The organism is Sphingobium sp. TomMM7A (genome assembly GCF_055397305.1).
This window is the reverse complement of record NZ_AP027311.1, coordinates 326861-380395: the sequence shown is the minus strand read 5'-3', so window position 1 is coordinate 380395 and position 53535 is coordinate 326861. Positions and strand designations below refer to the sequence as shown.

The window sequence follows — 53535 nt, the reverse complement described above, 5'->3', positions numbered from 1 at the left end:
TTGCGCATGCACGGCGGGAGCCGCCAAAAGCAGAGGCAGGATCAAAAGCCGGGAGGCTTGCGACATGGCTGATACGCGGCGAAAAGTCCGCAAGCCCGTGTTCATATCAACGGTCTAGCCCATTTGGGAAAGGAAGCGCCAGCCCGTACGACGATCCTCCGCACGAAGAAGCGACGAAACGCCTTTCACAAGCCGACGTCAGAAGGCGGTGTTCAGGCGGTCCATCAACGCGCGAGCGGGGCTGCTGTCCACACGGCCGTGCGGACGAGCCATATGATCCATCCTGTCTTGCAGCCGTGCGACGCGCCCGTACAGTTCCTGACTGGCCTCGATCAAAGCGCGGGCCGCGAAGGGGAAGGCTGCCGCGATATCCGGGTCAGTTTCGGTCGCGCGGCCCAGCCGGTATTTCTCGTCCATCAGGTCGGCATCTGACAACTCGCCCCGCTGCCACGCCCGCTGGCTCAATAGCCAGGCGATGATGTGCATGAGCCGGGTCGTCACCTTGAGGGATTCGCAGGCGAACGAAACGCGGCGGAGGGGGTCTTCGATCTCGGCTTCCGTCATATCGCGGCGGTCGAAATAGGCGCGCGCCTCATCGGCCATAACCATGGCTTCAAGATAGAGGCCATCGACAAGACGCCGATGCAAGCCACGGTCCAGAGTGACGGCAGGAGACATAGGCCGAATCACTGACATAAAAGCGGCTGCTTGTCAGTCCCGATGCAGGGATTTGGGGGCAGATTGTATCATTCAGGGCCGTTGTTAACCAACAATCGCCACGCAGGGGCGGTCAGGCGATGATGTCCGGCACCAACGCATCCTCCAAAAGCGCGATCTCGTCGCGGAGTCGGAGCTTGCGTTTCTTGAGGCGGGCGATCTGCATCTGGTCGCGCCCTCCCGCGTCCACGAGCGCCTCGATGGCGCCATCAAGATCACGATGTTCGATTCGCAGCAGTTCCAGCCGTCGCATGATGTCTTCCCGGCTCACCCACTACCCACTTTCTCGGCCATGTTGCGGACAGGCTCCTGATAACTCCCCGGACACTATCGGACCATCGCAAATTTGCACGCGCCCCATCGCAAAGCGCCGATTCCGGAAAGACAGGCGGGGCGAATCATGATCTACTCGTTCGTCCATCACCCTCATCAGGAGAATGTCATGGAAAACAGCCACGTTTCAGCTCTTTCAGCCAAACATGCCGGGCTTGAGGCACGGATCAAGGCAGAGACGAGTCGGCCGATGCCCGACGCGATCCTGGTTGCCTCGCTCAAGAAGCAGAAGTTGCGGGTGAAAGAGGAAATGTCGCGAAATTGACCCGGCATTGAGATTGAGGGCACGGGGCCGCGGGAAAACGCGGCTCCGCCCTTACTTCCCGGACAATCGGGATTGACGCGGCGCTGGGAGGCGGCGCGTTTTTTCGTGAAGGAAATGGCGAGAAGAACGCGTTTTGGTCAGCGGCCTATCTGGTGGAGGCGCAGATAGGAGGGGGCGCGGTGAGCGGCGCCGGAGGCTATGGGTTTGCGGGCGAGCTGGGGATCAATCTCATGATCGAATGCAATACCGATCTTGCCATCCTTGGCCCAGACGACCCGGCCGCTGACCCGCCCGACTCCGCGCAGTTCAAGGACGATCGCGGCATCGGCAGGCACCGGCCGTTCGCAGTCGGCCATCAGCCCGGTAGCCGACAGGTTGCGCACGCGGGCACGGCCGAGCGGCGTGCCTTCGCTGCAAGTCAGGTTGGTAAGCAGGAACAGGCTGTCCCGCGGGCCTGACCGAGCAGGTCCCCGTTCCGCCATTTCCTGATCGCTATTCATACCCAATCCCTTGCAATGACCCGTTTATTTTGCGGGACATTGCCAGCGACCGGTGGATAAAGCGTTAATCAATCGTCCCGCGAGACCTTTTCCTGCCGCTCATGACGCTCCTGCGCCTCGACAGTCATGGTCGCGATCGGGCGGGCTTCGAGGCGGCCGAGCGAAATGGGTTCGCCGGTCACTTCGCAATAGCCATATTCGCCATCGTCGATGCGGCGGAGCGCAGCGTCGATCTTGGAAATGAGCTTGCGCTGGCGGTCGCGGGTGCGCAGTTCGATCGACCAGTCCGTCTCGCTCGACGCGCGGTCGTTGAGATCGGGTTCCCGCAGGGGTTCATTTTGCAGCACGGCCAGCGTGCCTTCCGCCTCAGCCAGGATCTGCTTTTTCCAGTCCCAGAGCCGCTGGCGGAAATATTCAAGCTGGAGGGGATTCATGAACTCTTCGTCGGGCGAAGGACGATAGTCGGGGGGAAGTGTAACAGCCGATTTCGGCGGATTATGGCCGTCTTTATCGGAATTCAGGACCGATGCCATCTGGCTCTCCGACTCGAGGGCTCCGGTTCAAAAGGTCCGGTAGCCCGTGACTTATGATTGACGGCGCCTAATAACGAGCAGCGCGGGGCGACACAAGCGCGCATTCAAGAGAGCGAGCCGGGCGGCGAGAATTTGCAACGGCTGACAGTGCCACGTCCCGACGATTTGCGCGCGCGATCGACGGCATCGACCACAAAGAATAACTCAAGCCCCGCCGTTAACTCCCTTTGTATCAAAACGAGACGTTAACCATGAAGATTGTCGCTGTTCTATATTCGCCACCAACTTATAGCCTATATTCAAGGTTAATGGCGTTGAAGTTTAGCGGTTATCTTGTCTTGTTACAGGGCAGGAAACAGCTTCCGGTCTCAGAAGGCAACTGACGCGGCCAGAAGCTTGAAGACGAACAAGAGTGGATAGCTATGTCGGTACGGATGGCACTGGCCAAATTATGCGCCTGCACATGCGGTGGCGCGATCATCGGCGGAGGCGCCGTCCATGTCGCCGAGACCGCCCGGCCGGCAGGGGTCCACAGCAACAAGAGCGTGAAGGCCGCGCCCAAGCGCTATGCCGTTCGCCCGGTCAAGCGCAAGGTGGTGAAGACGGTATCCTGCGCGCCGCAGACCGTGTCGGTGACGACGCATGCGGCGCCCATCCCCCTGCCCGCGCCGCTGGCTGCCGCTGAAATGCCGATCATGTCGGGCGGTGGCGGCGTTCCTGTGGTGATGGCGGGCGGCGGCGGCTTTGGCGGCGGCGGGTTCATCGGCGGCTTCTTCGGCGGCAGCGGTGGTGGCAGCAGCGGCGGCTCGGTGGTCATCTCATCGACCAGCAGCTCAACCGGGGGCATCAGCAGCTCGACCAGCTCCACGACGGGCGGCGTTTCGACTTCGACCGGCGGGGTATCGACCTCCACGGGCGGCGTGTCCACGTCCAGCGGGAATGTCTCTACCTCCAGCGGCAACGTGTCCACTTCGAGCGGGAATGTATCGACGTCGAGCGGCAACGTGACGAGCAGCTCGTCATCATCGACGTCCAGCTCAACCTCCTCTTCCACATCGTCCAGCACGTCCTCGTCCAGTTCGACGTCATCGAGCACTTCCTCGTCCACGTCGTCGAGCAGCTCGGGCGGTTCCACCAGCAGTGGCGGCCATGATGTGCCCGCGCCGCCGATGGTCCTGCTGTTCGGCGCGGGAGCGGTGGCGCTGATGGCGCGGCGGCGTTTTGCGGAGCGCAAGGCCAAGGTGGCTTGAAGGCTTTAGGGCTGGGATTTGGCCCGGCCTGAATGATGGCGCATCAGGTGGCCCGATAGACCGACGGGCCGATGCAGCCTTTCACGCGGGGGCGTGAGAAGGGGCGGCTCGTGGGGGAGCCGCCCCTTTTTTTGCGGTCGATCGCGTCAGGCCTGCGCGATGATCTTCTCGATCTCTGGCACGGGGTGATTGGCGAGATCCTTGGCAATCTCGCCCACCAGGCGGCTTTGCACTTCCTTGTGATAATGTTTGCGCATGTGGCCGAGCGCGGTCGGCGGGGCGACGACGATGAGTTTTTCAAAGTCGTTGGCGAGCGCGCGCCGCCTGAGCAGGTCGGCTGCCTCCACGGCGAAGCGCGCCTCTTCCTGTTCATGATAATCGGTGTTGCCCATGGTGGCCTGCGCGCCCATTATATAGGGCGCACGGCCCGACAGGTCGGTGGATTGATCCCGATCGGCGGGATTTTCCTGCACCTTCACCGTTTCTGCTTCCAGATTGGGCGCCATGCGGTCGCCCTTGTTTCGGAAGAACAGCATCTTGCGACCGTCGGCAACCAGCACCATCGCGTCATGATCGATCCACATTCCCGGCTCCTTTCCTGTGACTTGCAGTCCCTAACGGACAGGGGCGCATAGGGTTGCGCGGCTGGTCGCGGAACGGCATAGGGCGGACCCATGCATGATATCCGTTTTATCCGCGAAAATCCCGCAGCTTTCGACGCTGGCCTTGCCCGCAGGGGTTTTGCGCCTTCGAGTGCGGACATATTGGCGCTGGATGAGCGAAGCCGGGCGATCAAGACGGAGTTGCAGCAGGGTCAGGCCCGCCGCAATGAAGCGAGCAAGGCGATCGGCGCGGCCATGGCGGCCAAGGACATGGAAAAGGCCGAGACGCTGAAGGCCGAAGTCGCGGCGCTCAAGGAAAGCATGCCCGCGCGGGAGGAGGAAGACCGGGAGGTGAGCGAGACGCTGCACGTCCTGCTGTCGGCCATTCCCAACCTGCCCGCCGCCGATGTGCCCGAGGGTGCCGACGAAGCGGACAATGTCGAGGTGAGCCGGTGGGGCGAGCACCGCGAATTTGGCTTCACGCCGCAGGATCATGCCGATTTCGGCCCGGCGCTGGGGCTGGACTTTGAGGGCGGCGCGGCTTTGTCGGGCGCGCGCTTTACGGCACTGCGTGGGCAGATGGCGCGGCTGCACCGGGCGCTGGCGCAGTTCATGCTGAATCGCCAGTCGGGCGAAAATGGCTATGAGGAAGTGAACCCACCGCTGCTGGTGCGGGACGAGGCGCTGTTCGGGACCGGGCAATTGCCGAAATTCGCCGAAGACCTGTTCCGAACCACGGACGGGCGCTGGCTGATCCCCACCGCCGAAGTCTCCCTCACCAATCTGGTGCGCGAGCAGATTGTCGACGTGGCGAGCCTACCGATGCGGTTGACGGCGCTGACCCCCTGTTTCCGGTCTGAGGCGGGATCGGCGGGGCGCGACACGCGCGGCTTCATTCGCCAGCATCAGTTCGAGAAGGTGGAGCTGATCGCGATCTGCAAGCCGGAAGAATCGGAGGCCGAGCATGAGCGCATGTGCGCGGCGGCCGAGGGCGTGTTGCAGGCGCTGGGGCTGCCCTATCGCAAGGTGCTGCTGTGTACCGGCGACATGGGCTTTGCGGCGGCGAAGACATTCGACCTGGAAGTGTGGTTGCCGAGCCAGCAGACCTATCGCGAGATCAGCTCCATTTCCAACTGCGGCGATTTTCAGGCGCGGCGGATGAATGCGCGGTTCAAGCCGGAGGGCGAGAAGCAGACGCGGTTCCTGCATACGCTGAACGGGTCCGGGCTGGCCGTGGGACGGACGCTGGTGGCGGTGCTGGAAAATTACCAGCAGGAGGATGGCAGCGTGATCGTGCCTGAGGCGTTGGCGCCTTATATGGGTGGGGTGACGCGGTTGGAGCCTCGGTGATTGTCGAGCGCTAGCCTTGTATCTCGTCACCCCAGCGAACGCTGGGGTCTCGGGCGAGGTTGTGCGACATCTCCTGAGATCCCAGCGTTGGCGGACGCCGCCCTACGGGTCGCTGGGATGACGGTGATGGGTTGGGATTTGGAGGGCTAAACGCGCACCCCATGAGGATCAATCCTGCCCGCCTTCCCCTGGCGCAAACCGGATTTCTGCGGCGGCGATCGTCCATGCCGATTTGGGCCGATCTGGTCTGGCGGGTGGGGCTGGTTTTTGGGCTGATCGCGCTGGTGCTGCTGATCCACTGGGTCGGGCGCGATGGGCTGAAGGACAATCTGGACGACCAGATCAGTTTCGTCGACGTGCTGTATTTCACGACCGTCACGGTAACGACGGTAGGCTATGGCGATATTGTGCCGGTCAGTCCGGAAGCGCGGCTGTTCGAGGCGCTGCTGGTGACGCCGATCCGGCTGTTCGTATGGCTGATCTTTCTGGGGACGGCCTATAATCTGTTTTTCCGCAACATCTTCTACAGGTGGCGCATGGCACGCATTCAGGCCGATCTGCATAATCATATCATCGTCACCGGATTTGGCACCAGCGGCGGCGAGGCGGTGCGCGAGCTGCTGGCGCGGGGTGTCGACCCGCGCGAGATCGTGGTGGTCGATCCGCAGGACAAGCCGCTGGTGGAGGCGGAGGATCTGGGCTGCAACGTGATGTGCGGCGATTCGACGCGGGACAAGACATTGAAGGATGTGGCGATCAGCCGTGCGCGGGCGATGATCGTGTCGGCTGGGCGGGACGATACGTCGATCCTGATCACGCTGACGGCGCGGCATCTGGCGCCCCGGTTGCCGATCAGCATCGTGGTGCGGAACGAGGATAACGAACTGCCCGCGCGGCAGGCGGGCGCGACGACGGTGATCAATCCGGTGAGCTTTGCCGGGCTGCTGCTGGCGGGGAGCACGAGCGGGCGGCATATCGCGGATTATATGGCGGATCTGGCCGCTTCGGGCGGGCGGGTGAAGCTGCATGAGCGGCGGGCGCTGGCAGAGGAGATTGGCGAGCCGTTGTCCGCGATCAAGACTGGGCTGGGCGTGCGCATCTATCGGGGCGAGCGGGTCATCGGCTTTTGGGAAGACGGCGCGCAAAGGCTTGAGACGGGGGACCTCATTATCGAGATTGTTCATGGGGATGAGGTTGGCGAAACAGACGGTTTCGCCTGATCGTTTGAGCCCGCGTGACATTTGGCGCAAAAATCCCTATGTGCGCGCCGATCATGGCAACCAAAATTCCTGAAGCGCCGAAGGTCGGCATGGTGTCGCTCGGCTGTCCCAAGAACCTGGTCGACAGCGAACGCATCCTGACCAAGCTGCGCTCCGACGGCTATCTGATGTCCGCCGACTATGCGGGCGCGGACGTGGTGCTGGTGAATACCTGCGGCTTCCTCGATTCGGCGAAGGAGGAATCGCTGGAGGCGATAGGCGAGGCGATCGCGGAAAATGGCCGGGTCATCGTTACGGGCTGCATGGGCGACGAGGCGGACGTGATCCGCGCCAAGTTCCCGCAGGTGCTGGCCGTTACGGGTGCGCATCAATATGAGCAGGTGGTGAATGCGGTGCATGACGCTTCGCCGCCGGTGCCCAATGCGTTCGTTGATCTGGTGCCCGAGGGTGGCCTCAAGCTCACGCCGCGGCATTATAGCTATTTGAAGATTTCGGAAGGGTGCAACCATCGCTGCTCCTTCTGCATCATCCCTTCGATCCGGGGCGATCTGGTGTCGCGCAGGATCGATGCGGTGCTGCGCGAGGCGGAAAAGCTGGTGCATGCCGGGACGAAGGAACTGCTGGTGATCAGCCAGGATACGTCGGCCTATGGCGTCGATACCCGGCATGAGCCGCGCAGCTGGAAGGGCCGCGAGGTGCGGGCGCATATGACTGACCTGGCGCGCGAGCTGGGGCAGCTGCGGACGAGCGAAGGTGTCGCGCCTTGGGTAAGGCTGCACTATGTCTATCCCTATCCGCATGTGGATCATGTCATTCCGCTGATGGCGGAGGGGCTGCTGACGCCCTATCTCGACATTCCGTTCCAGCATGCCTCGCCCACTGTGCTGAAGGCGATGAAGCGGCCGGCCAATGAAGCGAAGGTGCTGGACCGCATCCGCAAGTGGCGGGATATTTGCCCCGATATCGCGATCCGTTCGAGCTTCGTCGTCGGTTTCCCCGGCGAGACGGAGGCTGATTTCCAGTATCTGCTGGATTGGTTGGACGAGGCGCAGCTCGATCGCGTGGGCGCGTTCCGGTTCGAGCCCGTGGAGGGCGCGGCGGCGAATGAGCTGCCCGGCGCGGTGCCGGAAGATGTCAAGGAAGAACGCTACCAGCGGATCATGGAGAAGACGGCTGCGATTTCCGCTGCCAAGTTGCAAGCGAAGGTCGGGCGCGTGCTGCCGGTGATCATCGATGAAGTTGGCGAGGCTGACGAGGACGGCTCAATTGGCGCCACGGCGCGGAGTCAGGCTGATGCGCCGGAGATCGACGGCAATGTTTTCCTGCGTGACGTGGGCGAAGGGCGGAAGGCTGGCGACATCCTCGACGTGGTGATCGAGGATGCCGACGAGCATGATCTTTATGGCGCGCCGGTGGCGTAATGTGAATCAGCCCAGGAAGCATTACGCCTGGAAGAGAATGCTCTAATCTAAATCTCCTGACCCGTTCGGGCTGAGCCTGTCGAAGCCCTTCCCTTCTTAAGGAAGTAGAGCCCTTCGACAAGCTCAGGGCGAACGGAAGGGGGGGGGGTGTGTTCTATGCAACAGCTATAGCCCGTCAGCCTCCCGCAAACGCATCCTGATATTCGGTCTTGATCGTTTTCAGCATGGCGGCATCGACGGGCAACGGGACTTCATAGGTTCCTTCGGAATAGGGACCGGCGCTGTACGGGCCGACGACGACGACGATCCGGTCGATCAGCTTGCCGCCGCGTGAGGTGGGGACGAGGACTTCCTTCATCGGGTCGATGCATTGGGTGAAAGGATCGTCGCCGCGCATGATCGGCCCTCCCCGCTTTTTCGCGCGGGCCTTGTCGAGACCATCGCAGAAGGAATCGTGGATCGCGGCGGCGAAGGCGGCGGGGGAGGTCATGAGCGCCTGGACGCTGGTTTCGCGCTTGCGCGGCTTGTCCCAGAGCAGCACGTCATAGCCGGTCATGCCATGCGCGCCGCCTGTATAGGTGTAGCGGCTGGAGCGGAGCGACAGGAAGCGCGGCGTGTCGGCGGCGACGGTCCAGCGGGTCTCAAGACTGTGGGCGTGGAAGGGAAAGTCGGACTGCTGCGCCGATTTACGGTCGTCCGCCGCCATCTTGAGCGCGTCGGCCTTTCCGCTTTCCATGTCCTTGCGCAATTTTTCGTCGATCTGCGGCACGGCGGACGCTTGCGCAGGCCATGCGTAGAGGAATTCCAGCAGGTCGGTCTTTTCAGCCTGTTGGAAAGGCTGGGACGGCGGCTTTGGCTGTTCCGCGCCCGCCATCCGGTTGACGAAATTGGCCGTGGCGACATCATTGCCGGTGTCAGCGACATTATCCATTGCCTGATCACCAGCCGAGGGAGAACAGGCACAGAGAAAGAGGGCCAGTCCTGCGACCGGCCCTGCCTTCATTCGCATCGGTAAGCGCTGCATCAGTGCGGCTTGGCCGCCAGACAACGCTCGCTGATCGCCTTGCGGGCATAGCTGCTTTGAAGAGCCGCGGCGGCGTTGGGCCAGCCTTCCGCAATCAAAGCTTGTTCGACCTGATGCGCGCCATCGAACCGCCCGCTTTCGGCGAGTTGATAGGCACGCGCACGGAGCGCCTGCTGCCGCGCATTGTCGCCATGCATTACCATGTCTCTCTCCTTGCCAGTTTGCGTTGACATCAATCTAGACCCTTTGCCGGTCAGGGGCAAACGCGGGATGGCCGGGTCGAGGGGGCGACATCGCAAAAATGGGGCTTTCCAACCCCCTCATCCTTGTCCAGAATCCTGCCCATGACCGATTATTCCGACCTGCTGAAAGCAGATAACAATCAGCCCGCGCATATGATCCAGATTGTCGATGCGGAAAGCTTCGAAAGCTGGCTTTCCGCGCAGCCGCAGCGCGTCCGGACGATCGTTGCGGCGCAGAAGTTCGCGGGCAAGGGATATGAGCATGCGATCATTCCGGGAGATGATCCGTCGGACTGGTCGGTGGTCGCGGGGGTCGCGAACAAAGCGAAGCTCAGCAGCTGGTGCCTCGCCAAGCTGGGCGAAACATTGCCCGAGGGTCAATATCGGCTGGCGGAGGGGACGGCCGGGCCAGCCATGCTCGGCTGGCTGACGGCGCAATATCGGTTCGACCGCTATCGCCGCGATGAAAATAGCGCAGGGCCGCGCGTGCTGCTGACCAGCGAGGTGGCGCAGATCGATGCGGCGGTCAGGCTGGCGGAGGCGGTGGCGCTGGTGCGCGACCTCGTCAACATTCCCGCTGGCGACATGGGGCCTCAACAGTTGGAGGAGGAAGCGGCGAAGGTCGCCGAAGCCTTTGGCGCGCGCTTTACGGTGACGAAGGGGGACCCGCTGGAGCAGGGTTTCCCGATGATCCATGCCGTGGGCCGGGCAGCGGGCAAGGACTTTGCGCCGCGCCTGATCGAATTGCGGTGGGGCGATGCCAAGCATCCCCGCGTCGCCATCATCGGCAAGGGCATTTGTTTCGACAGCGGCGGGCTGGACATCAAGCCATCGTCGGCCATGCGCCTGATGAAGAAGGATATGGGCGGCGCGGCCCATGCGATCGCGCTCGCCCGGTTGATCATGGGCGCGCGCCTGCCGGTACAGTTGCACCTGCTGATCCCGGCGGCGGAAAATGCGGTGGGGGGCAATGCCTTCCGCCCCGGCGACATATTGCGCAGCCGCAAGGGGCTGACGGTGGAGATTGGCAATACCGATGCGGAAGGGCGGCTGGTGCTGGCCGACGCCTTGGCGCTGGCGGGCGAGGATGAGCCCGAACTCGTCATCGACTATGCGACGTTGACCGGCGCGGCGCGAGTGGCGGTCGGTCCCGACCTCCCTGCCCTCTTCACCAATGATGACGCATTGGCGGCCGAAATGGACTTAGCGGGCAGCGAAGTGGACGACCCGAGTTGGCGCCTGCCATTATGGGATGGCTATGCCGACATGCTGAAGTCGGACATCGCCGATATCAATAACGCGGGCGAAGGCGGCTTTGCCGGCGCGATCACCGCCGCGCTGTTTCTGAAACGGTTCGTGCCGGACAAGGCGAAGTGGCTGCATCTCGACACCTTCGCCTGGCGGCCGTCGCCAAAGCCGGGGCGGCCAAAGGGTGGGGAGGCATTGGGCCTGCGCGCCGTTTTCCGCATGCTGGAACAACGTTATGAAAAATCAGGGCAGAAATGACCTTTGGTACGGGGCCGTTACGCAACCGGATCGTGCATCGTGCGTTACGGGGGCATGGATGCCGCTTCTGCACAGGAACAGACGACTGAGCTGAACCGCCCAGGTCTGAAACAACTTGCCCAATGGATGCGCACGCTGGTCGATTATGTGCGATCCGGCAGGCCCGACCTTACCAACCGGCAAATGGCGTTGATGATGACCGTTTACATCAGCGCGGGGCCGCATACGGTGCGGGGACTCGCCGAGGCGCTGCATGTATCGAAGCCGGTGATTACCCGCGCGCTGAACAAGCTTTCGGCGCTCGGATATCTTCGCCGGGAGCGGGATGCGGCCGATCGGCGTAATATTTTCATCACCAGGACCCCCAAAGGGGCGGAATTCCTTGACGCGTTTCACCATTTCATCGCAGGAACCGGCCGCGATGAACGCCACGACTTCAACTCCGCGGAACGCACCGCCTGAACGTATCCGGTTCAAACTAGACGGCCGCTCCGTCAAGCTGGACAGCCGCATCCACGCCGCACGCGGAGACCTGGCTGACCTGTCGCTGGCAGGGGTGCTGTTTTCCGCGCATTATGCCCGTTCGATTGAACTGACCTGCGTTGCGGCGGGGACGCCGCTGCTGTCCTCGCCCGCCGTCACATCTACGGCCGTCAGCGAATTGCTGCGCGGCGAAAGCTTCCATGCGCTGGACATGACCACGGACTGGGCCTGGGGCTTTTGCGGGCATGACGGCTATGTCGGCTATGTGCGGCGCGAGGCGCTGGACACGCATGAAGAGACTAACCACCGGATTTTTGCTGGCACCGCGCCACTATTCAGCGCGGCCGACATCAAGTCGCCCATTCGCGATTACTGGCCGGGCGGCGCGCTGTTCACCGGACAGGCGGCGGACGGATTCGTGGCTTGTGCCGAAGGATATGTCCATGAGCGGCATGCCGTCAGCGCCGATGCGACGGAAAGCGATTGGGTCGCCGTGGCGCTGCGCTACCTTGGCCAGCCCTATGTGTGGGGCGGACGGGGCCATCGCGGCATCGACTGTTCGGGACTTGTGCAGGTCGCGCTGGGTCAGTGCGGGATCAAGGCGCCGCGCGATACGGACTTGCAGCGGGAAGGCATCGGCAACCCCCTGCCCTCCGACGAGCCGTTGAAGCGCGGCGACTTCGTCTTTTTCCCCGGCCATGTCGGCATCATGACGGACGGCGAAAATCTGCTGCATGCCAATGCCCATTGGATGGCCGTGGTAGTCGAACCATTGGCGGACGTGGTCGCCCGGCTGACGGCTGACCATGCGGAACCGATAATTTCGCGGCGGAGGATCGGCGCGTGACCCACAAGATTTTCATCGACGGCGGCGTCGGCACCACGGGGCTGGAGATTGTCGAGCGGTTGGCGGGGCGACCCGAGCTGTCCTTCATCACGTTGGACGAGGACAAGCGGAAGGATGCAGCGGCGCGGCGGGAGGCGTTGAACGCCGCCGATATCGTCATCCTGTGCCTGCCCGACGATGCCGCGCGGGAAGCGGTGGCGTTGATCGACAATGACCGGACGCGCGTGATCGATGCGTCGACCGCGCATCGGGTTGCGGACGGTTGGACCTATGGCTTTGCCGAGCTGGAACCGGGGCATCGGGAAAAGCTGGCGAACGCGCGGTTCGTGTCCAATCCCGGCTGCTGGCCCACCGGCTTCCTGGCGCTGGTGCGGCCGCTGGTGCTGGGCGGGTTGCTGCCTGCCGACTGGCCGGTGACGGTGTCCGGCGCGTCGGGCTATTCCGGCGGCGGCAAGGCGATGATCGCCGAGTTTGAGGGCGAAGGCGGCGCGCCGAGCGCTTTCCGGCCCTATGGGCTCAGCATGACGCACAAGCATATTCCGGAGATGCTGCGCTATTCGGGGCTGTCGCATCCGCCGATCTTCGCGCCTGCGGTGGCCAATGCCTATCGCGGCATGATCGTCGAAGTGCCGTTGCAGTTGCGCGCGATGGCGGATGCGCCGAAGGTTGCGGACATTCATGCGGCGCTGGCTGATGCCTATGCGGGATCGCCGATCGTGAGCGTTGCTTCGCTGGAGGACAGCGCGGCGATGGGTCAGGTCGCGATCGAGCATGTCGGCGCGACGGATCGGCTGGCGCTGTTCGTGTTCGGCAATGAGGATGCGGGTCAGGTGCGGCTGGTGGCGGCGCTCGACAATCTGGGCAAGGGCGCGGCCGGGGCTGCGGTGCAGAATCTCAATATATTGGCCGGGTTGCCCGAAACGGCTGGGTTGCGGCTTTAGGGCGCGCTCGCTGATAGTTTAAGCGCATCGTCTTGCACCCAAGCATCCGCATCTAGGCTCCTTTTCCGTCACCCCGGGCTTGACCCGGGGTCCCGCTGCCTGGGCGGTTTCAGATAAGAAGCGGGACCCCGGATCAAGTCCGGGGTGACGATCATTCTAGGATGATCAGTCTCTAATGAACCGTGCCGAGTGGCGCGTCGTAGGTAAGCAGCACGATCAGCCGCTCGATCTGACGCCAGTGGCAGAAATGGATATAGTTGCCGAGGTCGCGGCTGCGGTCGGCGCGCGCGGCGGCTTCATAGCCCGCATTGTCACCGAAGGCCGCCATCAGCTCCGCCGCGTCGTCATAGCTTTTGCGGTCGGAAAGATATGGCAACTGCATGTGAACCCCCGAAAATTTCTCGCCGCGATGGAAACCAAGGGTTCAATTGCCGTGCCAGTTTCCCGCTTCCACGGATGGGGGCGGCTTTCGAGGGTGAATGGCGCGTTAGGCAAGTCCCGTTGCGGTACAGTCGTCCTGCAACGGGACTGGGCTGTCTCCCGACGGGACTGCGCCGTCCCGCGACGGGGCGATCCGCAAAGGCTCTGGCCTTGGCGGGCGGGCCGTGGCAAGGGCGGTGCCGATGACCAATGGCAAGAAGAATCCGACCGGCGCGGGCGCCATCATCGCGCTGCTAATCCTGGGCGGCGCGATCATCGGCGGCATGATGGGGCAGCCGAGCGCGGGCCTGCTGACCGGCGCGGCGCTGGGGGGCATAATCGCGCTGCTGCTGTGGTTGCGCGAACGGGGCTGACGGGGCGCCTTGCCGCGCGAGAATTCGCAGCATAGACAGGCGACATGAAGAAGCATCTGATCGCCATCACCCTTATCCTCCTGCTGATCGCCGGGGGCGTCATTTTCTATCTGGCGCAAGGGAATACGGCGCAGTTGGCGGCGGGTGAGGATGTGGGGAAAGAGCCGGTTTTCACTGCGCCCCGTAGCGAGCTGATCCCTACCATCAACGTGGCCGAAGTGAAGGTCTGGACGGCGGGCGAGAAGCCGGTGGCGGCGAAAGGCCTTGCCGTCGCGCGCTTTGCCGAGGGGCTGGCACATCCGCGATCGATGCTGGTTCTGCCCAATGGCGACATATTGGTGGCTGAGACGAACAGCCCGCCCCGCCCCGCCGGTGGAATCGTCGATCGGGTGATGAGCTATCTGATGGACAAGGCCGGTGCGGGCGTTCCTTCGGCCAATCGCATCACCTTGCTGCGCGATGCGGATGGCGACGGGCGCGCGGAGGTGAAGACGGCATTCCTGACCGGGCTTAACTCGCCCTATGGCATGGCGCTGATCGATGGCACGCTCTACGTCGCCAATACCGACGCGCTGATGGCTTTCCCCTATAAGGAGGGCGAGACGCGGATCACCGCCAAGGGGCGCAAGATCCTGAACCTGCCCGCGAACGCGCCCAACATGCACTGGACCAAGAGCCTGACGGCTGGCCCCACGGGGCTGCTCTATGTCGGTGTCGGGTCGAACAGCAATATCGCGGAAGACGGCCTGGATGGCGAGGCGAACCGCGCGGCGGTGCTGGAGGTCAATCCCAGGACCGGCGATTATCGCATTTACGCTTCGGGGCTGCGCAATCCGGTGGGGCTGGCTTTCGAACCCAATAGCGGGACGCTGTGGGGCGTCGTCAATGAGCGCGACATGCTGGGCAGCGACCTGGTGCCTGATTATCTGACGCGGGTGGAGTTTGGCGGCTTCTACGGCTGGCCGTGGAATTATTGGGGCGGTTATGAGGACCGCCGCGTGCAGCCGCAACGGCCCGAAGTGCGCGAATATACCAAGCGGCCGGACTATGCGCTGGGCAATCATGTCGCGCCGCTGGGGCTGGCCTTTGCCGACAAGGTGAAGATCGGCGGGGCGTTCGCGAACGGCGCCTTTGTCGGACTGCATGGCAGCTGGAACCGCAAGCCTGCCGCCGGTTACAAGGTGGTGTTCGTGCCCTTCGAGGCGAATGGCGAGGTGGGCAAGGCCAAGCCTGTCGATGTGCTGACCGGCTTTCTGGATGCGAAGGGCGACGCGCGGGGGCGGCCTGTCGATGTGGCAGGCGACGCGAAGGGCGCGCTGCTGGTCAGCGACGATGTCGGCGGCGTGATCTGGCGGGTGACTGGCGCGAAGTGATTGAGAGCGTGATCGCATTACGCGGGCGCATCCGCATCAAAGCTCCTTTTCCGTCACCCCGGGCTTGACCCGGGGTCCCGCTGGCTGGGCGGCGTAAGATAAAAAGCGGGACCCCGGATCAAGTCCGGGGTGACGACAACTCTAACATGATCATGCTCATGAGCGATTTCCAAGCGCTCGGAACCGAGTGCTGGTCGAAATCGCGGCAAACAAAGGATCAGAGCGAACGGCCGTTGCGGCCTGCCAGTTCAACCACATATTGCCAGGCGACGCGGCCTGAACGGCTGCCGCGCTGGGTTGCCCATTGGATGGCTTCGAGCGGGTCGAAGCTGAGGCCGAGGCTGTTCGCATAGCCGGTGACGATGTCGACATAGGCCTGCTGGTCGATGGCGTGGAAGCCGAGGCTGAGGCCGAAGCGGTCGGACAGCGCCATCTTGTCATCGATCACGTCACGCGGATTGACGGGATCATCCTGCTCCGACAGGTGGCGCGGGACGATGTGGCGGCGGTTCGACGTCACATAGAGGCGCACATTGGCGGGCCGTGCCGCCGTGCCGCCCTGAAGCAATGAGCGCAGCGCGCGCGCGTCACCGACGCCATTTTCGTCGAACCCGAGATCGTCGAGGAAAAGGATGAAGGGGCGCTGCGTGGTGCGCAAAATGGAGAAGAGGCGCGGCAGGCTGTTCAGTTCATCGATCGCGCATTGCAGCAACGCGATGTCAGCGCCCTCCCGCTGGAGCCGGTCGATTACGGCGGCGACGACCGCGGACTTGCCCGTTCCGCGCGCGCCCCAGAGCAGCGCGTCATGCGCAGCGTGCCCTGCGGCGTGGCGGCGGGTGTTTTCGAGCAACGTTGCCTTTTGCGCGTCGATGCCGGTCAGAAGGTCGTAATTTACCGGAATGAAGGCATCCACGGCCTGAATCGCGGCGCCGTCCCAGACATAAGCGGGCGCGGCGGCGAGGTCGGCGGAAATGGCCGGTGGCGGCGCGATCCGTTCCAGCGCTTCGGCAATGCGGCTGAGAGTTTCCTTGTTCATGCGCCGGGCTTAATCCGCCTCCCCCGCCCCCGCAAGCCGCGTGGCCCTGTCATTCTTCTGTCGTAATGGACTTTTACTCTGCGGCGCTGGAGCTTATATCGCGGGGCCGTGACCATCCCAAATCCTGCCTATTCCACCCGGATCAGCCGCTATGGCGCCGAAGCCCTGCGCGAGGCCGCGCTGCTGATCCGCGCGGGCGAGCCGGTCGCGGTGCCGACAGAAACGGTCTATGGGCTGGCCGCCGACGCGACGGACGAAAGCGCGGTCGCGGCGATCTACAGCGCCAAGGGGCGGCCGAGCTTCAACCCGCTGATCGTGCATATTTCGGACAAGGAGATGGCAGAGCGGCTGGCGGTCTTTTCGCCCGTGGCGGACAAGCTGGCGGCGCGATTTTGGCCGGGCGCGCTGACCATGGTGCTGCCGGTGCGCGAAGACAGCGGCCTGTCATCGCTGGTGACGGCGGGCTTGCCGACGGTCGCCCTGCGCCTGCCCGCCCACCCGGCGATGCGCGCGCTGATCCGGGAAAGCGGGCGACCACTCGCCGCGCCATCGGCCAATCGCAGCGGGGCCATCAGCCCTACACGGGCCGAGCATGTGCTCGCCAGCCTGAATGGCAAGGTGCGGCTGATCCTGGATGAGGGGCCGACAAGCGAGGGGCTGGAGTCGACGATCGTCGCGCCTGAGGGTGACCGTATCCGACTGTTGCGGCCGGGTCCGGTAACGGCGGCGATGCTGGAGCAGGCGACGGGCCTTCCGGTCGTGACGGGCGCGGCCGATGCGAAGATCGAGGCGCCGGGTCAGTTGGAAAGCCATTATGCACCATCCAAGCCGGTGCGACTGAACGCGCTGCGGGCGGAGAAGGACGAATATCTGATCGGCTTTGGCCTGATGCCGTGCAATATCAATTTGAGCCCGGATGCCGATGTGCAGGAGGCCGCGGCTAACCTGTTCGCGGCGCTGCATGTCGCGGATGCGAGCGCGGCGACGCATATTGCGGTGGCGCCGATCCCGGATGTGGGGATTGGAGTGGCGATCAATGACCGGCTGCGACGGGCGGCGGCTTAATTCGCGAAGCTGGAGTTTGGGTTAGCGCAGAGGCGCAGAGAGCGCAGAGATTTTTCTGGGGCCATTTGGCCCGTTCTCCAATCTCTGCGAATTGTGCGCCTCTGCGCGAAATCATTATGGCTGAGTATCTAGAGCCGAGTGCCTTTAATCTGAATCACTTAACCCGTTCGGGCTGAGCTTGTCGAAGCCCCTTACTTCTTAAAGAAAGAAGAGAAGCCCTTCGACAAGCTCAGGGCGAACGGAACTTAGGGTGTTGATACAAGGGCAGCGGAGTACCGCGCTTCCTCAATCGCAATCCCGATAGCCAGCCCGTTTGCATTCGCGGCGGCGCTGTTCTTCGGCTTTCTTGCGGTCGCGCGCTTCCCTGGCCTCCTGCTTGCGCATGCGGCGGCCATAGTTGCGGTCGGATTCTTCCTGGCTGGTGGTGGCCCAATCTGCGGCCTGCGATCCGGCGCGCACCGGCAGGGTGGCTACGTCCAGCGCCGTCTTTGCGATGCAGCCCGGGAGGGCCAGCATTATTCCGGCGGCGGCAATTGTCGCGAATGGGCGCATTGATATTCCCCTGTGAACTGCTGGCGTGCTTGGCATGGTCAGGATTAACCTTAGCCTAAGCGGTATTGGTGGGTTGGGGGGAGGTGTGAGGTTTCTAGTGTTTGAAGGCCACCCCCTCCCCGTTCGGGCTGAGCTTGTCGAAGCCTCTTTCCCTTAAAAAAGAAGAGAAGCCCTTCGACAGGCTCAGGGCGAACGGAGGAGAGGATGGGATCAGCCCTCGATCCGCTCCGCAAATCCCTTGCGCAGTTTGGCGAGCTTGGGCGGGATGACCGCCATGCAATAGGGGTTACGGTCGCCGACGCGGTCCCAATATTTCTGGTGGTAATCCTCGGCGGGATACCAGGGGGCGTCCGGTTCGATCGTGGTGACGATCGGGTTGCCATGATCCAGTTGCGCGCGGGCGATGGCGGCTTTGGCTTCCGCTTCCTGCTCCGGCGAATGGGGGAAAATGGCGGAGCGATATTGGGTGCCGATGTCGTTGCCCTGCCGGTTGAGCGTCGTCGGATCATGCGTCGCGAAGAAGATGTCGAGCAGGTCGCCATAGGAAATGACTTCCGGATCATAGGCGATGCGGATCGCCTCGGCATGGCCGGTCGCGCCGGAGCAGACCTGCTCATAGCTGGGATTGGGCAACTGACCGCCGAGATAGCCGCTTTCGACCGACCGAACGCCTTTCAGATTTTGATACACCGCCTCGGTGCACCAGAAGCAGCCACCTGCCAGCGTCGCGATTTGTTCGGCCATTCGCCTGTTCCTTATCCTATGTGGGGCACAAGATAGTTATGTTCAGGCGGCCGTTCCAGCCTGCCCCACGGCTGCCTCCGCCTTGGCGCGTTCTTCGGCGACCAGTTCCTTGCGCGACAGTTTGCCGACCAGCGTCTTGGGAAGGTTCAAACGAACCTCGACCTCACAGACTTTTTCATGCTTTCCGAGTTGGGGATTAAGCCATGCCTTCAGCGACTCGCCGTCCGTCTTCGCGCCTTCCTGAAGCGTGACGAACGCTTTGGGGGACTCGCCGCGATAGGGGTCGGGGATGCCGATAACGAGCGCCTCTTTCACGTCGGGGTGATGGTAGAGAACCTCTTCCACCTGGCTGGGGAAGACTTTGAAGCCGCCGACCGCGATCATGTCCTTCAGCCGGTCGACGATCTTCACATAGCCATCGGCGTCAATCAGGCCCACGTCGCCGGTGCGCAGCCAGCCGTCGACGAAGACTTCCTTGTCAGCATCGGGACGTTGCCAATAGCCCTTCATGATCTGCGGACCGGCAAAGACGAGCTCGCCCGGTTCGCCGGGTGGCGGAGGCCGCGTCGGGTCCTCCCGATCCACGAGCTTGACGCGCGTTCCGGGGACGGGTTGACCCACGGTGCCGGGCTTGTTCAGTCCTTCATAGGGGTTGGAGCAGACGACCGGGCTGCTTTCGGTAAGGCCGTAGCCTTCGCACAGTTTTGCGCCGGTGGCGGCTTCGAACCGTTTCTTGAGTTCCAGCGGCAGGGGCGCGCCGCCCGAAATGCACAGGCGCAGCGAGGAGAAATCGATGTTCGGCGTCGCCGGATGATCGAGCAGCGCCTGGAACATGGTCGGGACGCCGGGCATTGACGTGGGGCTGGTTCGCTGAATGGCGGCGAGTACCTGTACGGCTTCGAACCGGGGCAGCATCACCATTTCGCCGCCGTTGAGGACCGTACGGTTAAGGACGCAGGTGTTGGCGAAGACATGGAAGAAGGGCAGGACCGCGAGGATGCGGTCGATGGCTTCGGGATGCGGATCGATGAGGCGTATCTGACGGGCATTGGCTGTCAGATTTTGATGGGTGAGCATTGCGCCCTTTGGCCGCCCGGTGGTGCCGCCGGTATATTGCAGCAGGGCGACGTCGTTGACCGGATCGATGGCAACTGGCGCGGGGTCTTCGCCGTGGCGCAGCAGGTCGGCATAGTTAGTGATGCGCGGGTCATGCGGGACCGGCGCGGTTTCCTTACGCTTGAATATGCGGAACAGCAGCGATTTCGCGGGTGGCAGCACCTCCGCGACGCAGCCGACGATCAGCCGTTCGAGGCTGCTATTGTCCAGCACTTCCTGCGCGGTGGGCAGCAACGCTTTGGCCGATAGGGTGAAGAGAATCTTGGTGCCGCTGTCCTCGACCTGATGTTCCAGCTCGGCGGCGGTGTAGAGGGGGGAGAAATTGACGACGGTCGCACCCGCCATCATCGCTCCATAATAGGCCGCGACATAATGGGGGACGTTGGGGAGGTAGAGGCCTACCCGGTCACCCTTGCGCACGCCCAGATCCTGAAGCCCCTTCGCGACCCGGCGGATGACACGAAGCATGTCGCCATAGGTCGTCTTGCGGCCGAGGAAGTCGATCATCACGGCATCGGGATTGGCCGTCGCACTGTCCAAGACCATGTCCACCATCGACATGGGAGGGAAGGACTGATCCCAAGGGAAAGGATGATTATAATGGTCTTTCCAGACCGTCTCGATGCTCTCCATTAACGGAGATGTATGTCAGGCCCCTGCTTTACGCAAGCGTAAAGCAGGGGCGTCAGGGCAGAATCAGACCTGGCCCTGATTGTTGCTGAACGGGTCGAGGATCGTGGCAACGCCCGAGATCAGCTCCGCCTCGCTCTTCAACGCTTGCTCGGCCCGGCGGGCAGCGTCGTCGCGCTCGCGGCGCAATTCCTCGATCAGTGCTTCGCGATCGCCGTCCAGGCGGGAGTCCGTCGGGGCTTCGATGCCGAGCTTCTTCGCAGCCTTCGTCACCAGCGCGTCCAGTTCCCGCTGCGAGCAGAGGCCGAGGGTCACCGGATCCTTGGGCACGATGTTGGAGATGTTCCAGTGCGTGCGGTCGCGGATGGCGGCGATGGTGGTGCGGGTGGTGCCAATCAGCTTGCCGATCGCGCCGTCCGAGATTTCCGGATGGTTGCGCAGGATCCAGGCGATGCCATCGGGCTTGTCCTGACGCTTGGACACCGGCGTGTAGCGCGGGCCCTTGGTCCGGCGGACAGGCTCGGGGCCTTTCAGCATCTTGAGGCGATAATCGGGGTTGGACTCACCCTTGTGGATTTCCTCCATCGTGATTTCATGCGCGCGGACGGGGTCGCGGCCGGTATATTTGGTGCCCGCCGTGTCATCGGCGATCGCCTGCACTTCCAGGATATGCAGCCCGCAAAATTCCGCGATCTGGTCAAAGCTGAGCGCGGTATTGTCGACCAGCCAGCTGGCGGTTGCATGGGGCATGAGAGGCTGGGACACGAGGATTCTCCGGCACTAAAAACAACAAGGGCCGCCCAAGCAGGGCGGCCACGCCCGTCCTGAGATAGTGCAAGAAACCCGGTGGAGCAAGGAAAAGCGTCAGGCCGCGCTGTCTCTGACGACGGGATCGATGCAGTGAAGGCCGGTCAGGAATTCGTCGGCGCTGCGTTCCCAGCTGAAGCTGCGGCCATGGGCGGCGCAGGCGGCCCTGTCGCAGCGCAACGCAGCGGCGATGGCGTCCTCCAGCCGTTCGGATAGCGCGCCGGTTTCGGGCGTCACGATGTCCACCGGCCCGCTGACCGGATAAGCGGCGACGGGGGCGCCGCATGCCAGCGCCTCGATCATGACGAGGCCGAATGTGTCGGTGCGGCTGGGGAAGACGAACACATCGGCGCCCGCATAGGCGCCCGCCAGTTCCTGACCGAAGAGCGGGCCGAGGAAATGCGCGTCCGGATAGGCGCGTTCCAGCTGCGCCCGTGCTGGGCCATCGCCGACGACCACCTTGCTGCCGGGGTGATCACTGGCAAGGAAAGCCTCGAGATTCTTCTCGATGGCGACCCGGCCGACATAGAGCTGGATCGGGCGCGGGAGATTGGCGAATATCGCTGGCGGCGTTGCCTCGGCTGTGAAGGCGGAGAGGTCCACTCCCCTGCCCCATGGCCGCACCTGCGCCAATCCATGGGCGCGCAGTTGCTGCCGCACCGATCGGGTGGAGACCAGCACCGCCCGCGCCGGGCCATGAAACCAGCGAATGTAGGACCAGAACCAGCGCGCCGGCAGTCCTGTCCGGCGCGAGACATAGTCGGGAAAATGCGTGTGATAAGCAGTGGTGAATGGCACCCCGCCCCGCAGGCACCAGCGCCGCGCGGCAAGACAGAGCGGCCCTTCCGTCGCAAGATGGACGGCATCCGGTTCAAAGGCCGCGATCGCATCACCCACCACGCCCGATCGCACGAAGGCCAGGCGGATTTCGGGATAGGTCGGACAGGGGAAGGAGCCATAGAGATCGGGCGAAATGACCTTGACGGCATGTCCCCGCGCCTCCAGCTCCGCCTGAATGGTCTGGAGCGTTCGGACGACGCCATTCACTTGAGGCGACCAGGCGTCGGTCACGATCACGATGCGCATCAGGCGGCTATCCTCACCTGATCGCCCACGGCGCGTGCCGCGACTTCATCAGCCCAATGCAGCACCTCCATACGGCCGTCGAAATGTTCGACAAGCGCGGTGCATCCCTCAACCCAATCGCCGTCATTATAATATTGGATGCCGCCGATCTCACGCATTTCGGCATTGTGGATGTGTCCGCAGACTACGCCATCGACGCCGCGTGCACCCGCCTCATGCGAAACCACTTCTTCAAATCGGGAGATGAACTCGACGGCGTTCTTGACCTTGTGCTTGGCCATTTTGCTGAGCGACCAATAGGGCAGACCCATGCGCTGGCGCACCGCGTTCACCACGACGTTGAGGCGCATCAGCAAGCCGTAGGCGGCGTCGCCCACGAAGGCGAGCCAGCGATGGGCCAGCATGATCGTGTCGAACTCATCGCCGTGCAGGACAAGGAGCTTGCGGCCGTCCGCAGTCTCATGGATCGCCTTGCGCCTGATCTCGACCCCACCGAAGCTGAGGCCCGTGAACTGGCGGAACATCTCATCATGATTGCCGGGGATATAGACGACGCGAGTGCCGCGCTTGGCACGCTTCATGATGCGCCAGACCACGTCATTATGCGCGGCGGGCCAGTAGAAGCGCCTTTTGAGCCGCCAGCCGTCAATGATGTCGCCGACCAGATACATGGTCTCGCTATCGACGCTGTCGAGAAAATCGATCAGCAGCTTCGCATTGCAGCCGCGCGTGCCGAGATGGATGTCCGAAACCCAGACCGTGCGGTAACGGCGACGCTTGCCGCCCTGTTCCGGCGTGTCGAAATGTTGAGCGCCTTCGAGCATGTCCGCCAGGAAAGGCAGGCGTGTGATGGCATTCATGATGCAACCCCTGGAGCTATTGTCCTCGGGACCGAATCCTTAGCGGCGCAATGTTACAATCCCGCAGCGAATGTGACGGAAATGCTACGGTTTACGGGGTTTTACGGTATCGCGAAATAGAAGTGATCGGCTGTTTTATAGCCATTGGCGGACATTCCAAATCCTCCCTGCGCGAAGCGTGGGGAGGGGGACCAGCCGCAGGCTGGTGGAGGGGAAAATGGCACGACCTGTGAGATTTCCCCTCCACCATTCGCTTCGCGAACGGTCCCCCTCCCCATCTCACGATGGGGAGGATTAGCTATGACCGCAATCCACCCAACAGGCCCTCAGACAGTCAGAACGATCTTCCCGAAATGCTCCCCCGCATCCATGCGCGCATGTGCCCGCGCCGCCCCTGCCAAGGGGAAACGCTGGTCCATCGCCGGACGGAGCCTGCCTCCCTCCACGAAGCTCCAGACCTCACGGATGATTTCATCTGCCACCAGGCTCTTGAAAGCGGAGGAGCGGGGCCGCAGTGTCGATCCGGTCAGCGTCAGCCGCCGGGTCATCACCGCCGGAATGAAGATTTCCGCCTTCGCCCCGCCCAGCACCGCGATCGACACATGGCGGCCATCTTCGGCAAGGCATTGCAAGTTTCGGGGCACATAGTCGCCGCCCACCATGTCGAGAACCGCCTGCACGCCTTGACCAGCAGTAATGCGCTTTACCTCTTCGGCAAAATCTTGGACACGATAATTGATGGCATGATGCGCGCCCCAAGCCTTCGCCTGCTCGCATTTCGCATCACTGCCGCAAGTGACGATGATGGTGATATCAAAGAGGCGGCAGAGTGAAATCGCCATCGTGCCGATGCCGCTGGTCCCACCATGCACCAGCACCGTATCGCCCCCGACGACATAGGCACGCTCGAACAGGTTGGTCCAGACGGTGAAGAGCGTTTCGGGCAATGCCGCCGCTTCGACAATGTCGTAGCTGTCCGGCACGGGAAGGCACTGGCCTGCGGGCGCAACCGCATATTCGGCATAGCCGCCGCCAGTGAGCAAGGCGCATACGCGCTGCCCGATCAGTTTCTCCGCGCTGCCGCCAGCCGCGACGATCGTGCCGGACACCTCCAGCCCCGGAATATCGGACGCACCGGGGGGCGGCGGATATTTGCCCTGCCGCTGCAAGACATCCGGCCGGTTCACGCCTGCCGCGGCGACCCGGATCAGCACTTCATCCGCTGCGGGGGCAGGAACCGGACGACGCTCAGCCACCAGAGCTTCGGGACCGCCGGGCGATGGAATGGCAATCGCCATCATTTCATCAGGCAATTTCGCCTCAAACCCCATGATGGCCATTCCCCCGCAATAATCTGGCACCGCGGCTGAAAATCGCAAGCGGCATAAGGGCCTTATTGACAGAGGCGCCCCGGCGGTCAACATTGGCATTCATGGACATGGACGACGATCTGCCTCGCAAGATTGATGATCCGCTGGCCCAACTGCTTCGACAGGATTTGGGTCCCTTATCCCTTGCCGATCTGGAAGAGCGCATCAGCGCGCTGGAGGGTGAAATCGCCCGAACCAGATCAAAGATTGAAAGCGCCGTTAACCACAAATCAAGTGCTGAGGCGTTATTCAAGCGATGAACCCGCGCCCCGCCCCCTGCGGCCCTGACATGGGCTTTACCGGGTACGGGCAGTCTCGCAATTCCGGCGATCAGGGACCCCTCCTTGATCCGCCGTCGAGCAATGCCGACATATGGTTCAAGTCAGCCCCTCTTTGGGGCCAGGAGTAGAATAGAAATGCCATCTTTCGCACCCGCCCTTGAAACCACGTTGCACAACGCGCTGACCCATGCGTCGGAGCGCCGCCACGAATATGCGACGCTGGAGCATCTGCTCCTCGCGCTGATCGATGACGAGCATGCTTCGAAGGTGATGCAGGCGTGCGGCGTAGAGCTTGGCGAACTGGGCGACGCCGTCACCCAATATCTCGACAGTGAACTCGACAGCCTGAAGGTGGAAGGGTCCAGCGACCCCTCCCCCACCAGCGGTTTCCAGCGCGTCGTCCAGCGCGCCATCCTGCACGTGCAATCTTCCGGAAAGGACGAAGTGACGGGAGCCAATGTGCTCGTCGCGCTTTTCTCCGAGCGGGAGAGCTATGCCGTCTATTTCCTCCAGCAACAGGATATGAGCCGCCTCGATGCCGTAAGCTATATCAGCCACGGCGTCGGCAAGGGCACTGCCGCTCCTGAGCAAAGCGCTGCAAAGGGCGCTCCGGAAGAGGAAAAGAAGGCGCAGGACAGCAAGGGCAAGAAGGACAGTGCCTTGGAGCAGTTCACGGTCAACCTCAATGAGAAGGCGATGCGGGGCAAGGTTGACCCGCTGATCGGCCGCAGCGCCGAAGTCGACCGGACGATCCAGATCCTGTGCCGCAGGTCGAAGAACAACCCGCTCTATGTGGGCGATCCGGGCGTGGGCAAGACCGCGATTGCGGAGGGTCTGGCGCGCAAGATCGTCGAGGGCGATGTTCCAGACGTGCTCAAGGAAGCGGTGATCTACTCGCTCGACATGGGCGCGCTGCTCGCGGGCACTCGCTATCGCGGCGATTTCGAAGAACGGCTGAAGGCGGTCGTCACCGAGTTGGAGAAGATGCCGCACGCGGTTCTCTTCATCGACGAAATCCATACCGTCATCGGCGCGGGCGCGACCAGTGGCGGCGCGATGGATGCCTCCAACCTGCTGAAGCCCGCTCTGTCGGGCGGCACGATCCGTTGCATCGGCTCCACCACCTACAAGGAGTTCCGCAACCATTTCGAGAAGGACCGCGCCCTGCTGCGCCGGTTCCAGAAGATCGACGTCAACGAACCCACCATCGAAGACACGATCAAGATTCTCGCCGGGCTGCGCAGCGCCTTCGAGGAACATCACAACGTCAAATATACTCCCGACGCGATCAAGGCGGCGGTGGAGCTTTCGGCGCGGTACATCAACGACCGCAAGCTGCCGGACAAGGCAATCGACGTGATCGACGAAGTCGGCGCGATGCAGATGCTGGTGGTGCCGAGCAAGCGGAAGAAGACGATCACGCCCAAGGAGATCGAGCAGGTCATCGCGACCATGGCGCGCATTCCTCCCAAGACCGTCTCGGCCGACGACAAGTCGGTGCTGGGTTCGCTCGACACCGATCTCAAGCGCGTCGTCTTCGGCCAGAACCGGGCGATCGAGATATTGTCCTCCGCGATCAAGCTGTCGCGGGCGGGCCTGCGCGATCCGGAAAAGCCGATCGGCAGCTATCTCTTCTCCGGCCCCACGGGCGTCGGCAAGACGGAGGTTGCGCGCCAGTTGGCGAACCTGCTCGGCATCCCGCTCCAGCGGTTCGACATGTCGGAATATATGGAGCGGCACTCGGTCAGCCGCCTGATCGGTGCGCCTCCGGGCTATGTCGGCTATGACCAGGGCGGTCTGTTGACCGATGCGGTCGACCAGAATCCACACAGCGTCCTGCTGCTGGACGAGATCGAAAAGGCGCATCCCGACCTTTTCAACATCCTGTTGCAGGTGATGGATAATGGCCGCCTGACCGATCACCACGGCAAGACGGTGGACTTCCGCAACACCATCCTCATCATGACCACCAATGCCGGTGCGTCGGACATGGCGAAGGAAAGCATCGGCTTTGGCGAACTGACGCGCGACGATGTGCAGGAGGATGCGGTGAAGAAGCTCTTCACCCCCGAATTCCGCAACCGTCTCGATGCCATCGTTCCCTTCGGCTATCTGCCGCCGGAGATCGTGGCGCGGGTCATCGACAAGTTCGTGCTGCAACTCGAACTGCAACTGGCCGACCGCGACGTCCACATCACGCTGGACGACGATGCCAAGGGCTGGCTCACCAAGAAGGGCTACGACAAGCTCTACGGTGCCCGCCCGATGGGCCGACTGATGCAGGAAAAGATCAAGCAGCCGCTGGCCGAGGAACTACTGTTCGGAAAACTCGTCCATGGCGGAGAGGTGCATGTCCGGCTGAAGGACGACGCACTCGCTTTCGAAATCACCCCGGCCGCTCCGAAAAAGGGCAAGAAGGGTGGCAAGGCGAAGCCTGCGGAATCGGCCAAGTAAGCAGGCCGAGGCACGAGATATGAAAGGGCGGCTCCCACAGCCGCCCTTTGTTTTTGGGCAAAGCCTGCGAGCGTCAGGAGGATCGCATCCCCCCTCCCGTAAGCGGGAGGGGTTAGGGGGTGGGCAAGCGCAACATCAAAGGCGATCTGAAACGGCCACCCTACAGTCAAAATTCCATTGGTCGGCACCACCAGCATTTGCCAATCTGGCGCCCGCGAATTCCAACCACGTCTTCACGAGGGAAGAGTCACATGGCCACAGACATCACCTTCTACACCAACCCCATGTCGCGCGGGCAGATCGCCCGCTGGATGCTGGAAGAAGTTGGCCAGCCCTATGACATGATCATCCTGGACTATGGCACCACCATGAAGGCGGCTGACTATCTCGCCATCAATCCGATGGGCAAGGTTCCCGCCATCGTCCATCAGGGGAAGGTCGTGACCGAAGCCGCCGCGATCTGCGCGTATCTGGCCGACGCTTTCCCCGCCGCAGCCCTCGCGCCTCCGTCAGAGCAGCGGGCAGATTATTATCGCTGGCTGTTCTTCGCGGCAGGCCCGGTGGAGGCCGCCGTTTCCAACAAGGCGATGGGCCTCTCCGTTCCTGAAGACCGCGAACGCTCCATGGGCTACGGCAACTATGATCAGACACTCGCAACGCTGGAACAGGCCGTGTCGGGCGATCAATGGATCTGCGGCGACCAGTTCACCGCGGCCGATGTCTATGTCGGCTCCCAGATCGACTGGGGATTGAGCTTCGGCACGATGGACAGCCGCCCAGCCTTCGAAACCTACGCCGCCCGCCTCCGTGAGCGCCCCGCCTACAGGCGGCAGAAGGAACTCGACGGCGCCCTCATCGCGCAGATGCAGAAGCCGGCATAAGAAAAAAGGCCCGGTGGCGCATGCCATCGGGCCTTTTTCATGTTCGGCACCGCCGCCGGAAGATCAGCGGCGATCACCCATGAAACGCAGCAGGAACAGGAACATGTTGATGAAGTCGAGATAGAGGTTCAGCGCCCCCATCACCACCGACTTGCCCATCATGTCCGTGCCCGCAACGTGGGCGTAGATGCTCTTGATCTTCTGCGTGTCATAAGCGGTCAGGCCCGCGAACAGCAGCACGCCGATAAAGCTGACCACCATGTCCATCGCGCTCGACCGCAGGAACAGGTTGATGAGCGACGCGACCAGCAGACCGACCACGCCCATGATCAGGAAGGTGCCAAAGCCCGAAAGATCCTTCTTCGTCGTGTAACCCCACAGGCTAAGGCCCGCGAAAGCCGCTGCCGTCGCGAAGAAGGTCTGCGCCACCGACGTGCCGGTATAAACCAACAGAACGGAAGAGAGCGACAGCCCCATCATTGCGGCATAGGCCCAGAACATGGCCTGCATCGCAACCGTCGACAGGCGGTTCATGCCAAAGCTCATGATCATCACGAATGCCAGCGGTGCGAGCATGATGACATATTTGAGAATGCCGGGGCCAGCCAGGATCTGATAAGCCAGCCCGCTCGAGGCAAACAGCATGGCAACGACGCCCGTCAGCAGCACGCCGCTCGACATATAATTGTAAACCGACAGCATATAGCTGCGCAGGCCAGCGTCGAAAGCCTCGCCGCGCGCAACCGTCGTCCCGCCGAAACCGGCAATGTTCGAGCGGGGGTCAGACCAATTGGCCATGAGATAATCTCCTTCACCGGCGCACTCCGCCGACACTGCTATTATCGCCATATCTGGCCGCTAATTCAAGGGAAGAGCGACTGGACGCTCTAACGACATAGGATGGTTTCCTGGCTCCTCTTCCAGCGCACCAACTCCACCCTTCCTCCGCTTCCGCTGACACAATTCCCCAGGCTCGCTATAATGGCCTCATGCACCGCCTCTTCGTCGCCATTCGCCCGCCGGAGCCAATCCGGGCGCGCTTATTGTCATTGATGAGCGGCATCGCTGGCGCGCGATGGCAGAGCGAGGATCAACTGCACCTGACCTTACGCTTTGTAGGAAACGCCGACCGGCACCAAGCCAACGATCTGGCCGAGGCGCTGGCAGCCGTGCGCTTCGCTCCTGTCGCGATCTCCCTGTCCGGCCTCGGACAGTTCGAGCGCAAAGGGCGAACCGACACATTATGGGCAGCCGTTCAACCTCGCGATGCGCTCGACCAGCTTCATCGGAAGATCGACCGCGCCTGTGTTGCGGCGGGCTTTCCGGCTGAGCAACGCGCCTATCTGCCCCACATCACTCTCGCCCGCTTCGGCCGTAACGGGGGCAGCACGAACGGGTTCCTGGCCTATCATGCCGGACTTTCCAGCCCTCCATTTCTGGTGGACGAATTTGCCCTTTTCGAAAGCCACCTCACGCAGAATGGAGCGCATTATGAGATGGCGGCGGTATATCCTGCCGACCCGTCCGCTCTCTAAAATACGTGCCCGCGGGCGTCTTCAACCGGCGGACAATATACCACAGGCAATGCGCCCGCCTGCGTTACCCGCAGGATCGGTCTTGTTGTCATCCGCCTGAGCATGGATCACGATGGCGGCGCCATCTGCGTCCAGGACCGCATTGGTCCCACTGCGCAAGGTCGCGCCGGGGACCACGAACTCCATTCGCCCAGTCCCATCCGGTCCAGCGGTCAGGTTTGGCATGTCTCCCATATGCATGCCCGCCGGGTTATCCCGGCCATGTTGGCGCGCGGTTGGATTCCAATGGCCGCCCGCGCTGGTGAAGTCGGGCGGCGTGCATGTTCCGGTCATGTGGATATGGACCGCATGAATACCAGGCGTGAGTCCACTTGCCTGCACATCGACATGCAGGCCATCCGTCGCTTCCGTCACCTTGGCTTCGCCCCGAGCCGACCCGTCCGCAGCCAACAAGACAGCGCGGGCATTTAGCATCCCGGCCGACCCGGAATTCAAAGCCCCGCCATCCCCGCTCGCGCAGGCAGTCAGGCAAAGTGCGAGGGGCGCAAAGACGATTAGGGCGTTTTTCATGATCAAATGCACTCCCGGTGAAGCAATAGCTGGCGAACGCAACAAGTCGCCATTTGTTGCGCATATAGTCCACAATGCCAAGCGATCTCCCCAACGCTGACGGCCAGACGGTGGCTATGAAACCACTCGCTCGCCGATGCGCCTGATCACCGCAAAGGAAAAGGGGCCGGTCTTTCGACCAGCCCCTCAACCTTGTTCCATCCGCGAAGATGGAAATCTTGCTTACTGACCCGAACCCGGACCGTAAGTGATTTCCACGCGACGGTTCTGCAGTTCGCGAACACCGTCGGCGGTTTCGACGCGGGGGTTCGATTCACCGAACGCCTGGGTCGTGATCACGCCGTCAGGGATACCCTTCGACGAGATGTAGGCCTTGACCGCGTCAGCACGGCGCTGCGACAGGCCGACGTTGTACGATGCCGAACCCGAACGGTCCGCATAACCTGCCAGCATGACCTGGGCGCTGCCGCAGTTGCTGTAGGCCGAAACCGCGTTGTCCAGAATGGTGGCGGCATCAGGCGTGACGTCCGACTTGTCCCATTCGAAGAACACGATGTACGGCCCGGGGCTGCACTCAGCGACCGGCGGAGGCGGCGGAGGCGGCGGCGGGGGCGGCGGGGGCGGCGGCGGCGGCGGCGGCGGAGCAGCCGGTTCACCACCGAAGTTGTAGGTCAGGCCCAGCAGAAGGCTGTGCGTACGCAGCTTGGTGCTGACATCGCCACCGGCAACGCCCACCGCAGTGGTGTAGGCCGGAACCAGGTCGATGTTGTCCTGGTTGAAGAAGCGATACTTCAGCGACACGTCAACATTGTTGGTCAGCGGATAACGAACGCCCGCAATCGCCTGCCAGGCGAAGCCGGTGTCGCTGTCGTTGACCAGATCATTGGCCAGCTTGGCGCGCGAAACGCCAACGCCGCCACCGACGAAGCCCTGCAGGCCGTCGTCCGAACCGAAGTCAAGCAGACCGTTCAGCATGAACGAAAGGGCCGACGCGGAACCGCCGAAACCGCTGTTGTCCAGGTCAACCTTGGCACGCTTGTAACCAGCTTCGGCTTCAAGACGGAAACCGCCGAAGTCGTAACCGATGACCGCATCACCGTCCCAACCCTTGTGGTAGTCGACATTTTCCAGCGTGGTGCTGGCAGTGCCAAGACCAGTCGTCGGATCGATACCGGGCGTGAAGGTTATGTCCTGATCTTCAACAATGGTAACACCGGAATCGATTCCGATATACCAGCTGTTATCACGCGCCAGGGCCGGGGTGGCCAGGGCGGAGGAGGCAAGCACAGCCGCGAGGGCAAGCTTCCGCATTTGAATTCCCCTTTCAAAAGTGTCACGAAGGACTGCTGAAACCATGTATCGGCAAGAAAGTTTCATGGCAAGTCCACAATTGGTGAAACTGTTGCTCAAATACATCACACGGCTCCAGAAGCCCCGTAGCATAAGCATTTCCGCACGCCTCTATTGTAAAAGATGGACACCCCTCAAGTCATGGTTCGATCAGTCCGTGACTGCGCATCGCATTTAAAATCGCGACCAGGGAACTTCTCGCCTCACTGTCGACGGAGCTTCCCCCCACGGGGTTGGCTATGGCCGGTTGCCGCGCCCCCGCAATCCGCTCGCCCTCGACATAGAAGCCGTCGCTGCGAGCCGCTGCATCCTGCCAATCGCTGCCGTCGAAATACATCGAGTGCCCCCGGTCCACGACCCGCAGCCTCAAGCCCGCACGCGGCGCGACAAACCGCCATCCGCCTCCAGTCCAACAGGCGACCGACCCATCCTGCCCCGACCAGCTTTCTGAAGCGCCTTCCGCCACGATCCAACACTGGCCCTCATCGGGCGAAGTTGGCGGCACATCCTCGTCAGCGCTTTCCACCGCGCCATGCAGCAGCATGTCGATCCGTGCCAACGCCTCGTTGTGAAAGACTTCCTTCTGTGCCTGCCCGGCGAAAAGCTGGGGCAGTGCCCAGCGAGGCGTCGCATCGCTCGTCATGATCGAACTTCCTTTTTCCAATTGTCGGTTATCAAAGCGGCAAGACGATCCGCGCTGCCCGTCCCAGGGCGAAAGAGCCGATCTGCCGCACCTCGATCGTCAATGCGCCGCCGCCATCCGCGTCGAATGCGTCCGCGTCATATGTCCATGACGGCGATGTGGTTTCGATCCGGCGCATCAAGGTGCCATCCGCCAGCACGCGCAGTTCGTAACGCTCGCTCTCCTCGCCCAGCGGCACATCCGCCCCGCTGATCCAGCGCCAGCCATTCCTGCTCCGCCGGACCCAGCTCAGATTCCATCCCCCCGCCCCGTCGGCAACAGCGCGAAGGTGAACGGGCGCCACCGGCGTCACCGCTTCCCCGCTGACGGTCAGCTCTGCCTCTACCGGCTCCGCATCGCCAATCCCGACCGCCGAAAGCCGCAGCGTGCTGCCGATCTCGCCATTGCCCAAGCCTGCAAAAGGTTCGGCAAGCCGCTCCTCCTCGATCAGCAGAAACGGCTCGCCAGCGACATGCGCATCCATAGCCCATTCGGTCCCGAACAATCCCCGCCGCAGCCCTTCCAGCCGGAAGCTCGCCGCGCCCGTCTGCACCGCGCGGGAAAATTGCAGAAGCTCCCGTCCAACCATGCAAAGATTGCGTCCCTGCGCCAAAGCCGCCTCATCCGCATCGCCAAGCTCCATGTCCGCCGCCAGCAGCGTCACATGCAAGCTGTTGACCAGATCGATCAGAGCCCAGCTCCCCGGCCCCAACGCCTCGTCGGCCTCCCCCATCACGGCACGCGGCGCAGTGCGGCCGACCGGATTGGCTTCCCCCGTCTCACTCATCACGAACAGGGCCGCGTTCCTCCACCCCTCCCCGCCACTGGCCGCCGCAGCGATCAACGGCGCGGTGGCCGCCGCCTCCCGCAGCGGCGGAAGGTCGGTCAGCATCAATACAGTAGGTCCATGCGGCGCATCCGCCTGCCGCACGATCGCGCCGGAGGACGCTCCCGCAGGCAAGACGCCTCCCGCCCCCGGCACCCGCCGCAGCGCCAACCGAACGGCCATGGCTTCCCATTCCCGTTCCTCCACCCGCCAGCGGCCCGGCATGGCCTCGACCGTCACCAGATCACCGGGCTCATGGCGCAGGGCGTCCCACCCGCACCGCAGCGTCATGGCGGATCGGCCCGTCCAGTCATGACCAAGATGACGGGCCGCCAGACGGCGCGCAGCATCGCCAGACATGGTGACCGGCAGATCGATCCCGCGCTCGACCCGCCCCGCCCCCGGCCGACTGACGCGCTGCACCCCCGCCTGATAGTCCCGCGCCGCATCATAATGGCGCAGCGACAGCGCCAGCGGCACCGCATCGGCGCTTTCCCCCGACTGTTCGACGGCATCGATGGCACGCCCATTGATACGCTTGCACAAAGTGCCCGCGCCGATCTCACCACCCGTCTCATCGCCCCCCGTGCCGGTCAGCCGCAGCCCATCTTCACCAGCAACAAAGGCAAGGTCCCATGCCTCCACCAGCGGACCAATCGCATCGATCACATCAGCTCCGCCCGCCGCAAAGCCATCGACGGCCCCGTCTGCGGCAGCAGCAAGCGCGCCACCACTCAGATCGACGGCCACCGTCCCGATCGTCACCACCCCCTCATCCGCCTCCACCTCAAAGGTCAGCGAAGGAATGCGATTGCCATAATCGGCAAGCTGAAGATCCTCGAACACCGCATAGGCGATGCCCCGATGCCCCGGCGTCCGGTCAACGCCCTCCGCCGAAGCGATCAGCGGATCGGCAGCCTGATCCTCACTCCCCAAATGCAGCCGGAACGCACTCAGCCCCGACTTGAAATCCCCGCCCACGCCGCGCAGCAGATTGCCGTCCGCCCATATGCGCCGCACCGCCCGCACCCGCCGCGCCGACAACGCAACCGCGAAACTCGCGGAATAGCTGTAGCTGGTGACGCTCGGCCGCCCCTTGCCACCGCCACTCTTGTTGCGCTTTTCCTTAAGGTCGGTCGCCCAGATAACCGATCCGGCTGCACGCATCTTCCCGAACAGCTTCGGGATCTGCGCGCCATAGCTCGATGTCTGCAACTGCAACTCGGTCAGCCGCCTGCCCTCGCGCCCCTTGGGCTTGAATAGCACCGCCTGATCCAGGCTGCTGCCGATCAATCCGCCGATCGCACCGCCCAGCGGCCCGCCGATCGCCGTGCCCAGCGCCGTCAGCACTAAAGTCGCCATGTCTGCTCCTATATCGCCCGCCAATGGCCGATGACGGGCCAGGGCGAAGGCCCCGGCGTCTCGACCACGCGCCCCAGTCCCGCATGGGCATGCACATGCCCGCCGGGGACCAAAATCATTAGATGCAACTGCAACGGCCCCGGCCGCACCAGCGCCAGGTCGCCCGCCTGCCCCCGCTCAACCGCCTGCAAGCCCGCCCGCTCCAGCCAGTCGCGCGCCAGAGCCGCATCGCCCGACCGCAGCCCATAGCCTCGCGGCGGTGTACCCTTGTGCCCCGCCTCCGCCAGCGCCAAAGCCGCCAGCCCGACGCAATCGATGCCGCTCGTCCTGCTGCGCCCTTGCAGCCGGAAAGGCACCCCCACCAGATCGCGCGCCGCCGCCACGATCCGGTCCCCCATTGCGCCGCTCACGCGCCCGGATAGCGCGTCAGAAGGTCCGTCCCCGGCAAATAAGGCTCCCCCCTGAAGTTCACGACATTGGCGAAGCGCGTCCCGCACGTATCCAACTGCCGGTCACAACCTTCCGTCAGCAGCGCCAGCGTCCCTGCCGACACCGCAAAGGATGGCGGATCGGCCAGCGTCACCCCACTAGCCCCATTGTCCACGACGGCCTGCACCGCCCCCGCATTGGCGCCCGTCAGCCACCGCAAAGTGCCAAAGGCATAGACACCCACAGCCAACGCTGCCGCACTCACCTCGACATCATCAACAGCCGACACCGCTATGACCTTCCGCCGCCCCGCCAGATCGACCCGGCACTGCCGATCGCCCAACCGAGCCCGGCAATCGGGCGAGGTAGAGGGCGCAACCGGAGCCTTCAGCGCCGCCATCGCCCCCACCAGCTCCGCCGTGAAAGCCCCGCCCTTTCGCGCCACGCTCCCAATCTCACCCTTCGCGAGCATCAGCCACATCTCGCCCGGCGCTTCCCATTCCGTCAGCCGCAACTCCAGCGCAGCCCCGTCCCAGCGACCCGCCATCAAATCCGCCTCATTGATCGCATCCGCAATCAAGGCGCCCTGCAAGTCGGTATCGCCCGCCTCCGCACTGATCCCGCTGCGAACGGCCGAAGGCGTCATCCCCGGCGCGGCGCGATAGCGCACATGCCCGATCTCCAGATCGCGGTCATGGCTCGTCAGCCCGATCGTCACCCCATCCCGCCGCTCCAGCCGCCAGCAAAAAGCGAGCGTCGCCAGCGGCTTCTCCAAAGCCTCCAGCCCGCTCATTCCCGTATCTCCACCAGCGGCACCGAAGGTGCCTCACCCGCCGCAAAGGTCGCGCGGTTGACGTCCAGCCTGTCCTCGGCAAAGCGCACCGGCACGTCGAAACGGAACCCCGCCGTCAGCAACGCGCCCACCGCCGGAGCCTCGTCGAACGCGATGACGCCCAGTCCCGCATGGCTCCACCCGCTGCTCAGCTCGACGCCATCCACCGCCATGCGAATGCTGCCCGCCACCGGCCGGGTGATCCGCCGCACCTGCGCCTCCTCACCGTCGCCATAATAGCGCTGCAACGGAAACTCCGTCCGCACGCCGTCCCCCGTCCCCAGACGCTGATCCAGCGCGCCCGGCGCCATCCCCGGCGCACAGCTGCGATCATCATAAGGATCGGTAAAACGGAACCCCCGCCCCGCCCCACGTCGCGCCCGGAAGAAGGCAATCAGCTCGACAATGTCCGCCTCCGATCGCACCCCCGGCCCCGCATCGAAGGACAGCCGCGCATCCGCCCAGTCGCTGCTCCGTCGCTCATGCCCGGACGGGCTCTCCACCACCTGCGTCGAAAAAGCAGGCGACAGGCTCGCGTCCCGCCCAATGGCGATCGGAAACGCCACATCGTCAAAGGCTTGCATCTCATCGTCCCCCTGAAGTCTGAAGCAGGTGAAGCCGTCCCGCGCCACCTGCGGCAGCGCCCAGATAAAGGTCGCCGCCGTCCCCCGTCGCACCGCCGCCTCCGCCGCGTCAGCGATCTGCCGCCACTGCGCCGCCTGTTCGCCAAGCAGCACGAAGCCAGAAAAATAATGCTGCTCTTCCACCGGATAGCCGAGCCGCGCCGTCGCCACTTCGATCCCCCGCGAGGTGCGCGTAGGTCGCCACTCCGTCACCCAGTCATAATCTTCCAGCTGCAACACATCGAAGGCTGGCGCAGCCCACCCCACCGGCATGTTCGCCCGCTTGGCCTCCGGCGCGAGCGGGTCCAGTACCGTCGGCAGATAGGCGAGCAAATGCGTCACCGCCCCCGGCGCCACCCCCTTCACCCAGGCACACAGCGCCGCCGTAGACGCCGCCAGCACCGCCCCCGCCTGATCCAGCAGAGCCTTTTGCGGCCCACTCAACGTCCCCCGCACATCGCTGATCGAAACCGGGCTCCCACCAAAGGCCGCCCGCGCCGCCGCGTCATAAATGCAGATCCGCCCATCGGCGGGCATCACCCACCACCATGGCTCACCGACCTGAAACTTGATCGGAATACCGGCACTCAACCCAATGGAAACAAAGGCCCCAGCCACGAGCCGCAAATAGCTCATCGCCCCATCATGCGCAGGCGACAGCAAAGTCGAGGGCGGCGACCAACCCGTCAGCGCCGCATCACCATTCTCCGCGCGTTGCTTCCAATCATTCCAGCAATGTGCGTCCAGCAACTCATAGGAAAGCGACCAGATCACCCCTAGCCCCAGAGCCTTTGCCCGCCCCGCAAAGTCAGCATGCCAAGCCGCACAAGGCGCGTTCAACACGCCTCCCGCCAGGCTCACATAAAAACCACCACCCAGCGGTTCGAGCCGGAAATAATGGCTCATCCCAACATAATGATTGATGTCACCGCGATAGCCCAGCGCATGGATCGCCTCGACAATCCGCTCAGGCGTCTGGTTGAAACAATCATCATAGCCTGTCGCCATCGACAGCCCATGTTCCGGCACCATCACATCGCCAACGCTCAGCACAGACCCCGCGCCGTCGCAGCGCATGGCCGACAGCTCGGCCCAGCCCTCAACCCCCGCCGCGAAAGCCGTAGCCCCAGCATCATAGCCCGGCGGCGCAAGGGAAATGAACATCCGATCCACATCACCCGCCCAAACGGGGTCAGCCTCGCCCGGCAGCAGGAAGCCCCCATCCAGATCAGCGAAATTCAGAACGACCTCAGCATCTTCCGCCGATCCGCTCGCATAATTCCACAACCGCACATACCAGGACCTCGGAGTGCCCGCCGCATCCCGCCCCTCGATAGTCAGCGTCGGCCCATGCACCTCGTCCAGCCGCTTCAGCCCCCCGCTCCGCCAGCGGAACCGCAGCACGCAGTCCCGGAAATCCCGCGCCGTTTCATAAGCCAGCAGCGGATGGCTCCACTTGTCCTCCGCCTCCCAGATCAGCCCCGCCAGATTGCCCGAGCCATAAAAGACCGCGTCCACCCGCAAAGCATCAGGCGCCGTCGTGACGACACTCGCCATCATGGGCCGCGGAAAGTTCACCGTCCAATGCGTTGGCGCAAAACGCTTCATGAAGCGCTCCTCCTGCCCCCGCCGTGCGTCCGCCAACCAATAGCCCAGCCCACTCATCCGTTCAGCGCCCCCCTGACCGCCCGCGCCACCTGCCGCGCACTCCGCGCCAGCATCCGCGCATTGTCGAACCCTTCACCACGCCCCTGCACGGCGATGTTCACCCGCACATCGCGCCCACCCGCGCCACCGTTCGCCATCACCTGTCCGCTAGCCGTAGGCACAAACAGTTCCGGCCCCCGCTCACCCACGACATAGGCGCGCCCTGGCGATACCGGCCCGCCAGTAGCCCGCCCGGGCAAGCCCAGCGCCGCCCCCGCCAACGTCAGCAAGGACCCCCCCACACCCCCAACACTAGCCGCGCCAGACCGCACCGCCCCCGCCGCAATCTCTTCCAGCACCGACAGCGCAACCTGCTTCAGCTCCTCAAAGCCAAAGCGCCCGCTCCGCACCGCGCGAAGCAACCCCTGCTCAATCCGCCGCCCCGCCCGCTCCGCGCCTGAAGCCAGCGGCCCTTCCAGCTCCCCCCGCATCACTTCCACATCCCGCGAAAGCCCCTGCGTATCCGCCCGAACCCGCACCACCAGCGTCTCGATTTCCTCGTCCATCCCCTGCCTCCAAGAGCCACCAAAATAAGCCCCTCCCCTTCAGGGGAGGGGTTGGGGTGGGGGCGGCCCCCACGCGACCACTCTAATTCTGTCCGGAGATCGCTGCCTCAATCCGGCATAACCCCCAGCAACCGCTCCAACTCCCCCTTATCCACCCCAACCTCCGGCTCCTCCTCACCCCTCGCAGCCCGCAACACCGCCTCCAACTCCACCGGCGTCGCGCGCCAAAACTCATCCGGCCGCCACCCCAGCAGCCATCCCGCAACGCCAGCCAACCGCGCCGCCGCTTTGAAGAAGCTCATCGTCCCCCCAAAATCTGCCTGATGATTCCACTCAGCACCGGCGACAGCTTCGCCAGCCCCGCCTCAACGATCGCCTCGCCCAACCTCTCGCGCGTCAGCCCCACGGGCGCATCAGCAAGGCAATGCCAAAACAGCCCCGCCATATCGGCAAGCGACAGCTTGCCCGCAGCCGCCCTATCGACCAGCTCGAACAGCGGCCCCAACTCCTGCTCCGCCGCCACCAGAGCCGCAAAGCTCGGCCGCAGCCGCAAAGCCTCGCCAGCCACTTCCAATGCAGCCTCGCCCCTTGCGCTATTGGGCGCCTCATTCACCGCGCTCATTCCGACACCACCGGGCCGGAGCTTTCCAGGCTAAGCGCATAATTACGCTCACCATTATAATCGCCCGCATAGTCGAGCCGCGTGACCAGGAAGCGCCCGCGCATCCGCTCGCCACTTTCAAAGCTCAGCTCAAACTGTTCGATCGTCCCGGCCAGCGCATGATTGCGAATGCGCACTTCGGCCGCAGACCCGGTAAAGATCCCCGCCGCCGACACGCTGACCGACCGCACGCCCGCGCCCGACAGCAGCTCGCGCCACCCACCGGAATCCTTGGACGTGACGTTGACGCCCTCGCCGTTCACCGACAGCTGCGTAGTCCGCATCCCGGCCACCGTCGCATAGGCGACAGGCGACCCGCCATCGCCCACTTTCAATAGAAACGCGCTTCCTTTTTCCACTGCCATGGAGCATTCTCCTGTAAGATAAACCGTGCCTGAATTGCGATTGGAGAGGTTCGAATGCTGTTCGCTGCTCCCCTCATGATGATGCTGGCCGCCTCGGCGCAAAACGGCGATGCCGTCGGCGCTGGCCGCAAGGCGTATTCCGAGTGCCTGTCGAAAGAGATCAGTCCCGCGCTCGACAAAAAGCTGTCGCTCGGCGACTTCCAGTCCACGCTGAAATCAAAATGCAGCGCCAAGGAAGCCGCCTTCCGCGCCGCCATCGTCGCCGACGACAAATCCACCGGCATGTCCGACAAGGACGCCCAAGCCGACGCCGACGACCAGATCGCCGAATATGTCGACAAGATCACCGGCGAGTTCGAGGATTATTCCAAACCGGGCGGTTGAAGCGTGGCACCACGACTAGCGCTATGATGCCGAACGCATATGGGTGAGTTGACACCACCCAAAAAACACCGTTCGCCCTGAGCTTGTCGAAGGGCTTCCCTTCTTCTTCGCCCTACTCAGCCCGAACCACCCGCACCCGATAATCCACCACCGCCTGCCAAGCGTCCTTCTCGCGCCCCTTCACGACGCGCGACCGGATCAACCGCACCCCGACGATCCGCCACCCGTCCGCAGCCTCCAAAACCTGCATCACGCCATCGACGCGCTCCAGCAGCACCGAAAGCCGCCCCGGCGTCTCCCCCGCATCATGCAGCCCGATCGTCAGCCGCAGCTCCCGCCCATCGACATCCTTCGCGCCCCAGTCGCTGGCGATACACTCCCCCACAACCGCATAGGGCACGCTAGCCCGCACCGGCTGACCATCGAACAGGCCGTTCAGCCCACCCATCAACGCCGCATCACCACCCAGAGCCGCGATCACCGCCGCCCGCACCGTAACTTCCGCACTCATCGCCCGCCCCTCACCCTCTCGCGCAGATCAAGGTCGCCCAGCCACCGCCGCAGCAACCCCCGCCCCGACAACAGCACCGCCTCCCCCTCGACCCGCGCATCCTCCACGCCCGCCGCCAGCATCGCCTCAGCCACTTGCCCACGCCGCCGCGCCGCCCGCGCCTCGACCAACCGCGCCAGCGCCGCCACCTTCATGCCAGCCGCATCCGCCGCCACGGCCGCCACAGCGCGCTCACCACCGCAGGCGGCGTCGCCACATCACCGCCACGCGCGGAGAAATGCTCCGCTGCCAGCCGCACGATCCCCTGCCGGATCGGCTCGGGCAGCCCATCCGCATCGTCGGCCACCCCCGCCCGATAATGCACCGCCAGCACCCGCTGGCCAGCCAAATGCCGCGCCCGCACCCAACCATCCCCCGCCGCATCAATATCCACCGAATAGGCATCGATAGCCAACGCTTGCCCCACGCCGTCAGGCCCCACCGCATCGACGCCCAGGATCGCCACCACGGGTGTAGCGGACAGCCGCTGCCATCCCCCATCAGCCCGCACCGTCTCCTGCGCCTCGCCAATGATCAGCCATTGCCCGACAAACTGCTCGCACAACGCCGTCGCACTTCTAAGCAACGCCTCCAGCAACCCATCCTCGCCACTGCCGCTAATCCGCAGATAATCCTTCAATTCCGCCAGCGACGCCCCCGCCAACCCAGCCTCTTCCCGCACCAGCACCAACCGCCCCTCCCTAAAAAAAGACCCTTCCCCCCTGAGGGGGGAGAAGGATACGAAACCTTGGCCCGAACGGGCCTAGGCGAAGTTGGATGAGGGGGGTTGTTACGAAGCCGCGAACTTCATCAGCTTGATCGCCTCCGAATTGGAAACCGCGCCGCCAATCCGCTTCACCGCATAGAAATGCACGAACGGCTTGTTGCTGAACGGATCGCGCAGGATGCTCGTCTCGCTACGTTCAGAGATCACATAGCCCGCCTGGAAATTACCAAAGGCGATCGACAGCGAACCCGCAGCAAGATCGGGCATATCCTCGGCCTCCACCACCGGATAACCAAGCAGCGTCGCAGGCTGCCCAGCGCTCAGCGAAGGCTGCCAGATAAACGCCCCATCACTCGTCTTCATCTTGCGAATAACGGCCAACGTCGCCGAATTCATCACGAAGCAAGCACCCTGCCGATAGGGTGCCCGCAGGCTCTGCACCAGATCGATCAGCTTGTTCTCGGGGTTGGTCGCAGCAAAAGCACCCGCGCCGCCGGAGGCCACATATTGCAGCGAGCCAAAGGCACGCACGCTGTCCGCCTCATTGGTCGTCGTATAGGTCAGGAACCCCTTGGGCTTGTTCGTGCCATTGCCATTGACGAAGGCCGCACCCTCCGCCGCCGCAAACTCGCGCGCAATCTCGCCCGCCAGCCAACCTTCGACATCGAACTGCGCATCGTCCAGCATCGCCTGAGACGCCGCCGGATTGGCGTAAAGCTCACCATAAGGCGGCACGATTTCGTTGAAGCTAGGCGTCGCCGTCTCCGCTCGAGCACCCGTCTCACTCGCCCAGCCCGACACGATGCCGCCCGACGTCACCAGCTTGCGATAGCCAGCGCTGCCGGTACGCACCACATTCGCAATCGAACGAATGGGCGAGATGCTCTTCAACGTCGCATCGATGATCTGGTCGATCTCACGCGGCACCGCATAGCCGCCCGCAGCGCCACTCGCCCCGGAAAAGCTCTTCAGCTCCACACCCGCTTCAAGCCCCTGCCGCACATAGCGCTCGACAAAAGCGGCCCGCTTGGGATCGAACGTCCCGCCCTTCACCCCATCCAGCGCAGGCCGCTGCTGCTGCACCAGCGCGCCTTTCAGCGCCGCAACCTCACCCTCCAGCGCCTCGATACGCTCACCCTGCACCACCGCATCAAAGCTCGCTTCCAACTGATCCGTCATCAACCACTCCCACAAAAAAAAGCGGCCCAGATGGACCGCCCGAAAACTCGAAAATCCTCCCCATCACCGATGGGGAGGGGGACCGCCAAAGGCGGTGGAGGGGCGCGCCCAAAGGGCGCAAAACCTACCCCTCCACCGCAATCACCCGCGCCAAGGGCTGCATCGGGTGCGTCACCACGCTCACCTCCACCAGCTCCAGCGCCAGCAGCTCACGCGGCCCAGCTCCCCGCGCCTCCCGCACCCGATAACCAAAGGACAACCCATCCACCGCGCGCTCCTTCAAAGCCCGCGCCGCCGCCCTCCCGGCAGAAGTCCTACCCGACACCCGCCCAATTACCCGCAGCCCGCGCGCATCCTCCTCCACCCGCTCGACCGTCCCGATCGCCTCGCCCGGCAGATGCTGCCACAGCAGCGGCACCCCCGCCGCCACGCCCGCAAAGGCCCCCGGCCGCACCACATCACCGCCATGATCCACCCGATCGAACACCGCCGCGTATCCAGCGAACCGCACGTCGCACTCACCGCTCGGGCCACTCATCCCCGCACCATGCCGACCAGCCCAGCCTTCACCGCTACACCCAGCAGCACCAGCGCCATCACGATCCGCACCGCCCAGCCGACCACCGCCCCGCGCGCCGCCTTCTTCGCATCGCGCCAGGCGGACAGCAGTTCACGCAACTCCCGCACATCATCCTCCGCGCGCCGATCGCTCAAGCCGAGCCGCTCCAGCGCCCGCCCGGCGCCCAACTCGCTCGCCTCCTCGATCAGCGCGCGGATCATCACCATGTCCATCTGCCCCGGCGCCGCGTCAGCCTGCGCCACCAGCCGCGCCAGCATCTCGCCATCATATTTCATGAAAATGCCCTCCTTCCCCTCTCCCCTTCAGGGGAGTTCGGGGTCGGTCATGCCCCCGGCATGACCTAAACAACATGGGGTGTTGTTTACCCCGAACTGGCGCGAGACTTGGCGGCGATGCCGCCTAGTCGCAGCGGGAGAGGGGAACCGCCCTCTCCTCAACATCCCAACCAACCCTCTTCATCAGCCCCCGCTCCCGATTATCGCGCAGAGCACGCAAAGGCCGCAGAGCAACAAAAAGCCGCCCAAAGGCAGCCCTGCAAAATCCTCCGCGCCCTCTGCGCCTCTGCGCGCCCCTCAAACCCCCAGCATCACCCTCTTCTCATCCGCCGTCAGAAAATCCGCCGCAGCCACCCGCTCCCACAAAGCCGCCCGCTCGTCCGACAAGGCAGGCACCGCATCCAGATCCGCCGCCAAGGACAAACCCGGCCACCACCCCTGCAACCCCTGCGCCAGCCCACCGCAAATCTTCGCCACCAGAGGCAGGATCGTCTGCCGCCACAGCGCCTTGTTCGCCTCCCGATAATTGGCGTAAGCATTGTCCCCCGGCAGCCCCATCAGCATCGGCGGCACCCCAAAAGCCAGCGAGATCTCCCGCGCCGCCGCCGCCTTCAGCCCCACAAAGTCCATCTCCGCAGGCGTCAGACTCATGGCCTTCCAATCCAGCCCGCCTTCCAGCAGCATCGGCCGCCCGGCATTGGCCGCCCCCGAAAAAGCAACCTCCATCTCCCGCTTCACCCGCTCGAACTGCTCAGGCGACATCACCGACCCATCACCCGGATCGTAAACCATGGCACCCGAAGGCCGCGCCGCATTGTCCAGCAGCGCCTTGTTCCACACCGTCGCCGCATTGTGGATCGCCACCGCGCCCGCCGCCGCGCCCACGCATCCCAGCCCATAATGATCATCCAAAGGATGCAGCGCCTTCAAATGCAGGATCGAAGCCCGTCCCGCCGCATCCTCGGGCAGCAACCGCGTCACGCTATCCCCCACGCGATACAGATAAGCCGCAGGCCACCCCCGCGCATCCGCCTCCACGCTGACCCGCTCCGGCCGCAGCGCATAAAGCTCGACCGGCTTGCCATCCGCGCCCATCATCACCTGCACATAGCCATTACCATGCAACAGCAAATGGCTCGCCAATGTCTCGACCAACCCCTGCCCCGCCGAACAGCGCGTCAGCAGCGACAGCACCGGCCCGCGCTCCTCATCCTCAACCCCGCTCGCCAGCAAAGCCATAGCCCCCGCGCCCTCCGACACCAGCCGCAAAGCCCGCTGCGCAATCGGATTGCCAATCACGCCGCTACGCACCTGCGCCTCATAAGAAGCAGGCCATTCCCCCAACGCCACCGCGCCCGAACCCCAGGCACGCGCCAACACCGGCCGCGCGCCCGCACGCGCCGCCCTCGCCCCAAAAAACTTCATGAAAAGCCTCACAAACAAAAAATCCTCTCCCCTTCAGGGGAGAGGATGGTGAAGGTTGGCGGCCTGCCGCCTACCGTAACCTGGAGAGGGGGAACCCCCTCGCCCGCTAGCTCAAGGATTACGCCGCAAAACCCGATCGCACTCGGCGTTGGTCCCCTCACTCTTCCCAATAACACGCCCAGCCACAGCCCCAGCCGCCCCCGCCAGCAGAGACTCACCCAAATTCCCGCCAGCCAGCGCCCCCACGCCAGCACCACCAGCCGCGCCAATCACCGTCCCGCGATCGCGCCCCTTCTTCGCCTGCAACAGGCAATAGCGCACATCATCCCGATCCCGCGGAGCCGCCCGCGCCACCCGCGCCCGCTCCTTGCCATTTAGCGAAGCCGCCATCACCGGCGTCGCAACCAAGGTCGCGCCAGCCGCTACGATCATCATCCTAGCCAATTTCATCAGCCTCACTCCCATTAAAAATTGACTTAGGATAATACGCCGCGCTTGGGCGGCCGGTTCCTCAAACCGCCCGCACCCGCGCATCCCCCCGCCGTCCCAGCATCAACTCGGTCAAAGCCCAGACCAGCGCATCCGCCCGATCCGGCGACCGCCCCGGCCCCACATAGCCACCCCCGGCGATCAACCCGCACATCTCATCCTCCAGCGCCCAAAACGCCCCACGATGCCGCACCCGCCCCGCTTCATACAGCGCCGCCACAGGCTCGGCCCGCGCAGCCTTCCCCCGGCTCGCATGCACCAGCCGCACCGGCAGCGCCGCTTCTGCCGCGCGCAGCACGCTTTCCACCATCGCTCCGCCATTATTCGCCTCGGCAATCACCCGATCCGCGCCATGCACCGCCGCCGCGTCAGCAACCGCCCGCGCCCAGCTTTCCGGACTAGCCTTCTCGACACTCGCATCGGCAATGACATAAGCCCGGCCATCGCCGCCGACCCCCGCCACCACGATCCCGCAAGCATCACCATGCGCCGAAGCCGGAGGATCAACGCCGATGACGACCCGCGACAACAATGCCCCGCCGTCCCCACCACCCGGCACATGCGCCACCCGGCACCGCTCCAGCAGCGCCCGGTTCCACAGCGCGCCCTCGACCTCCTCGATCAGCTCGCCATCCAGCTCCTGCCGCCCCAGCCGCGTCGCGCCATAGCTCTGCTCCATCGCCGCCACGAAACCATCTGCGAGGTTAACCGCATTGTCCGCCGTCCTACCGCGCGTCACCGCGACATCAGCGCCATCCCGCGCCACCAGTCCGCGCACCAACGCAACCGGGCGCGGCGTCGTCGTCGCCATCACTTGTGGAGCCCGCCCTAAGCGCATCCCCATCATAATATTGTCCCACGCCGCTTCTCCCTGCGGCCACTTGGCAATCTCGTCCGCCCAGCCATGGCTGAACTGCGGCCCACGCAGCGATTCCGGGTCAGCCGCCCCAAACAGCAGCGCCATCGCCCCATTGGGCCACACCAACCGCCGCAGCGCAGGCGAAAAGACCGGCCGGTTCCACCAGGGCGCAATCGACAGCAGCCCGGAAGGCCCCTCCACCATCACGCTCCGCGCCTCGCCCAAAGTCGCGCCGACCAGCGCAATCCGCGCCTGACCGTCACTCTCCGCAACCCGCCGCACCCATTCCGCCCCGGCCCGCGTCTTGCCGAACCCGCGCCCGGCCATCATCAACCAGACACGCCAGTTTCCCCCCGGCGCCAGCTGTTCCGGCCGGGCGAGCCATTCCCAATCATGTTCCAAAGCCTGCGCCGCCGCGCCATTCAGCCCCGCCAGCACCCGCTCCCGCGCCGCGTCGGGCAGGACCGCCAACCTCTCGAAATCCGACATGCCACCCATCGGCCCGCGCTCTCCTCGCCCCGCTTCAACTCTTTCCAACTCCGCGCCTCTTCGCCTGGGCCACCTCATCTCTATATGTGAGGCCATGACATCGATCCGCCCCGCCTGCGCCGCCGACGGCGCCCGCCTGCTCGACATCTGGCGCTCCGCCATCGACGCCACCCATGATTTCCTCGATCCAGCCGATCGCCGAGCGCTCGATAAAGAAGTGTCCCGCTTCCTGCCCCACGCCCCCGCATGGCTGGCGACCGACGCCGATGACCGGGCGGTCGGCTTCATGCTGATAGAAGGCACGCATATGGAGGCCCTCTTCATCGACCCCGCCTGGCACGGCAAAGGCGTCGGCCGCGCGCTCGTAAGCCACGGCCTCGCCCTCCACCCGGCTATGACCACCGACGTCAACGAACAGAATGAAGGTGCTCTCACCTTCTACGAACGCATGGGCTTCGCCCGCACCGGCCGTTCGGAAAAGGACGGCCAAGGCCGCCCCTACCCCCTGCTCCACCTGAGACATGCGCCCGAAGCGGGGTGGTGAACCTTCCACCTCCACGTCATCCCACAAAAGCTGGGATCTCATGAGGCCAGACCGAACGCTATCGCCAGAGATGCCAGCCTCCGCTGGCATGACGGAATGAAAGAGTCAGCGACAATTCCCCTCCCCTAAAGGAGAGAGGGAGAAGCTTTGCTCACCCCCCAAATCACCCCTCCCCCCGCCTCTCCCGCACCCTCTCCAACGCCTCCCGCAACCGCTCGACCGCATCCGCCCCGTCCGGCCTCTCAACCGCATCCGCCGCCAGTCTCTCCCCCGCCTCGCGCCGATGCTGCACCAGCAGCCGCACCCCCACCGCGTTGGGATGCCCGCGCTTCACCTTCCGGCTCTTCACCATCCCTTCGCCGTCCAGCACCACCTCTTCCTCTTCCGTGCCGAACAGCGCCTGCCGCAGCAGCAGCGCCTCCAGTTCGGCATAGCCGACGCCCAGCGCCTGCGCCCATTCCCGCGCAAAGCCGGGATCGCGCCGCTTCTGATAATAGGCGCTCGACAGGTTCTTCCCCGCCACCCGCGCCGCCTCGCTGACATTGCAAGTCGCCGCCAGCGTTTCCATGAAGACCTTGCGCCGCTCGACCGTCCAGCCGTCCTTGCGCACGGCCCGCAGCTGCGCGCCACTTCCCGCCGCCGCGCCCCGCTGGCTCCGCTGCACGATCAATTCCCTGTCGGGCGCATCGCTGGCCTTGCCGGAAAAACGCCGCACCACCTTCGCGCCGTCCTCTTGCCCCATCCCCTCGCCCCCCACTATCCCAACGAAAAAGGGCCAGTCCTTCCGGACCAGCCCTTGCCGCGTCACCATCCCGGCGACTCACAATTCCCAATATGGACATAACTGCCAGAACAGCGTGACGATGTCAAGCATAATGTTCCATATAGGTTCGTTCAGGATGCCCGCATGGCTTCAATGCCCTTCATTTCCGCCACCAGCGCATCGGCAAAACTCGGCCGCGCGCAGATTTTCTCCAACCATTGCTCCAGCCGCGGCCAGCGCCCGCCTTTCAAGCTCGAACTGCAATAGCCGACGTTGATCAGCGGACAGGCAACCGCAATATCGGCCAGGGTAAAGCGATCCTCCACCAGAAAGCCGCTCTCCGGAAGGATCTTCTCAATATAATCGCCAATCTTCGGAAGCTGCTCCGCCTCCGCCCGGTCTGCCGCCACTAAATCCTGCGGCATCCCCAGCAACGGAGCAACCATGCGATTGAAAAAGATCGCGGCCCCGGCGGATTGTACGATGGTATCGCCGAACTCCTCATACCAGATCGTCCGCGCACGCGCTTTCGGCTCTGTCGGGATCAACGCAGGATCGGGCTTGATGGCATCCATATAGGTTATGATCGCGCTGCTGTCGCTGATCAGGAAATCACCATCCTGAAACGCGGGCATCTTTCCGAAAGGCGACGCCCGCTCGAAAATCTCGCCGCCCTGGCCAAAGCCGCCGGGCTTCACTTCCACCGCCAGCCCCTTCTCGGCGGCAAAGACGATAACTTTACGGACGAAGGGCGATGGACGCGCGCCATAGATGATCATGAGAGTCTCCCTACTAATCGACGGGACACCTCATCTCATATAGGTATCGAAATGCAACCTAAATTCACATGCCCGCCCCACCGCTGTTGGCAGGTGCTCGGCTATAGTCGATCCTGATCCGCACCCAGCTTCCGACCATCGCCTTCCCATTGACGCGCGGCGGGCGCACCAGGAACTGCCATGCCGCCAGCCGAACGGCCCGCGCAAAGCCCGACCCCTGCGGCGATTCCCCCAGCGCCTGACAATTTTCGACCCGGAAATTCTCCACCGTCTTGCACGCCACCAGCCCCCATCCACCGGCGGGCGCATTGGCGGGCATATAGCCGCCCAGTTCCGCAGGCGTTGGCCGCCGATACCATTCCGCCTCGAACAGCTGGACGCCGCCTGGCCCTTCGCCCGGCCCCGCCGCCATGCGGCTATTCCCTTGCCCGGCCGTGCCCGCGCTCTGGCTGTCATCCGTCTTGGGCATCTTGCCGATGTCCGCCGTCGCCATCTGCGCGCTGTCCAGTTGCAGGAACGGCTGCTTGGTCGGCGGCAAAGTCACGATCGGCTTTTCGACCGGCGTCACGACGGGTTTCTCGACCGGCTTGCGCGGCTTGTCGGGTTCCTTTTCCTTCTTCTCCGGCGCCGCCGCTTTTTCTTTCTTTTCAGCCCGCTCGGGGCTTTTCTCGGCTTGAGGTTCAGGCGCAGCGGCCATTTCGAACGTCACCGGATTGCGCGGATCGACCTTTTGGGGATCAAGACCCGGCGCCAATGTCAGCAAGGCCAGCACCAGCAGCGCGTTCAGCCCCAGCGCAAAGATCAATCCCCCACCACGCTCGCGCACTTTCGACCATGATGGGTTGGAAATCGTCACAAAAAACCGGCCGGGCTACTGATACGGAGAAGAGGGGTGATGCCGAGCCGTTCTCACCGCGTCAACGCCTTCACGATGTTGCAACTCCGTAATGGGATGAAAGCGCTGGCCGTCCCCGGTAATCTCCGCTAGGCCCGCCTCCGATGCTCACCAAGCTTTATCAATGGACGCTGGCCAAAGCCGCCCACGCCCATGCCGAACGCTGGCTCTTCGTCATCTCCTTCATGGAGAGCAGCTTCTTCCCAATCCCCCCGCACCCGCTGCTTGGCCTCATGTGCCTTGCCCGGCCGGAACGGGCGATCCGCTTCGGCATCATCTGCACCATCGCCTCGGTATTGGGCGGCATGCTCGGCTATGCGATCGGCCATTTCCTCTATGAGGCCGTCGGACAGCAGATTCTCCACGCCCTCGGCCTTGCCGCCAAATTCCCCGTCGCCGCCTGCTATCTGCGCGACTATGGCGCGGAAATCATATTGGTGAAGGGCGCAACGCCCATTCCCTTCAAGCTCATCACCATCACGGCAGGCTTCATCGGCCTGTCGCTCTTCACTTTCCTCTGGGCCAGCATCCTGTCGCGAGCCTTCCAGTTCATGCTGGTCGGCTTCCTCTTCTGGAAATTCGGCCGCCCGATAAAGGCGTTCATCGAGAAATATCTGGGCCTCCTCTCTGCGGGCTTCTTGGTCCTTGTGGTCGGCGGCTTCATCGCGGCCTCGATGCTTTCAGGCGGCGGGCACAAGAACGATAAGTGCAGCCACGCCACCATGGCCACCATCCGCTGATCCCTACCCAATGATCCAGTTCCCCGCCCGCTTCCCAAAGCTCACCGCCCTGCTCGCCGGTTTCGTCGCCGCCACCGGATTTGAACCGCTCAAGCTCTGGCCCGTCACCCTCGCCTGCTTCGCGCTGCTCCTCTGGCTCATCGAAACCGCCCCCACCCGCCGCGCCGCCTTCACGCGCGGCTGGCTGTTCGGCCTCGGCCACTTCACCCTAGGTCTCAACTGGATCGCCCACGCCTTCTCCTTCCAGGACGCGATGCCGCACTGGTTCGGCTATGGCGCGGTGGTCCTACTCTCGCTCTATCTAGCGGTTTATCCCGGCCTTGCGACGCTGAGCGCATGGTGGTTGTCTAATAAACTCCCCTCCCGCAAGCGTTCAAACGAGGCACGTGACTCGTTTGAAGGGAAGCGAGACTTGGCGGCTCTGCCGCCTAGTCGCAGCGGGATGGGCAGCAGCACCGCCTTCACCCTCCTCTTCGCCGCCTGCTGGATCGCCAGCGAATATCTCCGCGCCACAGCCTTCACCGGCTTCGCCTGGAACCCCCTCGGCGTCACCCTACTCCCCACCGGCATCCCCATAGCCGCCACCCTGATCGGCACCTATGGCGTAGGCGGCGTCACCATCCTCGCCGCCGGAGCCATCCTGCTCACCGCCAAGCGTCAGTTCCGCCCCGCTGCCGCCATCGCCGCGCCGCTCGCCGCTCTCGCCCTCTGGGGTCTCCTGACACCTGCGCCGCCAACACCACCGGGCGCCCCGCGCATCCGCGTAGTCCAACCCAACATAGGCCAGGACGAAAAATACTCCCCCGAACTGGAAGAGGCTCACTTCCGCACCCTAGCCACCCTCTCCGGCACACCCCGCCCCGCCCCGCGCCTCATCTTCTGGCCCGAAGCCGCCATCCCCGCCTATCTCGACATGGAACCGCAATGGCGCGCGCGCCTCGCCGCGCTGCTCGGCCCCGGCGACCTGCTGATGACCGGCGCGACCAAAGTCTATTTCAAGCAGGTCCAGAAAAACGGCATCACCACCGACGCCCTCGCCGGAGCCAACAACAGCCTCTTCATCGTCTCCCCGCAAGCCAAGCTGCTCGGCCGCTATGACAAAGCGCATCTCGTCCCCTATGGCGAATATCTCCCCATGCGCGCCCTCCTCCAGCCAATCGGCCTGTCCCGCCTGGTCCCCGGAGACGCTGACTTCTGGCCCGGCCCCGGCCCGCAAAGCCTCACCCTCCCCGCCACCCTCGGTCGCCCCGAACTCAAGATGGGCGTCCAGATCTGCTACGAAATCATCTTCTCCGGCCATGTGATCGACGCGAAGAACCGCCCCGCTTTCCTCTTCAACCCGTCCAACGACGCCTGGTTCGGCAACTGGGGGCCAGTCCAGCATCTCGCCCAGGCCCGCCTGCGCGCGATCGAGGAAGGCATACCCATCATCCGCTCCACCCCCACCGGCGTGTCAGCGGTGATCGACGCGCGCGGCCACGTCCTGCGGGCGCTGGGCCTCCACCGCGCTGGCTATCTCGAAAGCGCGCTCCCCACCGCGCTGCCCCCCACGCTCTTTACCCATCTGGGTAATTGGGCGCCCCTCCTGTTCATGGCTCTGCTGGCCGGACTTGCCATTGCCATCCGTAGGGTGAAGGGCTAATAGGGGCACATAAACTTTTCTTTATGTCGCTTTCACGCCAGCTTGGCTTACGGGAGTCCCATGCGCAGCAACTATCTCTTCACCTCGGAATCCGTGTCCGAAGGCCATCCCGACAAGGTCGCGGACCAGATTTCCGACGCCATCGTCGATCTGTTCCTGTCCAAGGATCCGGAAGCCCGCATCGCCTGCGAAACGCTGACCACGACCCAACTCGTGGTGCTGGCTGGCGAAATTCGCTGCAAGGGCGTCTATGAAAATGACCAGTGGGCTCCCGGCGCACAGGAAGAGATCGAACGCGCCGTCCGCGAAACCGTAAAGCGCATCGGCTATGAGCAGGAAGGCTTCCACTGGGAAAGCTTCCGCTTCGAAAACAACCTCCACGCCCAATCCGCGCACATCGCGCAGGGCGTCGACGCCGCCGGCAACAAGGATGAAGGCGCTGGCGATCAGGGCATCATGTTCGGCTTCGCCTGCGACGAAACGCCCGACCTCATGCCCGCGACGCTGGATTACAGCCACAAGATCCTCGCCAAGATGGCCGCAGACCGCCACTCCGGCCGCGCACCTTTCCTTGAACCGGACGCCAAGAGCCAGGTCACGCTGCGCTTCGAAAATGGCAAGCCCGCCGCCGCGACCGCCATCGTCGTCTCGACCCAGCATGCCAAGGGCTATGACGAAGGCGCCAACGAAGCGGAACTGAAGGAATATGTGAAGGGCGTCATCGCCGAAGTCCTGCCCGGCGATCTGCTCTCGGACGAAACCGTCTATCACATCAACCCGACCGGCAGCTTCGAAATCGGCGGCCCTGACGGCGACGCGGGCCTCACCGGCCGCAAGATCATCGTCGACACCTATGGCGGCGCATCCCCCCATGGCGGCGGCGCCTTCTCGGGCAAGGACCCGACCAAGGTTGACCGTTCGGCCGCCTACATCACCCGCTATCTCGCCAAGAACATCGTCGCCGCCGGGCTCGCCCGCCGCTGCACGATCCAGCTCGCCTACGCCATCGGCGTGTCGGAGCCGCTGTCGCTCTATGTCGACACCCACGGCACCGGCAGCGTCGATGATGCGAAGATCGAGGAAGCGATCAAGTCGATCAAGGAACTGGGCGGCCTCACCCCGCGCGGCATCCGCACCCATCTCGGCCTCAACAAGCCCATCTATCGCCCGACCGCTGCTTACGGCCATTTCGGCCGCAAGGCGGAAGGCGACTTCTTCCCGTGGGAACGTACCGATCTGGTCGAAAAGCTGAAGGCCGCGCTCTAAGCGCTTTACCCCGCCACAGATGAAAAGCGGCGCGCGGGCAATGGCCTTGCGCGCCGCTTTTTCATGGGCGCAACATGACGAAAAGTTCACTAGGTTTCCGCCCAATCCCGGCACATACATGCCTTGCCGGACTTGGCCCCCTGTCGGGTCCGGCAACCCCTCCTCCCAAGGAGAACAGGCGATGACCCGGTTTTTGACCTCCGCTCTTGCCTGCCTCG

At 63.8% G+C, this 53535-nt stretch carries 63 protein-coding genes (2 of these 63 only partly in view); 21 read left to right on the top strand and 42 right to left on the bottom strand.

The window, feature by feature from the left end:
• The 3 genes from ACZ5ZH_RS02110 to ACZ5ZH_RS02100 form a co-directional block, all read right to left on the bottom strand.
• Positions 1-66, bottom strand: the beginning of a protein-coding gene (locus tag ACZ5ZH_RS02110; protein ID WP_464775217.1) for an autotransporter assembly complex protein TamA. 1944 nt of this gene lie to the left of the window's left edge; only the first 66 of its 2010 coding nucleotides appear in the window; its start codon is at positions 64-66; the stop codon falls past the left edge of the window.
• Between the two features lie 132 nt (positions 67-198).
• Positions 199-678, bottom strand: a complete 480-nt coding sequence (locus ACZ5ZH_RS02105) for a DUF1465 family protein (RefSeq protein WP_449471512.1) — start codon at positions 676-678, stop codon at positions 199-201.
• 112 nt (positions 679-790) lie between these two features.
• Positions 791-970, bottom strand: a complete 180-nt coding sequence (locus tag ACZ5ZH_RS02100; protein ID WP_449471510.1) for a YdcH family protein — start codon at positions 968-970, stop codon at positions 791-793.
• A 189-nt stretch (positions 971-1159) separates the two neighbouring features.
• Here ACZ5ZH_RS02100 and ACZ5ZH_RS02095 point away from each other — a divergent pair, with 189 nt between their 5' ends.
• Positions 1160-1315, top strand: coding sequence for a YdcH family protein (locus ACZ5ZH_RS02095; protein WP_196225701.1), 156 nt, complete (start codon positions 1160-1162; stop codon positions 1313-1315).
• A gap of 137 nt (positions 1316-1452) precedes the next feature.
• On the opposite strand, the gene ACZ5ZH_RS02090 is transcribed toward ACZ5ZH_RS02095, so the two are convergent.
• From ACZ5ZH_RS02090 to ACZ5ZH_RS02075, 4 genes are all read right to left on the bottom strand, one after another.
• Positions 1453-1815: a PilZ domain-containing protein gene (locus tag ACZ5ZH_RS02090; RefSeq protein WP_464772023.1), complete on the bottom strand. Its 363-nt coding sequence runs from the start codon at positions 1813-1815 to the stop codon at positions 1453-1455.
• Between the two features lie 68 nt (positions 1816-1883).
• Positions 1884-2348, bottom strand: coding sequence for an RNA polymerase-binding protein DksA (dksA, locus tag ACZ5ZH_RS02085; RefSeq protein ID WP_196225699.1), 465 nt, complete (start codon positions 2346-2348; stop codon positions 1884-1886).
• A 565-nt stretch (positions 2349-2913) separates the two neighbouring features.
• Positions 2914-3588 carry a hypothetical protein gene (locus ACZ5ZH_RS02080; protein WP_449471507.1) on the bottom strand — a complete coding sequence of 225 codons (675 nt, stop codon included), beginning with the start codon at positions 3586-3588 and terminating at the stop codon, positions 2914-2916.
• Between the two features lie 156 nt (positions 3589-3744).
• A complete protein-coding gene (locus ACZ5ZH_RS02075; protein ID WP_460987669.1) occupies positions 3745-4182 on the bottom strand; it encodes a host attachment family protein in 438 nt (145 codons plus the stop codon).
• 90 nt (positions 4183-4272) lie between these two features.
• Here ACZ5ZH_RS02075 and serS point away from each other — a divergent pair, with 90 nt between their 5' ends.
• The 3 genes from serS to rimO all read left to right on the top strand — a co-directional run bounded on the left by serS (position 4273) and on the right by rimO (position 8191).
• Entirely contained in the window at positions 4273-5550 is a 1278-nt protein-coding gene (gene serS / locus ACZ5ZH_RS02070) for a serine--tRNA ligase (protein WP_464772022.1), read from the top strand.
• Positions 5551-5711: 161 nt separating this feature from the next.
• A complete protein-coding gene (locus ACZ5ZH_RS02065; RefSeq protein WP_464772021.1) occupies positions 5712-6770 on the top strand; it encodes a potassium channel family protein in 1059 nt (352 codons plus the stop codon).
• A 38-nt stretch (positions 6771-6808) separates the two neighbouring features.
• The gene (rimO, locus tag ACZ5ZH_RS02060; protein WP_464772020.1) at positions 6809-8191 is read left to right on the top strand and encodes a 30S ribosomal protein S12 methylthiotransferase RimO; all 1383 of its coding nucleotides are present in this window, start codon (positions 6809-6811) and stop codon (positions 8189-8191) included.
• 175 nt (positions 8192-8366) lie between these two features.
• Here the strand turns inward: rimO and ACZ5ZH_RS02055 are convergent, their stop codons facing one another.
• A complete protein-coding gene (locus ACZ5ZH_RS02055; protein ID WP_464772574.1) occupies positions 8367-9215 on the bottom strand; it encodes a DUF4163 domain-containing protein in 849 nt (282 codons plus the stop codon).
• Positions 9215-9418, bottom strand: a complete 204-nt coding sequence (locus ACZ5ZH_RS02050) for a hypothetical protein (RefSeq protein ID WP_464772019.1) — start codon at positions 9416-9418, stop codon at positions 9215-9217. Before ACZ5ZH_RS02050 ends, ACZ5ZH_RS02055 begins: the two co-directional genes overlap by 1 nt.
• A gap of 141 nt (positions 9419-9559) precedes the next feature.
• On the opposite strand from ACZ5ZH_RS02050, the gene ACZ5ZH_RS02045 reads away from it, so the two are divergent.
• The 4 genes from ACZ5ZH_RS02045 to argC are packed head-to-tail and all read left to right on the top strand — an operon-like array spanning position 9560 to position 13234.
• The gene (locus ACZ5ZH_RS02045) at positions 9560-10963 is read left to right on the top strand and encodes a leucyl aminopeptidase family protein (protein ID WP_464772018.1); all 1404 of its coding nucleotides are present in this window, start codon (positions 9560-9562) and stop codon (positions 10961-10963) included.
• A gap of 54 nt (positions 10964-11017) precedes the next feature.
• The gene (locus ACZ5ZH_RS02040; protein WP_196225691.1) at positions 11018-11425 is read left to right on the top strand and encodes a MarR family winged helix-turn-helix transcriptional regulator; all 408 of its coding nucleotides are present in this window, start codon (positions 11018-11020) and stop codon (positions 11423-11425) included.
• Positions 11385-12293 carry a C40 family peptidase gene (locus ACZ5ZH_RS02035; RefSeq protein ID WP_449471497.1) on the top strand — a complete coding sequence of 303 codons (909 nt, stop codon included), beginning with the start codon at positions 11385-11387 and terminating at the stop codon, positions 12291-12293. Before ACZ5ZH_RS02040 ends, ACZ5ZH_RS02035 begins: the two co-directional genes overlap by 41 nt.
• A complete protein-coding gene (argC, locus tag ACZ5ZH_RS02030) occupies positions 12290-13234 on the top strand; it encodes an N-acetyl-gamma-glutamyl-phosphate reductase (protein ID WP_460987662.1) in 945 nt (314 codons plus the stop codon). The genes ACZ5ZH_RS02035 and argC overlap by 4 nt, the downstream gene beginning before the upstream one ends.
• 172 nt (positions 13235-13406) lie before the next feature.
• Here argC and ACZ5ZH_RS02025 read toward each other — a convergent pair whose 3' ends face one another.
• Complete coding sequence (locus ACZ5ZH_RS02025) at positions 13407-13616, bottom strand: hypothetical protein (RefSeq protein ID WP_196225688.1); 210 nt, start codon at positions 13614-13616, stop codon at positions 13407-13409.
• Positions 13617-13857: 241 nt separating this feature from the next.
• Here ACZ5ZH_RS02025 and ACZ5ZH_RS02020 point away from each other — a divergent pair, with 241 nt between their 5' ends.
• Together ACZ5ZH_RS02020 and ACZ5ZH_RS02015 are read left to right on the top strand one after the other, a co-directional pair.
• On the top strand, positions 13858-14028 hold the full coding sequence (locus ACZ5ZH_RS02020) for a hypothetical protein (RefSeq protein ID WP_449471494.1): 171 nt from the start codon (positions 13858-13860) through the stop codon (positions 14026-14028).
• A 44-nt stretch (positions 14029-14072) separates the two neighbouring features.
• On the top strand, positions 14073-15401 hold the full coding sequence (locus ACZ5ZH_RS02015) for a PQQ-dependent sugar dehydrogenase (RefSeq protein WP_464772017.1): 1329 nt from the start codon (positions 14073-14075) through the stop codon (positions 15399-15401).
• A gap of 217 nt (positions 15402-15618) precedes the next feature.
• Here the strand turns inward: ACZ5ZH_RS02015 and ACZ5ZH_RS02010 are convergent, their stop codons facing one another.
• Positions 15619-16437: an ATP-binding protein gene (locus ACZ5ZH_RS02010; RefSeq protein WP_464772016.1), complete on the bottom strand. Its 819-nt coding sequence runs from the start codon at positions 16435-16437 to the stop codon at positions 15619-15621.
• Between the two features lie 108 nt (positions 16438-16545).
• Here ACZ5ZH_RS02010 and ACZ5ZH_RS02005 point away from each other — a divergent pair, with 108 nt between their 5' ends.
• A complete protein-coding gene (locus tag ACZ5ZH_RS02005) occupies positions 16546-17502 on the top strand; it encodes an L-threonylcarbamoyladenylate synthase (protein WP_464772015.1) in 957 nt (318 codons plus the stop codon).
• A 285-nt stretch (positions 17503-17787) separates the two neighbouring features.
• Here ACZ5ZH_RS02005 and ACZ5ZH_RS02000 read toward each other — a convergent pair whose 3' ends face one another.
• The 7 genes from ACZ5ZH_RS02000 to ACZ5ZH_RS01970 form a co-directional block, all read right to left on the bottom strand.
• Positions 17788-18054, bottom strand: coding sequence for a hypothetical protein (locus ACZ5ZH_RS02000; protein ID WP_464772014.1), 267 nt, complete (start codon positions 18052-18054; stop codon positions 17788-17790).
• Between the two features lie 210 nt (positions 18055-18264).
• A complete protein-coding gene (gene msrA / locus ACZ5ZH_RS01995) occupies positions 18265-18798 on the bottom strand; it encodes a peptide-methionine (S)-S-oxide reductase MsrA (protein WP_464772013.1) in 534 nt (177 codons plus the stop codon).
• A 42-nt stretch (positions 18799-18840) separates the two neighbouring features.
• Positions 18841-20547: a long-chain-fatty-acid--CoA ligase gene (locus ACZ5ZH_RS01990; RefSeq protein WP_464772012.1), complete on the bottom strand. Its 1707-nt coding sequence runs from the start codon at positions 20545-20547 to the stop codon at positions 18841-18843.
• Positions 20548-20610: 63 nt separating this feature from the next.
• Complete coding sequence (locus ACZ5ZH_RS01985) at positions 20611-21294, bottom strand: DUF1013 domain-containing protein (protein WP_460988174.1); 684 nt, start codon at positions 21292-21294, stop codon at positions 20611-20613.
• Positions 21295-21408: 114 nt separating this feature from the next.
• Complete coding sequence (locus ACZ5ZH_RS01980; protein WP_464772011.1) at positions 21409-22437, bottom strand: glycosyltransferase family 4 protein; 1029 nt, start codon at positions 22435-22437, stop codon at positions 21409-21411.
• A complete protein-coding gene (locus ACZ5ZH_RS01975) occupies positions 22437-23297 on the bottom strand; it encodes a UDP-2,3-diacylglucosamine diphosphatase (RefSeq protein ID WP_464772010.1) in 861 nt (286 codons plus the stop codon). Before ACZ5ZH_RS01975 ends, ACZ5ZH_RS01980 begins: the two co-directional genes overlap by 1 nt.
• 326 nt (positions 23298-23623) lie before the next feature.
• Positions 23624-24628, bottom strand: coding sequence for an NAD(P)H-quinone oxidoreductase (locus tag ACZ5ZH_RS01970; protein ID WP_464772009.1), 1005 nt, complete (start codon positions 24626-24628; stop codon positions 23624-23626).
• 101 nt (positions 24629-24729) lie between these two features.
• Here ACZ5ZH_RS01970 and ACZ5ZH_RS01965 point away from each other — a divergent pair, with 101 nt between their 5' ends.
• From ACZ5ZH_RS01965 to ACZ5ZH_RS01955, 3 genes are all read left to right on the top strand, one after another.
• The gene (locus tag ACZ5ZH_RS01965; RefSeq protein WP_449471479.1) at positions 24730-24927 is read left to right on the top strand and encodes a DUF1192 domain-containing protein; all 198 of its coding nucleotides are present in this window, start codon (positions 24730-24732) and stop codon (positions 24925-24927) included.
• 156 nt (positions 24928-25083) lie between these two features.
• Positions 25084-27402: an ATP-dependent Clp protease ATP-binding subunit ClpA gene (clpA, locus tag ACZ5ZH_RS01960; protein WP_464772008.1), complete on the top strand. Its 2319-nt coding sequence runs from the start codon at positions 25084-25086 to the stop codon at positions 27400-27402.
• 251 nt (positions 27403-27653) lie between these two features.
• Entirely contained in the window at positions 27654-28283 is a 630-nt protein-coding gene (locus ACZ5ZH_RS01955; protein WP_449471477.1) for a glutathione S-transferase family protein, read from the top strand.
• Positions 28284-28346: 63 nt separating this feature from the next.
• Here ACZ5ZH_RS01955 and ACZ5ZH_RS01950 read toward each other — a convergent pair whose 3' ends face one another.
• Entirely contained in the window at positions 28347-29081 is a 735-nt protein-coding gene (locus ACZ5ZH_RS01950) for a Bax inhibitor-1/YccA family protein (protein ID WP_464772007.1), read from the bottom strand.
• 191 nt (positions 29082-29272) lie between these two features.
• Between ACZ5ZH_RS01950 and thpR the strand changes: the two genes are divergently transcribed.
• A complete protein-coding gene (gene thpR / locus ACZ5ZH_RS01945) occupies positions 29273-29818 on the top strand; it encodes an RNA 2',3'-cyclic phosphodiesterase (protein WP_464772006.1) in 546 nt (181 codons plus the stop codon).
• Between the two features lie 21 nt (positions 29819-29839).
• On the opposite strand, the gene ACZ5ZH_RS01940 is transcribed toward thpR, so the two are convergent.
• The 11 genes from ACZ5ZH_RS01940 to ACZ5ZH_RS01890 form a co-directional block, all read right to left on the bottom strand.
• Positions 29840-30388 (bottom strand): superoxide dismutase family protein, encoded by a 549-nt coding sequence (locus ACZ5ZH_RS01940; protein WP_464772005.1) that lies wholly within the window; start codon positions 30386-30388, stop codon positions 29840-29842.
• Positions 30389-30610: 222 nt separating this feature from the next.
• Complete coding sequence (locus ACZ5ZH_RS01935) at positions 30611-31699, bottom strand: OmpA family protein (protein ID WP_464772004.1); 1089 nt, start codon at positions 31697-31699, stop codon at positions 30611-30613.
• A 178-nt stretch (positions 31700-31877) separates the two neighbouring features.
• Positions 31878-32381, bottom strand: coding sequence for a DUF2793 domain-containing protein (locus tag ACZ5ZH_RS01930; protein ID WP_464772003.1), 504 nt, complete (start codon positions 32379-32381; stop codon positions 31878-31880).
• A gap of 31 nt (positions 32382-32412) precedes the next feature.
• A complete protein-coding gene (locus tag ACZ5ZH_RS01925; protein WP_464772002.1) occupies positions 32413-34608 on the bottom strand; it encodes a phage tail protein in 2196 nt (731 codons plus the stop codon).
• Between the two features lie 8 nt (positions 34609-34616).
• A complete protein-coding gene (locus tag ACZ5ZH_RS01920; protein WP_464775201.1) occupies positions 34617-35006 on the bottom strand; it encodes a peptidoglycan endopeptidase in 390 nt (129 codons plus the stop codon).
• Positions 35007-35014: 8 nt separating this feature from the next.
• Complete coding sequence (locus ACZ5ZH_RS01915; protein WP_464772001.1) at positions 35015-35830, bottom strand: DUF2163 domain-containing protein; 816 nt, start codon at positions 35828-35830, stop codon at positions 35015-35017.
• Complete coding sequence (locus ACZ5ZH_RS01910) at positions 35827-38157, bottom strand: DUF2460 domain-containing protein (protein ID WP_464772000.1); 2331 nt, start codon at positions 38155-38157, stop codon at positions 35827-35829. The genes ACZ5ZH_RS01915 and ACZ5ZH_RS01910 overlap by 4 nt, the downstream gene beginning before the upstream one ends.
• Entirely contained in the window at positions 38154-38705 is a 552-nt protein-coding gene (locus ACZ5ZH_RS01905; protein WP_464771999.1) for a tail tape measure protein, read from the bottom strand. The genes ACZ5ZH_RS01910 and ACZ5ZH_RS01905 overlap by 4 nt, the downstream gene beginning before the upstream one ends.
• Before the next feature lie 107 nt (positions 38706-38812).
• Positions 38813-39007, bottom strand: coding sequence for a phage tail assembly chaperone (locus tag ACZ5ZH_RS01900; protein WP_460987642.1), 195 nt, complete (start codon positions 39005-39007; stop codon positions 38813-38815).
• Positions 39004-39327: a gene transfer agent family protein gene (locus ACZ5ZH_RS01895; RefSeq protein ID WP_464771998.1), complete on the bottom strand. Its 324-nt coding sequence runs from the start codon at positions 39325-39327 to the stop codon at positions 39004-39006. The genes ACZ5ZH_RS01900 and ACZ5ZH_RS01895 overlap by 4 nt, the downstream gene beginning before the upstream one ends.
• Positions 39324-39731: a phage tail tube protein gene (locus ACZ5ZH_RS01890; RefSeq protein WP_196225666.1), complete on the bottom strand. Its 408-nt coding sequence runs from the start codon at positions 39729-39731 to the stop codon at positions 39324-39326. Before ACZ5ZH_RS01890 ends, ACZ5ZH_RS01895 begins: the two co-directional genes overlap by 4 nt.
• 54 nt (positions 39732-39785) lie before the next feature.
• Between ACZ5ZH_RS01890 and ACZ5ZH_RS01885 the strand changes: the two genes are divergently transcribed.
• The gene (locus ACZ5ZH_RS01885; protein ID WP_460987640.1) at positions 39786-40115 is read left to right on the top strand and encodes a hypothetical protein; all 330 of its coding nucleotides are present in this window, start codon (positions 39786-39788) and stop codon (positions 40113-40115) included.
• 112 nt (positions 40116-40227) lie between these two features.
• Here ACZ5ZH_RS01885 and ACZ5ZH_RS01880 read toward each other — a convergent pair whose 3' ends face one another.
• The 9 genes from ACZ5ZH_RS01880 to ACZ5ZH_RS01840 form a co-directional block, all read right to left on the bottom strand.
• On the bottom strand, positions 40228-40626 hold the full coding sequence (locus ACZ5ZH_RS01880) for a DUF3168 domain-containing protein (RefSeq protein ID WP_464771997.1): 399 nt from the start codon (positions 40624-40626) through the stop codon (positions 40228-40230).
• Positions 40623-40850 (bottom strand): hypothetical protein, encoded by a 228-nt coding sequence (locus tag ACZ5ZH_RS01875; RefSeq protein ID WP_460987638.1) that lies wholly within the window; start codon positions 40848-40850, stop codon positions 40623-40625. Before ACZ5ZH_RS01875 ends, ACZ5ZH_RS01880 begins: the two co-directional genes overlap by 4 nt.
• Positions 40817-41353, bottom strand: a complete 537-nt coding sequence (locus ACZ5ZH_RS01870; protein WP_460987637.1) for a head-tail connector protein — start codon at positions 41351-41353, stop codon at positions 40817-40819. Before ACZ5ZH_RS01870 ends, ACZ5ZH_RS01875 begins: the two co-directional genes overlap by 34 nt.
• Positions 41354-41455: 102 nt before the next feature.
• Positions 41456-42571, bottom strand: a complete 1116-nt coding sequence (locus ACZ5ZH_RS01865; protein WP_449471457.1) for a phage major capsid protein — start codon at positions 42569-42571, stop codon at positions 41456-41458.
• Between the two features lie 124 nt (positions 42572-42695).
• Positions 42696-43109 (bottom strand): HK97 family phage prohead protease, encoded by a 414-nt coding sequence (locus ACZ5ZH_RS01860; RefSeq protein ID WP_464771996.1) that lies wholly within the window; start codon positions 43107-43109, stop codon positions 42696-42698.
• A complete protein-coding gene (locus tag ACZ5ZH_RS01855; protein WP_464771995.1) occupies positions 43106-43426 on the bottom strand; it encodes a DUF6127 family protein in 321 nt (106 codons plus the stop codon). Before ACZ5ZH_RS01855 ends, ACZ5ZH_RS01860 begins: the two co-directional genes overlap by 4 nt.
• A 297-nt stretch (positions 43427-43723) precedes the next feature.
• Positions 43724-44851: a phage portal protein gene (locus ACZ5ZH_RS01850; protein WP_464771994.1), complete on the bottom strand. Its 1128-nt coding sequence runs from the start codon at positions 44849-44851 to the stop codon at positions 43724-43726.
• A 111-nt stretch (positions 44852-44962) separates the two neighbouring features.
• Positions 44963-45301 carry a hypothetical protein gene (locus ACZ5ZH_RS01845; protein WP_460987632.1) on the bottom strand — a complete coding sequence of 113 codons (339 nt, stop codon included), beginning with the start codon at positions 45299-45301 and terminating at the stop codon, positions 44963-44965.
• A gap of 61 nt (positions 45302-45362) precedes the next feature.
• Positions 45363-46697 carry a DNA-packaging protein gene (locus ACZ5ZH_RS01840; protein ID WP_464771993.1) on the bottom strand — a complete coding sequence of 445 codons (1335 nt, stop codon included), beginning with the start codon at positions 46695-46697 and terminating at the stop codon, positions 45363-45365.
• Between the two features lie 85 nt (positions 46698-46782).
• Between ACZ5ZH_RS01840 and ACZ5ZH_RS01835 the strand changes: the two genes are divergently transcribed.
• Positions 46783-47232, top strand: coding sequence for an acetyltransferase (locus tag ACZ5ZH_RS01835; protein ID WP_464771992.1), 450 nt, complete (start codon positions 46783-46785; stop codon positions 47230-47232).
• A gap of 163 nt (positions 47233-47395) precedes the next feature.
• Here the strand turns inward: ACZ5ZH_RS01835 and ACZ5ZH_RS01830 are convergent, their stop codons facing one another.
• From ACZ5ZH_RS01830 to ACZ5ZH_RS01820, 3 genes are all read right to left on the bottom strand, one after another.
• Positions 47396-47974 carry a hypothetical protein gene (locus ACZ5ZH_RS01830; protein WP_464771991.1) on the bottom strand — a complete coding sequence of 193 codons (579 nt, stop codon included), beginning with the start codon at positions 47972-47974 and terminating at the stop codon, positions 47396-47398.
• A gap of 152 nt (positions 47975-48126) precedes the next feature.
• Positions 48127-48774 (bottom strand): glutathione S-transferase family protein, encoded by a 648-nt coding sequence (locus ACZ5ZH_RS01825; protein WP_464771990.1) that lies wholly within the window; start codon positions 48772-48774, stop codon positions 48127-48129.
• Positions 48775-48838: 64 nt separating this feature from the next.
• Complete coding sequence (locus tag ACZ5ZH_RS01820; protein ID WP_460987628.1) at positions 48839-49630, bottom strand: hypothetical protein; 792 nt, start codon at positions 49628-49630, stop codon at positions 48839-48841.
• A gap of 143 nt (positions 49631-49773) precedes the next feature.
• Between ACZ5ZH_RS01820 and ACZ5ZH_RS01815 the strand changes: the two genes are divergently transcribed.
• The 4 genes from ACZ5ZH_RS01815 to ACZ5ZH_RS01800 all read left to right on the top strand — a co-directional run.
• The gene (locus tag ACZ5ZH_RS01815) at positions 49774-50409 is read left to right on the top strand and encodes a YqaA family protein (RefSeq protein WP_464771989.1); all 636 of its coding nucleotides are present in this window, start codon (positions 49774-49776) and stop codon (positions 50407-50409) included.
• A gap of 10 nt (positions 50410-50419) precedes the next feature.
• The gene (gene lnt / locus ACZ5ZH_RS01810) at positions 50420-52051 is read left to right on the top strand and encodes an apolipoprotein N-acyltransferase (protein ID WP_464771988.1); all 1632 of its coding nucleotides are present in this window, start codon (positions 50420-50422) and stop codon (positions 52049-52051) included.
• A gap of 60 nt (positions 52052-52111) precedes the next feature.
• A complete protein-coding gene (metK, locus tag ACZ5ZH_RS01805; protein ID WP_449471441.1) occupies positions 52112-53317 on the top strand; it encodes a methionine adenosyltransferase in 1206 nt (401 codons plus the stop codon).
• Between the two features lie 181 nt (positions 53318-53498).
• On the top strand, positions 53499-53535 hold the start of the coding sequence (locus ACZ5ZH_RS01800) for a hypothetical protein (RefSeq protein WP_449471440.1). The gene runs 143 nt beyond the window's last position; 37 of the gene's 180 nt are visible here — the first part of the coding sequence; it begins with the start codon at positions 53499-53501; its stop codon lies beyond the right edge, outside the window.

Bases quoted from the DNA above. Each gene is read 5' to 3' on its own strand.
- ACZ5ZH_RS02105 (WP_449471512.1), bottom strand. From the start codon at position 678: ATGTCTCCTGCCGTCACTCTGGACCGTGGCTTGCATCGGCGTCTTGTC.
- ACZ5ZH_RS02100 (WP_449471510.1), bottom strand. From the start codon at position 970: ATGCGACGGCTGGAACTGCTGCGAATCGAACATCGTGATCTTGATGGC.
- ACZ5ZH_RS02095 (WP_196225701.1), top strand. From the start codon at position 1,160: ATGGAAAACAGCCACGTTTCAGCTCTTTCAGCCAAACATGCCGGGCTT.
- ACZ5ZH_RS02090 (WP_464772023.1), bottom strand. From the start codon at position 1,815: ATGAATAGCGATCAGGAAATGGCGGAACGGGGACCTGCTCGGTCAGGC.
- dksA (WP_196225699.1), bottom strand. From the start codon at position 2,348: ATGGCATCGGTCCTGAATTCCGATAAAGACGGCCATAATCCGCCGAAA.
- ACZ5ZH_RS02075 (WP_460987669.1), bottom strand. From the start codon at position 4,182: ATGTGGATCGATCATGACGCGATGGTGCTGGTTGCCGACGGTCGCAAG.
- serS (WP_464772022.1), top strand. From the start codon at position 4,273: ATGCATGATATCCGTTTTATCCGCGAAAATCCCGCAGCTTTCGACGCT.
- ACZ5ZH_RS02065 (WP_464772021.1), top strand. From the start codon at position 5,712: ATGAGGATCAATCCTGCCCGCCTTCCCCTGGCGCAAACCGGATTTCTG.
- rimO (WP_464772020.1), top strand. From the start codon at position 6,809: ATGTGCGCGCCGATCATGGCAACCAAAATTCCTGAAGCGCCGAAGGTC.
- ACZ5ZH_RS02055 (WP_464772574.1), bottom strand. From the start codon at position 9,215: ATGCAGCGCTTACCGATGCGAATGAAGGCAGGGCCGGTCGCAGGACTG.
- ACZ5ZH_RS02050 (WP_464772019.1), bottom strand. From the start codon at position 9,418: ATGGTAATGCATGGCGACAATGCGCGGCAGCAGGCGCTCCGTGCGCGT.
- ACZ5ZH_RS02045 (WP_464772018.1), top strand. From the start codon at position 9,560: ATGACCGATTATTCCGACCTGCTGAAAGCAGATAACAATCAGCCCGCG.
- ACZ5ZH_RS02040 (WP_196225691.1), top strand. From the start codon at position 11,018: ATGGATGCCGCTTCTGCACAGGAACAGACGACTGAGCTGAACCGCCCA.
- ACZ5ZH_RS02035 (WP_449471497.1), top strand. From the start codon at position 11,385: ATGAACGCCACGACTTCAACTCCGCGGAACGCACCGCCTGAACGTATC.
- ACZ5ZH_RS02025 (WP_196225688.1), bottom strand. From the start codon at position 13,616: ATGCAGTTGCCATATCTTTCCGACCGCAAAAGCTATGACGACGCGGCG.
- ACZ5ZH_RS02020 (WP_449471494.1), top strand. From the start codon at position 13,858: ATGACCAATGGCAAGAAGAATCCGACCGGCGCGGGCGCCATCATCGCG.
- ACZ5ZH_RS02015 (WP_464772017.1), top strand. From the start codon at position 14,073: ATGAAGAAGCATCTGATCGCCATCACCCTTATCCTCCTGCTGATCGCC.
- ACZ5ZH_RS02010 (WP_464772016.1), bottom strand. From the start codon at position 16,437: ATGAACAAGGAAACTCTCAGCCGCATTGCCGAAGCGCTGGAACGGATC.
- ACZ5ZH_RS02000 (WP_464772014.1), bottom strand. From the start codon at position 18,054: ATGCGCCCATTCGCGACAATTGCCGCCGCCGGAATAATGCTGGCCCTC.
- msrA (WP_464772013.1), bottom strand. From the start codon at position 18,798: ATGGCCGAACAAATCGCGACGCTGGCAGGTGGCTGCTTCTGGTGCACC.
- ACZ5ZH_RS01990 (WP_464772012.1), bottom strand. From the start codon at position 20,547: ATGGAGAGCATCGAGACGGTCTGGAAAGACCATTATAATCATCCTTTC.
- ACZ5ZH_RS01985 (WP_460988174.1), bottom strand. From the start codon at position 21,294: ATGCCCCATGCAACCGCCAGCTGGCTGGTCGACAATACCGCGCTCAGC.
- ACZ5ZH_RS01980 (WP_464772011.1), bottom strand. From the start codon at position 22,437: ATGCGCATCGTGATCGTGACCGACGCCTGGTCGCCTCAAGTGAATGGC.
- ACZ5ZH_RS01975 (WP_464772010.1), bottom strand. From the start codon at position 23,297: ATGAATGCCATCACACGCCTGCCTTTCCTGGCGGACATGCTCGAAGGC.
- ACZ5ZH_RS01970 (WP_464772009.1), bottom strand. From the start codon at position 24,628: ATGGGGTTTGAGGCGAAATTGCCTGATGAAATGATGGCGATTGCCATT.
- ACZ5ZH_RS01965 (WP_449471479.1), top strand. From the start codon at position 24,730: ATGGACATGGACGACGATCTGCCTCGCAAGATTGATGATCCGCTGGCC.
- clpA (WP_464772008.1), top strand. From the start codon at position 25,084: ATGCCATCTTTCGCACCCGCCCTTGAAACCACGTTGCACAACGCGCTG.
- ACZ5ZH_RS01955 (WP_449471477.1), top strand. From the start codon at position 27,654: ATGGCCACAGACATCACCTTCTACACCAACCCCATGTCGCGCGGGCAG.
- ACZ5ZH_RS01950 (WP_464772007.1), bottom strand. From the start codon at position 29,081: ATGGCCAATTGGTCTGACCCCCGCTCGAACATTGCCGGTTTCGGCGGG.
- thpR (WP_464772006.1), top strand. From the start codon at position 29,273: ATGCACCGCCTCTTCGTCGCCATTCGCCCGCCGGAGCCAATCCGGGCG.
- ACZ5ZH_RS01940 (WP_464772005.1), bottom strand. From the start codon at position 30,388: ATGAAAAACGCCCTAATCGTCTTTGCGCCCCTCGCACTTTGCCTGACT.
- ACZ5ZH_RS01935 (WP_464772004.1), bottom strand. From the start codon at position 31,699: ATGCGGAAGCTTGCCCTCGCGGCTGTGCTTGCCTCCTCCGCCCTGGCC.
- ACZ5ZH_RS01930 (WP_464772003.1), bottom strand. From the start codon at position 32,381: ATGACGAGCGATGCGACGCCTCGCTGGGCACTGCCCCAGCTTTTCGCC.
- ACZ5ZH_RS01925 (WP_464772002.1), bottom strand. From the start codon at position 34,608: ATGGCGACTTTAGTGCTGACGGCGCTGGGCACGGCGATCGGCGGGCCG.
- ACZ5ZH_RS01920 (WP_464775201.1), bottom strand. From the start codon at position 35,006: ATGGGGGACCGGATCGTGGCGGCGGCGCGCGATCTGGTGGGGGTGCCT.
- ACZ5ZH_RS01915 (WP_464772001.1), bottom strand. From the start codon at position 35,830: ATGAGCGGGCTGGAGGCTTTGGAGAAGCCGCTGGCGACGCTCGCTTTT.
- ACZ5ZH_RS01910 (WP_464772000.1), bottom strand. From the start codon at position 38,157: ATGAGTGGGCTGGGCTATTGGTTGGCGGACGCACGGCGGGGGCAGGAG.
- ACZ5ZH_RS01905 (WP_464771999.1), bottom strand. From the start codon at position 38,705: ATGGACGAGGAAATCGAGACGCTGGTGGTGCGGGTTCGGGCGGATACG.
- ACZ5ZH_RS01900 (WP_460987642.1), bottom strand. From the start codon at position 39,007: ATGAGCTTCTTCAAAGCGGCGGCGCGGTTGGCTGGCGTTGCGGGATGG.
- ACZ5ZH_RS01895 (WP_464771998.1), bottom strand. From the start codon at position 39,327: ATGAGCGCGGTGAATGAGGCGCCCAATAGCGCAAGGGGCGAGGCTGCA.
- ACZ5ZH_RS01890 (WP_196225666.1), bottom strand. From the start codon at position 39,731: ATGGCAGTGGAAAAAGGAAGCGCGTTTCTATTGAAAGTGGGCGATGGC.
- ACZ5ZH_RS01885 (WP_460987640.1), top strand. From the start codon at position 39,786: ATGCTGTTCGCTGCTCCCCTCATGATGATGCTGGCCGCCTCGGCGCAA.
- ACZ5ZH_RS01880 (WP_464771997.1), bottom strand. From the start codon at position 40,626: ATGAGTGCGGAAGTTACGGTGCGGGCGGCGGTGATCGCGGCTCTGGGT.
- ACZ5ZH_RS01865 (WP_449471457.1), bottom strand. From the start codon at position 42,571: ATGACGGATCAGTTGGAAGCGAGCTTTGATGCGGTGGTGCAGGGTGAG.
- ACZ5ZH_RS01860 (WP_464771996.1), bottom strand. From the start codon at position 43,109: ATGAGTGGCCCGAGCGGTGAGTGCGACGTGCGGTTCGCTGGATACGCG.
- ACZ5ZH_RS01855 (WP_464771995.1), bottom strand. From the start codon at position 43,426: ATGAAATATGATGGCGAGATGCTGGCGCGGCTGGTGGCGCAGGCTGAC.
- ACZ5ZH_RS01850 (WP_464771994.1), bottom strand. From the start codon at position 44,851: ATGAAGTTTTTTGGGGCGAGGGCGGCGCGTGCGGGCGCGCGGCCGGTG.
- ACZ5ZH_RS01845 (WP_460987632.1), bottom strand. From the start codon at position 45,301: ATGAAATTGGCTAGGATGATGATCGTAGCGGCTGGCGCGACCTTGGTT.
- ACZ5ZH_RS01840 (WP_464771993.1), bottom strand. From the start codon at position 46,697: ATGGGTGGCATGTCGGATTTCGAGAGGTTGGCGGTCCTGCCCGACGCG.
- ACZ5ZH_RS01835 (WP_464771992.1), top strand. From the start codon at position 46,783: ATGACATCGATCCGCCCCGCCTGCGCCGCCGACGGCGCCCGCCTGCTC.
- ACZ5ZH_RS01830 (WP_464771991.1), bottom strand. From the start codon at position 47,974: ATGGGGCAAGAGGACGGCGCGAAGGTGGTGCGGCGTTTTTCCGGCAAG.
- ACZ5ZH_RS01825 (WP_464771990.1), bottom strand. From the start codon at position 48,774: ATGATCATCTATGGCGCGCGTCCATCGCCCTTCGTCCGTAAAGTTATC.
- ACZ5ZH_RS01815 (WP_464771989.1), top strand. From the start codon at position 49,774: ATGCTCACCAAGCTTTATCAATGGACGCTGGCCAAAGCCGCCCACGCC.
- lnt (WP_464771988.1), top strand. From the start codon at position 50,420: ATGATCCAGTTCCCCGCCCGCTTCCCAAAGCTCACCGCCCTGCTCGCC.
- metK (WP_449471441.1), top strand. From the start codon at position 52,112: ATGCGCAGCAACTATCTCTTCACCTCGGAATCCGTGTCCGAAGGCCAT.